A 57,671-nucleotide genomic window follows, 5' to 3' on the forward strand; every position below is an offset into this window, starting at 1 on the left:
AGGATCAAACAAGTGCAGACCGTATCCCGCTTTGACCTGACCGCGAAGCAGATCGACAATGCGCTTGCGCGTCATTTTCGGGTTAGCGTGTGGGACGGAAATCGCATCCTGAGCCGTGTCACGATAGCCCAACCCAGTACGTCCACCCACTTCAATAAAGGAAGCGAAGCGTGACCAGACAACGCAGGTCTCGGCTTGGTACAGCGTCCAAGTGTTGATCATGGTATCCAGCCCTTCGTTCGGCGAGCGGACTTGGAACTTGTTGCAGCGCTCGTCCCAGTGCGCTTTGATGCCGGCAAAGGCGCGATCGATCTCACTCACATCTTGGTATTTGGCGCGCAAACGCTCGCCATTGCCTTTTCCGATACCCAGCAAGTAGGCGAAACGCACTTCTTCACCCGGTGCAAGCGTGAACTGCTTGTGCAGTGAGCCACAGTGGTTGTAACAGGTTTGCGCACTATTCGAGCAGCGTCCTTGCTCGACGGCAATCGGATTGGCTTCGTCACGATAGAGACCAAGGAAACGATCGCGTTGACCATCATACGAGTCTGGTTCGAAAGTGGAGGCGAGGTAATAAAAGCCTTCAAAATCGTTGGTGTTGTAGTAGAGATCATACTCAATCACGCCGTCACGGTATTCGGTGCCCGCAGAGTAAAGTGACATCTGGTGGTTTTGATTGTCCGATTGAATATGGCTAAATGAGAATTCGACGAACGAAAATGCGCTGATCGTGCGTGACGTATCTGAGGTGTTTTTGATCACCACATCCCAAATTTCAACGTCTTCGCCTTTCGGTACAAATAAGGTTTTGGTCGCGGTAATGCCACTGTACTCACATTTGAATTTGGAGTAAGAGAGGCCGTGGCGTACTTCATAGGTCGCTTCGTCTAAACTCTTCGCAACCGGCTGCCACGAGATAGACCAGTAATCACCGCTGACATCATCGCGCAGATAGACGTAATGCCCAGGGCGATCAAAGCTGGCATTGGGGCGGAATTTGGTGACGCGATTGTACTCAGGTGAGTTGTAGAAAGAGTAGCCGCCCGCGTTGTGCGAAATGACGGTACAGAACTTTTCTGTGCCTAAGTAGTTAGTCCATGGTGCAGGGACGTCTGGTCGAGTGATGACGTATTCACGATGTTCGTTATCGAAATAGCCGTATTTCATGTGTCTTTCCTTTTTACAAGTTACCAATCAGTAACCAAATCTAAGCTAGTGAAAACTGTAAGTAGTGATTCAATGGGTTAAGTTCATCGTCAGGATTTCGGGTCTCTCACCAGCGCTATCCGACGCTCATTTTTTTGTCTCGTCACCTCGTTGTTTGGGGGCTTGAGGTTTTGGCGAGAGAGGTTTGGCGCCAGTGCTTGCAGCTGTTCGCCAAGGCGCTCTATAGGCCACCCCTTGTTTGTCGAGCAGCGGTAAGTGGGCGTTGAGTCGCGCAAGGTAGTCCAACCAATCGCGCTGGTGTTTTTCACTCCAGCCCGCTTCAGCAAGCGCGGTTAGGCGCGGGAAAATCATGTAGTCCATGCGTACAGGCTCGGTGACAATTTCGCTCCACAGCGCACATTGAATACCTAAAATTCGACGTCGAATTGGGTCGTTGTCGGCGATATCAGCCAGTGGCTCGTAGCGATACGCCTTTTCAAGCGGGATCACGCTGGCCCAATCGACCCCCGGCTCTTCAGGGGCGTAATCTTGGCTCATGTCGAGATAGGTGCTTTGACCAGGCTGTAAGATGACGTCAAAGCCTTGTTTGGCGCAGTGCAATGCAGCGTCCTCACTGAGCCAGGAGTAGATCACAGTATCTTTGCTCACTTTGTCACCGTGTTGCGCTTCTTCCCAGCCGACCATTCGTTTACCTAAGCTGCGTAACTTGCGCTCGGCGTAACGCAGCAGATGACCTTGTAGCTCTTTGCTGCTTTGGTAGCCGTGCTCTTCCATTAGCGCGATGCACGCTGGACTCTCTAGCCACACTCCTTGTGGCACTTCGTCGGCGCCGATATGCACCCAAGGAGACGGGAAAAGCGCCGCCACTTCCTCAAGTACCGCGTCGAGAAACGCATAGGTACCTGGCAGAGCGGGGGACAACACGTTGTCGCTGTAATGCTGGATACTGCGGTAGTTTGAGCGATCGCTGGCGTCATACAGCCACTCCGGTAGCGATTGGATCGCCGCTCGGCAGTGGCCTGGAATATCAATTTCAGGGATCACTGTGATGCCGCGTTCTGCGGCATAGTCGATCACGGCGGCGATCTCTTCTTGGCGGTAGTATCCACCGTAGCGCTGCCCTAGATGACTAAATTGTGCTTGCAACGCCAAATCTGGACCGCGAAACGCCCCAATTTCAGTTAATTGAGGCAAGGATTTGATTTCAATGCGCCACCCTTCGTCATCGGTAAGGTGCCAATGGAAGGTGTTGAATTTGTAGTGCGCCAGTTGGTTGATGAGGCGTTTGATTTGCGCCACCGAGTAAAAATGGCGCGCGCAATCTAGCATCATGCCGCGATAGCCAAAACGGGGTTTATCGCTGATGGTGACCAGCGGCACGGCGAGCCCATTGCCTTGTTTCGCGGGTCTGATGAGTTGCAGCAAGGTGGCGCTGGCATGAATAAAACCGACGTCCGACCCTGATTCAAGCTGCACACCATGATGAGTCACGGTTAAGTGGTATTCCCCCTCATCAAGTGTTGGGTTCAAGCGAAAGAGGATGTCACTTTGCCCAATCGTGTGCACCTCAAAATCATGCAGTGTGGCTAGCTCTTGTTGCAGCCAAGTAGCGCCGCGTTCTGCTAATGCGGTTTGCAAGGTGATTTGGCTGTGCTCAGAGAGACGATATTCTCCCTTTTTGAGTGCTAGAGCATTGGGCTTTGGGATCAGCGCCAATGGTGCTGACGGCAGCTCTGAGCGGGCTGGGATCTCGGCCCGCTCTCGGTAGGGGGAGGCGAGAGCAATCGGCGAGACATGCACCGCGTGTGTTTGGCGTTGCTCAAGGTCGATCAGCAGCGCATCTTTTAGTCCATCAGTATAAAAACGTAGTGGCGCGGTTTTGATGCTAAATTCGCAATAAAAGTGTTGGTTGGCGGTTAACGTGTCGACATCTGGCGTTAAAGTGCAAAAACTCCCAGTCTGCACAATCTGCCCGTGGCTGACACTGCTTGGCTGAATGTAGCGATCAAGAATGAACTGTAACTGCCAGGTGGGCAGGTCTTGATCGGTTAAGTTGTGCAAGGTGAGGCCAAATCGGCAACCTTCTTTGCTCTCATTGAGCACCGCAAAATCCACTCGATAACTCATTGTGCACCTTCGTGTTGAATGTCGCTTAGTCTATAAAGGTTGTGCTCAGGTTTACCTGCAAACATCAGTGCCCCTTCGATGGCGTCGAACTTAGCAGGCACAATCAGACTTCTCATCGGTGGCGATAGCCACGCTTGCATGCGCTCCGCGACACCGCCCATCAAACAGATGCGCGTCGCGCCTCGGCGGCGTAACGCTTGCAGCCACATTTCGATATCGTCACGGGTTTGTTGTAAGAGTGCTTGTGCCAACGGGCATCCTTCATCGGCGAATTGAAATATCTGAGGAGAAAACTGACCATAGTCACGAGGCAGCGCTTGTTTTGACCAGGCAACAATCGCATCGACGTCATGGTGAAAGTGTGTCATCACGTAATGGTAGAGCGGTGTTTTGGGCTCAATGTCATCGTAGGCGAGCAGCACTTTTTGGATCAGCCTTAGCCCCATCATCGCGCCACTGCCTTGATCGGAGATGGGAAACTCACGGCCACCGACCACTTGCTGCTCACCACCGTTGATCAATAGACCGCACGAACCTGTACCAGCAATCAGAATGGCACCATCTTGGCCGTCATGCGCGCCAAGACAAGCGCCATAGGCATCCGTATTGAGGACTATGGAGGTGAATGGGTGAGGCTGCTCCATCATCGCAAACCATGCAGACTTTTGCTCCGCGCCCGCGAGGGCAAGGCCAAGGTGCATGCGTGTGAAGTCAGTGCTCGTCAACTCGGCCTGAGTAGCTGCTGTCGTGACGGCATCGACAATGGATGTCAGGGCAGATTCGATGCCGAGTAAAATGTTAGCGCTACCGCTTTTTCCCTCGCCAAGTAAGCGCCCCTGCGCATCTCGGATTCGCGCTCGGCACGAGGTGCCGCCGCCATCAATGCCGACATATAAATAGGTCATTGCGCTTGCTCCTTTGAGAACGGGTGAGTTTGAGAGAAGCGACGCGCCTGATGACAAATGGCGAGCAGATACCACGCCGCATGAGGAATCCACTGTTCGCCCCAACGCCAGTTTTGCAGCATGTCATCACATTGAGGGGACGGATTGAAGGCGATGTCTCGTTCATCATCAAACCCGCTGGTAATGCCGTTACAAATCCCCCCTTTGGCGTTAAAAAAGCCCAGCTCAGGCAGGTAGTCTGGGTTGTTGTGACCTGCGCCATCAAGCATGCAGAGATCAAATGGGTTCAAGCCCAAAATCCAGCTCAAACAGTCTTCAGCAAACCCATCCAATTGCTGACACAGTGACGGGTTATCAAGGTGGGGCTGAGCGATATGGGCCATGCTCGCTAGAGAGCCGAGCCGTGCGTTTTCGCCTTGCCACCAGTAGCCAGTTTCATTGTCATGGGGAACAAAAAAGCGCGCGCTTTTCTCCTCTGACAGAGGCTTAGTGTATTGGCGAGGGTAACCAAAGGGATTGTGCACCGCTTGTGTGATGGAGAGTTCAAATCGGACTGCTTGTTCAATCACACGCTGGACGCTGTCTCGCTGCGCTGCATCGGTTTCAATATCCAGATAGCGACACAAGCTGATCACTGGTAATCCTGCGTCACTGGCGTGAAAGTAGGGGCGTGAGCCATCGTGATTCGCGGACCAGAAATGGCGCTGATCGTCATCGCTGTATTGACGTGCCATCAGTTTGTTGGCCCACTCTTGGCTTTGTTGCAAATAGCGTGTCTGTTTTGTGGCGCGATAGAGCTCGCAACAGGCCAGTAATGCACAGTACTCATCGATGATGTTTTCAACGCCATCGTCTAAGTACTCGCGGTTGTGTGAGATAAGGTGCCAATAGCCTTTTTCCGCTGCCGCCAAGTAGTCGTTGGGTCGATATTCTCCGCCTTGCTCGCGCTGCGCCGCGGCAGCGAGCGCAGCAATCGCGATGCCGCCACCTTGACGAAATCCAGCTTGAAAGTCCGAGGACTTATGGCCCAATTGTGTCGCATAGGCGCAAATATGGCGTTTGCTGGTCTCTTTTGACCACTGGTCAAACACCGTCATGTAAAAGTAGCCATCAGGATGTTGCATTCGCACTAAAAAATCGGCGCCGTGCGATGCTTCTTCTGCCATTCTCAGGCGAGTAAACGCAGGGACGGAATCGAGCGTTTGCAGCTGCTCTAAGCCATTGAATAGGTTCCACACGACCATGGGGATCTGCTGTGGATTGAAGTAATTGGCGTAAGAGAGGTGGCTGAGGTATTTGCTGACATCGCCGGAGGCATCATACCAGCCGCCGTGGACATCCGCGAACGCATCATGGCCGTATAGGGGCACGTGGCGATCTTGCTGATCAAACATGCCCGTACAACGCTGAGACTTAAAGTAGTGCAGCGCATCGGACAGCGTGGCGCTGAGCAAGTGTTGATGGCGAATCTCGAAAGTGTGGGAGCGGACGGCGTCGTCTGCGCTCAACTCGTTATCTCTCGAGGTATCTTTTTTTAACGTATCTTCGTTAAACCTATCAATGGCCAAGTAGAACTGGCCAATTTGATCAAAATTGGAAAACGGAATGCGAAAAAAATGCCCTTGGTGCCAATGGTCAACGGTGCCACCGGGCTCGGTTTGATAGGTGGCGAGCGTTTGATGACTCTTCGCGCACACAAGACGAGCAGTGGGGAGCGTCTCTAGTGCGTGGTTTGTCATCAGTACCGCCTGTTTTGGACCAAGGGCTTCATAACCAAGATGGTTAGTCAGTAGCAGCATTCTGTTCTCCGAACGTGGTATGTCTTATGCCGCGCAAGCGCGGGTATTCAAAGTGTTCATCACAGCCAAGGAGCGCCCTTGGCTGCGTTTTTGGTGCGATGGCTGTTTAAGCGCGATTAGTGCTCAAACAGATAGCAACGTACAAAGTGGTTTTCAGACAGTTGAGTGACCTCAGGTAATTGCTCACGGCAGCGCTCAGTAGCGTGCTCACAGCGCCCTGCAAATGGACAGCCGGTTGAGACGGGCGTCCAAAGCGGAATCTCCCCTTTATTGCCTTTGAGCTTCTCGTGAATCGATTTACTCGGATCGGGCACCGCAGAAACCAGCAGCTGCGTGTAGGGGTGTTGAGGTTTATGGATGATCTCTTCGGTATCGCCCCACTCGACCATGTGACCCACGTACATGACCGCCAGATCTTCGGCGATGTAGCGAGCTGTGGCGATGTCGTGCGTGATGTAGAGCAGTGACATCTGTTTGTCGAACTTCATCTCTTCCATCAGGTTCAATACCCCGGCACGAATCGACACATCGAGCATCGAGGTCGGTTCATCGGCAAGTACAACCTCAGCGCCAACGGCAATATTACGCGCCAAGTTGACCCGTTGGCGCTGACCACCGGAGAGTTGATGCGGGTATTTTTCTGCGGTCTCTTTCGGCGGAATAAGGCCCACTTGTTCCAGCAGATCGTACACTCGCTCTTGCAGCTCTTTTTTGTTGCCCGGCGTGACTTTTTTATGGATCAGCAAGGGACGGGCAATGTGGTGGAAAATATTGTGTGTTGGGTTGAGCGAGCCAAATGGGTCTTGCCAGACCATTTGTACCCCTTCGCGATAACTCATTAAGTCCGATTTTGACTTGATGGTTTGAATGTCGCGGCCTTTGTAAATGATGTCGCCGGAGGTTGGCGCATACATCTTGGCGATCATTTTCGCGGTCGTGGATTTACCCGAGCCGGATTCGCCCACCACCGACAAACCGCGGCTTTTGTACATTTTGAATGACACGTCGTTGATCGCGCGCATCATAGGTTGTTGCAGTGCATTGCTGTTGATCGGGAAATCTTTGACTAGATTTTTTCCCTCAATCAACAAGTCGCCATATTCTGTGCTCATAATGGTCTCCAATGAAATTCTTCAGTTTCTCAATTCGTTACAACTTTGCTTGCGCAATGGGCTCACCGTATAGGTGGCAGTTTGAGAAACGACTTGGCTCGATTTCTCGCAGTGAGGTCGCCTTGCGGGTGCAGGTGTCATGGACACGATCACAGCGCGCTTGGAAGCGACAACCTTGCGGTATCTCCAGCAAGTTGAGTGGGTTACCAGGAATGCCCGTCAATTTGGTTTTCGGCCCGGTTAATGGAGGGAAAGAGCTACCCAACCCCTTGGTGTAAGGGTGGTATGGACTTTCAAGAATTTGTTTTGAAGGTGCGACTTCAATCAGTTCACCGGAATACATGATGCCGATACGGTCAGAGAACTCGACCATCAGGGACAAATCATGAGTAATGAACAAAATAGAGAAACCGAACTCCTCTTTCAGCGCGTAGATCTTTTGCAAGATTTCGCGTTGCACCACCACATCAAGCGCGGTGGTAGGCTCATCCATGATGATCATTTTCGGATTCAACGCGAGAGCGATGGCAATAACCAGACGCTGACGCATGCCACCAGAGAACTGGTGAGGGTAGTCGGTCAGGCGACTTGGGTGAATATCGACGATCTCCAACAAGCCTTCGGCGCGGCGTCTGGCTTGTTCATGCGTCATATTGGTGTGGCGCATGATCACATCGCAAAACTGCTCTTCCATGGTCAACACGGGGTTGAGTGCGTTCATGGCGCTTTGGAAGACCATCGACATCTCGCTCCAGCGGAACGACTGCATTCTGTCATCGCTGTATTTGAGGATGTTTTCACCGTTGAAGATCACCTCGCCACCGGTAATAAACGCGGGCGGCTTGTGCAGACGCATGAGCGAGAAAGCGACAGTGGATTTACCACAGCCCGATTCGCCGGCGAGACCGAAGACCTCGCCCGGAGCAATATCGAAGCTGACATCATTACAGGCGCGCACGTCACCGGCGGCTGTGATGTAATCAACGCATAAGTTGCGGATAGAAATGAGAGGTGCTGTCATGATTATTTGTCTCCGCTCCAGATTGCAGGTTGAGGTTCGAGCTCAGGTTTACGCTCTTTCTTGTCTTGCTCGGCTAGTTTCTTCCAGCGCTTCATACCTTTGTGGGAACGAAGTTGCGGGTTAGCAATTTCATCAACAGCAAAGTTAAGCAGGGCAAGGCCAGTCACAAGCAGTACAAGCGCCGCACACGGAGCCAGCAGTTCCCACCAAGCGCCAATCAGCATCGAGGAGGAAGTCTGGACGTTGTAGAGCATGATGCCCCAGCTGACCGTGTTCGGGTCACCAAGACCTAGGAAGGAGATGGTCGCTTCCATCATGATGGCGTACATCACTGAGCCAATGAAGCTGGCGCCAACAATGGGGATAAGGTTTGGCAAAATCTCGACGAAAATGATGCGCCAAGAGGACTCACCCAACACTTCCGCTGCTTTGACGAACTCTTTCTCACGCAATGCTAAGGTTTGCGAGCGTATCACCCTCGCGCCCCACGCCCAGGCGGTAAAGCCGATAATGAGCGCAATCGTTAGCGGGCCTGCTTCACCGATGAAGGCGGCAAGAACAAACAGCAATGGGTATTGTGGGATAACCAGCATGATGTTCATTGCGGCAGTGAGGAAGTCATCAATGCGCCCACCAAAGTAGCCTGCAGAGATACCGATGATGGTGGCAAGAAAGCAGACGGTGATCCCTGCGCCAAAGCCAACCGCCAGTGAAACGCGAGCGCCGTGGACAAACTGAGACCAAACATCGCGGCCCATACGTGTGGTGCCCATGACATGATCCGCCTTTTTCGACATGATCAGCGTGCGGCGATCCGTGGCGAGGTTTTCAGCCACCCAACCTTCAGGGTTGCTCTGCGCAGCTTTAACCACAAAAGAGGGGTACTCATGCGGGTTGCCCGAACGTTTGTCTGGCGCATGCTTGGTCAGCATGGGCGCGGCGAGGGCGATAAATAGGAACAGGCTCAAAATAATGCAGCCAACGAGCGCAATCGGGTTGCCAACGATCAGTTTAAAGAAACCTTTCATGATTATTTCCCTCCCTTACGTAGGCGAGGATCGAGCACGACATACAGCATGTCGGCAAGAAGGTTAAAGAACAGCATAAACAACGTCATGATCAGGAGTTGACCTTGCAGCACTTGGTAGTCACGCGCTTTGATGGCGTTAAATAGCACAGAGCCAAGACCGGGGTAGTTGAAGATGATTTCGATGATCAACTGACCACCGATAGCCATACCCAATGCCATCGAAAGTGCGGTAACACTTGGCAAGAGCGCATTACGTGCCGCGTAGTTGAAGACCACTCGGTTCTCGCTCAGCCCTTTTCCTTTCGCCATGGTGATGTAATCTTCGGCGAGTAGGTTGATCATGTTGTTACGCATGTTGACCAAGAAGCCACCGATCTGAACGATAGAGGCACAAAATAGGGGCAGAACCGCGTGATAGGCGACATCTTTAATAAAGGCCCAACTGGTCCAGTCGGGAATGGTGCCTGCGGTATAGGCATAGCTTGTCGGGAACCATTTCAAGCCGATGGCGAAGACAAACATGGCGATCATGGCGATAACCACTTGAGGCACCGCTTGGATGATCAGCATGCCTGGCGTGACAAACGCATCGTATTTACTGCCTCGTTTCCAGGCGGCGAAAATGCCCAAGATAGAACCGAGTGAGAACGAAATCACCACCGCGGTACCCGCGAGAAACAGTGACCAACCAAAGGCACTGCCCAACAGCTTGTTCACCGATAGTGGGTAGAACTGAATCGAAGTACCGAGCTCCCAGCTCAGAATGTTTTTCATGTACGCGTAGTACTGAGCGAGATAGCCGCCTTCGACAAAGCCGAGTAGCTCTTTCATAGCAGCGATACGCTCAGGCGTCACTTGAACCGATGCATTGGCAAACATCATGGTGACGGGGTCGCCTGGCATGGCGCGCGGAATAATAAAGTTTAACGTCGCAGCAACGAGCAAAGCGACAAAATAAAAGGACAAACGTCTTAAAAAGTAACCCATAACTCACACCTTACTTATCCAGATTTTTCCTGTTTCTGGTTTCAGGTCGCTCAAGCAAACCGTAAAATTTTGAGCGAAAAATCCCCTGACGACGGGCGCCATAGCTTTAACAACTTAAAGTTTTGGGGATTAAGCGGCGTACGGATGCACGCCGCAAAGACAAAGCAAACTCACTTATTTCACTGGTTTTAGGTCCAGCACGTGAAGTAGACGCTCTGGGATACCAGCCCAAATGTTTGGACGGCCTTTTGGATTCTCTTCGTTCCACCAGCCAGTGAAGCGAGTGGTGTTGTATTGGTACATGTAAGCACCAGACATCACAGGAATCGTCACTTGGTCAGCGGCAATGATTTGCTGGATACCGTGAGCGATCTCTAGCTGCTCATTTTTGTCCGCTGTTTTGTAGAAGCTATTGAGTAGTCCATCTAGCTTGTCGTTTTTGTAGAAGTGCATCGCGAAGCGCGGCATACCTTCACCCGATTGCAGTGCTGAGTTGTACGCACTGTTCCAGTAAGTGTATGGGTCTGCACCGTGGAAGTAGTTGGTGTACGCCACATCGTATGTCCCTTCAAGCATGGCTTGGTTGTAGACAGAGAAGTCTGGAGTACGTGCACGGGCTTTGATGCCCACTTCTGCGAGTTGTTCAACCGCAAGCTGTACTGTGTTGTTAAAGTCGGTCCAGCCGTTTGGTGATTGAATCAATAGCTCAAACGATTTGCCTGATGGCGTGTCGACAAAGCCATCTTTGTTGACGTCTTTAAAGCCCGCTTTCTTCAGAAGTTCTTTCGCACCTTCCACATTGTACGTGTTGTAGCCTTTGTACTTGTTGTGAGTGCTCTCATCAGACCAAGCTTCAAACGCGTAACCCAGACCAGAGGCAAAGTCATTCACTGTACCGCCGCCGTAGAACGCGATGTCGATGATGGTTTGACGATCCAGTGCCATTGAGAACGCACGACGGAAATCAACATTCGTCAACGCTTCGTTTTTGGCAGGATCTGGGTTTTTGTAGTTGACGACAAACGCTTGTGTGCCCGCTGGCGGGTACCAGTATTGGTGATTCGGACTTGCTGCTGCGTACGTGCGATCGATGTCTGGAATGAAGGATGATGTCCAGTCCATCTCACCGTTCACGACTTTACCTAGGAATTGGTCGTTATTCGCGATTTGTGGAACGCGTAGACAGTCAACCTCTAAGTTGTCGGCATCCCAGTAGTTAGGGTTTGCACACTGAATGTAGAGCTGAGCGGTGAAGGTGTCGATTTCAGTAAATGGACCTGAACCTACAGGGTTTTCGTTAGTAAATGTCGCAGGGTCTTTGACGTCTTTCCACACGTGCTCAGGGACGACAGGCACTTTTGCAATTTCGTAAGGAACGTTTGAGTTCGCTTCCGTTAGGCGGAATTTCACTTGGTAGTCGTTGATTTTCTCAACGCCAGTAACCCAAGAGTTGATACCGCTTTGGTCCAGTTCAGGTTTGTTTTTCACTAGGTTGAAAGAGAACACGACGTCGTTCGCGTCAAATGTTTCGCCATCAGACCATTTCACGCCTTTACGAATGTCAAAAGTGACGCTCATTAGGTCGTCTGACATCTTGTACGCTTCTGCCAAACGGAACACAGGTGTGTTGCCGTGCATCTCATTGAAGACAACGAGTGGCTCATACATGAAGTCTGTTGTGGTGTGAAGGTTGGTCGCACCTAGGTACGGGTTGAAGTTACGAACAAAGGTCGTGAACTCTTTAGGGTGGACGGTTAGCTCACTGCGCTCTGCCGCTGTTGCTACTGATGCAAAACCTGTAGTTGCAGTTGCGATAATCGCGGTTGCTAGTGCTGTTTTCTTAATGTTGGCAAGCATAGCTGTTCCTTACTATTTGCTTTCATTTCACAATGGTTGGAATGTCATCAATTGATAAACACTCACTAAGGCCTACCTCAGATTGGTGCTGACTAAGACGGAGGACCTAGTCAGCCAGAGTGGCCTGTAGGCCTTAGGCACAGTAAGAAAACACCGGAAGCGGAAAACGTGCAATCCTCTTTCCCGTTAAAAACGTTAAAACCAATCAATGACTCGTTAAAACCGTTAAAAAACACAGTAATTGTTTTAAATTTAATCAATTTTTTGCTTTGAAGTCTATCGCAGAAAAGCGCCATGCTTGGTGTGTTTGTAAGTGCATACTATCGCGTAGGATTTTTTAATAAGGTCTTGTTGACGGGGCTTGCTTTGATTGAGATCTTGGTCACGTGCCCAGATTTAGGTTAATTTACCCCGTTAATTATAATCTGCCGTTCTGTTGTGATTGGCTTCGCAAACTGCCGTAATAATTCCTTCTTGCCGGTATTTGAATGTGTTAATCGTCGATATTTTGCCGCATCACACGAGAGAAATAACCTGGCTATCATGGTTTTTTTACGCCGTGTAGTAACTGTTTGAGGCGTGAGGAAGGGTGTTTTTCAGGGCAGAAAAAAGCCCGCTAGGCAGCGGGCTCAATCAGCTTAGTTGGTCAATAAGTGATGCAATTTATCGCGCAATTCTTCGATATGTTCGCGCTGTGGACTGCGTTCCTGGCAGTGCTCCAAGATGTAATCGAGCGAGCTTAATACCGTGCGCCAGCGTGGCGTTTTAGGCAGTGTTTCAACTCGTAGGTATTTGTCTAATGTACGAGTTTGCAGTGTGCTGCGGTCTAAATAGACGCGCCACAACCCACTTTGTTCAGCGAAGGCGAATTTCGTCTGACCGGTCACGCTCTCCCAATAGTCTAACGCTTGAGTCATGGCATCGACCAAGACTTCGCGCATCAGATCTTGCTTGGATTTATTGTCACCGCTGACGCGCTCGGCTAAACGAGTAAATTCGCCACCGAGCTCTTTGAGTTCTTGCAGTTTGGCCTTGTCGCCTTCAAAGGCAAAGGTAGAGAGTGCCTCAATGGCCGTCTCTAGGTTGTGGATACGAGTGGCATTGACACTGCCACCCACATTGAAGATGTACATGGCGCGCAGGTCGGAGCCCTCAGGCATACGCAGGATGTCGGCGGAGATATGCTGACGAACATCTTCTACATAGACATCGATAGTACCGCAGTAGTGATCTTGTTTGACACTGAGGTATTTTGGCGCAATAAGCTCGTCTGCGTTTGAGCGTTTGAGCTGCTCCGCAGAGCGGCGGAAGAGGCGTGAAGCCGCTTCATTGGCAAAGCGCACTTTGCCATCTTCACGCACACAAATGATGGCTTCAGGGGCCGATTCAAGTTGCTCGAGCAGTCGTCCTTGCGTTTCCAGTAAGCTGGCTTCGACCGCTGCCCGTCGTTTTAACTCGATTTGCAGCTGCTGGTTCTCTTGTCGACGCAGCTCCGCTTTACTGGCGGTCAAGTGGGCTTGAATGCGCGCCGCCAACTCTTGCTTGTTGAAAGGTTTGGATAGGTAGTCATTCGCGCCCGCATTGAAGCCTTTGACGCGATCGTCGCTTTGGTTAAGCGCCGTCAACATGATCACCGGCAGCGCTGCGTGGTCGTATTGTTGACGCACTTTTTCACACACCTGATAGCCGTTCATTCCGGGCATCATGATGTCGAGCAGTAACAGTTGTGGTGGCTCTGCATCCAAGGCTTCCAACGCTTCTTGGCCATCTTTCGCGCAGCGTACACGATAGCCTTCAAGGCGCAGGAAGCTATCAAGCACCCGCAAATTGACCGGTTCATCGTCGACCACCAGTAGCAACTGACCGTCTGGATTTTCTGGCAAACTCGATATTTCAGGCAGCTCGATCTCAGTATTATCAGGCGCTTTAAAGTGAGGCAGTACGGTCTGATTGGCTTGGGCAATTTGTTCGTCGCTTGCCACCGGGAGTGTAAAGCTGAAGGTCGTCCCCACCATGGGCTGGCTGCTGACGTACAGATTGCCGTGCATTAAATCGATCAATTGACGACTGATCGACAGACCAAGCCCCGCCCCTTGGCGGTATCGATGGGCGTCACTGCCTGCTTGAATGAGTGGCTCAAAAATGTGTTCCAGTTGATCGGCGGGAATACCTTGACCGGTATCTACCACTTGCACGCGTATTTGATCATCCACCACGCTGGCTGAGATAACGATCTTCCCTTCGCTGGTGTATTTGATGGCATTGCCAATTAGGTTATAGAGCACCTGTTCGAGGCGTTGCGGATCGGCACTGACCCAAACCGGCTCAACAGGGACCTGATTGATGATTCGAATCGGTTTGTTGCCCAGTAGGTGCGATGAGAGCTCAAGCACTAAGCGAGTGGCAGAAGAGAGATCCACTGCGCTGGTTTCAATATCGAGATTGCCATAGCGCATCTTGTGGTAATCGAGCAGATCGTCGACCAAGGTAGCGAGACGCTGGCCGCTGCTGATAATGATCTCTAGCTGGTATTTATGATCTGAGGTGATCGGGCCATTGGCGCCCGAGATCAGCGCTTCGGCGATGCCAACCATGCCATGCAGCGGCGTTCTGAGTTCATGAGAGGTGGTGGCTAAAAACTCATCTTTGAGTTTATTGGCGAGCTGTAACTCTTCATTTTGCTTTTTGATCAGCTTTAGATGGCTTTCGAGCTCTTCATTTTGCTCTTTAATTAACTGAATTTTCTCTCGAATGGAGCGCTGCATGCGCTCGAAACTGACCGCAAGTCGGCCAATCTCATCTTTACGGTTAGTGTTGTTAATGTCCGCTTCTAAGTCGCCCGCCGAGACTTTTTCCGCCGACCAGGTCAGTTGCAGCAGCGGCGAAGTGATGAAGTTGGACAGGTAATGCGAGGCGACAACGACTAAGACGATGGCACCTAACATGGCGAGAATAAACAGGGTTTCTAACTGATTGACGCGAGCAAAGGCGACCTTCATCGGCACTTCAACCACCATAGCCCAATGAATGCCGTTGACTTCAATCGGTGTGTACGCGGCAAACATCGACTCGTTATTGGCATTGGTGTAGGTGCCAACGGCACTTTCCCCGCTTAGGGCCAAATTGACCACCTCAAGGCTTTTTTCGACCTCGCTCTCATCGTAAGAGAGGGTGCGCGAGCGGTGATCTTGGCCGACCAATAAGGTTTTGATTGCCACCTGATTGCTTTTGTCCGCGATGAGTTTGGTGATGCCATTATTGGGGAGGCGAAACATCGCATAGCTGTGTAGGTAGCCTTGTTGAACAATGGGTGCACCAAACCACGCCACCATGCGACCTTGCTCGAGCGAAAAGTCAGAGATAATCACCGGGGTGTAATCTTCGTTGGTTTTGCGTCGTTCGGTCACTTGCTTGCGCAGGGCTTGAAAGGTTTTACCGAGATTTTGATCTTTGTAGCGGCCGCTCAGCAGGTTAGTGCCATAGTTATCGTACTTGTAAATGGAGTAGGTGACATTACCTTCGCGGTCAACCAGCAGAATATCGTCAAAGTCGGAGCGTTTGAGCAGCTCTAGGTACGCCCAATGGTAGCGTTTGTGTAGCAGGCGATAGCGCTCTGTGCCGGTGTAGACACTCGATTGAGGCAAAATAGAGGTTTTGATTTGATCACCAGAGCCAGGAATATAGCGTTTTTGTGCGTACTCGCGTGCTTGTTCAATATCCAAGCCCAAGCTTTGAAAGGCGTTGACTAAGCCGTAAAAGCGACCACCACTGGCGTAGGCCAGTTCTGAGCGAACAAAGCCCATGACTTCCGACTCTTTGGCGTAGAGGTAATCCTCAACCTGCTGCTGTTTGGTATCGCGCACTGAGGTGAGGTGGTAGGTGCTTTGCTCTTGCAGATCTTTGGTATGAGATTGGAGAAAAAAGATGGCCATTAAAGTCAACGGCGTGATGCTCAGTACCAAAAACGCCAACATTAACGTGTTTTGAAGACGCTTAAATCTTTGCTTTTTATACAACTTAAACATGTCGTGGGGGCTTATGGCTAAAAACGTTAATTTCTTAAACTGACAAATTTAACGAGTTTTTTTACTTTGACAAGTAAGTTGCCCGCAAAGCGTGGTTAGCGGCGCATTTTTAACGAAAAGAGGACAAAATAGCCCAACTTCTGAGCGAGGTTGGGCGAGATAGGCTAGCGTTTGGCGTGATAAATAGCGAACTTGTTGGTCTTATTTAGCGTCTCGCATTTACCGAAAGCGGCGTCGATAATCGGCGGGTACTTGAGAAAGCTATTGGCAACAATAAACAGCGCTCCTTGGCGATTAAGGTGAGTGGGCGCTTGCTCTAGTAAGGTCTCGGTTGCGCTGTAACTGGTATCAAGGCCTGAGTGGAACGGTGGGTTGCTGATGATAAATTGATAGTCATCATCGGTATCAGAGTAGATATCGGACGCAAACACACGCCCGGTTAAACCATTGGCGGCTAAGGTCGCTTGGCTTGATGCCACGGCCAGGGCGCTGATGTCACACATCTCTAGCTCTATACCAGGGTTGAGTGCAGCCATCACGCTGCCAATCACGCCCGCGCCACAACCAAAGTCGAGTACTTTTCCGCTGAGTGGCGGCAGGGTATCAAGCAGCAGTTGGCTGCCAATATCAAACTCACCGTGACTGAATACCCCAGGCAAACTGTGGATCGTCAGGCGCGTCTCTTGGTAGCTCACTTCATAGCGCTTAAACCAAGCGTCCAATTGAAACGCTGGGGGAGTTTGTGTGCATTGACCCCAATAGAAGGAGCAGCGGCGTGCTGAGTCATATTTGCGGATTGTGCCGTAGGGCTTGAACATCTTTTCGATGCTTTTAATGCCTGAGCGATTTTCCCCAACAACGACGATTTCGCACCCTTCGCCCAATTGGGCCATCAACATTGCCAGTAGGTATTCTGCTTCCGCTTTGGCTTTTGGCCAGTACAGCAGCACTAAATCCGCTGGCGCTTTATTCTCGTCTTTGGGTTCGTATTGCACGCCAAACTGACAATCTATGGTGGTATGCGCACTCAACTGGCGATAGTAGCCATAGTGGGTGGTGAATACGGTGACCGATTGGCAGTGGTTGGCCAATTCAATGGGAAAGAGATCTTCGGATTCTCCTGCCACTAAGACGTGTTTACCTTCAAAGTAAGCGAGTTGACGTTGGGCAATATGGCTAGGCGCGATGTAAGCAGACATAATGAGCTCTGACGGAAAAAGACGGGGGATTTTCGCACAATCCCCCGATGATACCAAGCGCCCAGTCATACTAAGCATTAGACGTGAGGTCAGTTTTGATCTTGGCGGTCGAGAAAGTCTTGAAACTCTTCCTCATAGATGTTGAACAACACCATGGTCACGGCAAAGATCAGCGGACCGTAGATTAAGCCAATCAAACCAAATAGATGGATGCCGCCAAGCAGGGAGAAAAAGATCATGAGCGTGTTCATCCCCGCGCTGCCTTGCATCAGCAAAGGTCTGAGTAAGTTATCGATGGAGCCCACCACCGCAACGCTCCACACCGTGAGGAAAATCGCCCAAGTGGTATCGCCACTTAAAAATAGGTAGCTCACGGCAGGAATCCAAATCAGAGCAGTACCGACGACGGGGATAAACGATGCAAACCCCATCATGGTGCCCCAGAACAAACCCGGGAATCCCGCCAACCACATGCCGATGCCGCCTGCTACCCCTTGCGCAATAGCGGTTAAAAACGATCCCATCACCGCCGATTTGGATACCTGTTCTATCTCATCAAGCAATTTGTCTTCTTGGCTGCGTGAAAGCGGCAGGATATGACGAATGGCGCCAATGATCTTCTCGCGATCGCGCAACAAGAAAAACAGTACAAACAGCATGAGGAAGAAATCCATCAAGAAGGTTGTGGCATCACCTAAAATTTTCGCGCTGATGCCGACCAAGTTGGAGCCAAAACGGGTGGCAAACTGGCCCACTTTTTGGGCGATTTGCGAGGGCTCAATCGCATCAAAGGGGAGGTAGTTGTTGACGATAGATAAGCCTTTGACAACCCAAGGATGCTCAAACAGCGCTTGAATCCCACCTTGCGTGACCCATTGATAGACGTTTTGTGAAAAGGCCGAGCCTTGCTGCACAATCGCAGCAAACACAAACAGCAGAGGGACGACGATAATGAAGGTCAAAATCACGCAGGAGAGCAGGGCGACGACATTGTTGTGCTTGGGCATTTTACGCTCAAGAGCCTGATGAATCGGCAACATGAGGATGGAGATGATAAACGCCATGACGATGGAGTTGACGTAGGGTTCGACTAACAGATAGCACGCAAATCCGGCCGCTAACAAGGCGAGGATCAATACCCAATGACTCGAAGTGATGGTAACTTTGTTTGACACGATGACGTCCATTTATGCAACAAGGTAGTCGTATAATGGCGTTAAACCCTTCAAGCTTCAATCACTAACGTGCACAGCGCCGGTTAAGGCTGCGATGTAAGGAGAAAAATGATGGGCTGTTGTAATAATGAGAACGGTGATTGCCCTACGCGCGCAAAGCGTCGTGGACTCTCTTGGTTTGGTCTGTTGATACTCGCGCTGGTGGTCACCGTGCTCTTCTTTTGGCGATGATTCTACGGGCATAAAAAAGGCTGCGCGATGCAGCCTTTCTCTTTGCCTTTCATTAGGGGCGCAATGCCGCCTAGATGCGATTAGGCTTCTTGCGCAAGCTGAGCGAAACAGCGATCCGCCGCTTCAAGCGTTGCTTCGATCTCTTTGCTGCCGTGAGCGAGGGAGGTGAAGCTCGCTTCGAACGCCGATGGGGCAAGGTAGACGCCGTGTTCTAACATCAAGTGGAAGAAGCGCTTAAATCGCTCGATGTCACAGCGTGTCACATCTTCGTAGCAGGTGATGCGTTCTTGATCGGTAAAGAAGAAACCGAACATGCCGCCGACTTGATTGACCAGCAGCGGAATGCCGTGCTCGGCAGCCAACGCTTTAAAGCCGTCAGCCAGTTGCTTGGTTTTTGCCGCTAGGCGTTTTTCATTGCCCTCTTCACGCAGAACCGACAAACAGGCGTAACCCGCTGCCATCGCGACTGGGTTGCCGGAGAGTGTGCCCGCTTGGTAAACCGGCCCTGTTGGCGCAATGTATTGCATGACGTCTTTGCGGCCGCCAAAGGCGCCCACAGGCATACCGCCACCGATCACTTTACCCAATGTGGTGAGGTCTGGTTTGATGTTGTAGTGGCCTTGTGCGCCGCCAAGGGCAACGCGGAAACCTGTCATGACCTCATCAAAAATCAGCAAGGCGCCTTCTTGGTCACAAATCTCACGCAGCCCTTCATGGAAGCCATCAACAGGTGGAATACAGTTCATGTTGCCTGCCACAGGTTCAACGATAATACAGGCGATCTCACCTGGATTGGCAGCAAACAGCTCGCGCACAGAATCAAGGTCGTTAAACGTTGCTGTTAGGGTGTGCTTGGCAAAATCGGCCGGAACGCCAGGCGAGCTTGGTTGACCGAGTGTCAGCGCACCAGAGCCGGCTTTGACCAGCAAGCTGTCGGCATGACCGTGGTAGCAACCTTCAAACTTGATGATTTTGTCTCGGCCAGTGAAGCCACGTGCAAGACGAATCGCACTCATGGTAGCTTCAGTACCAGAGCTGACCATGCGCATTTGCTCCATTGATGGCACCAACTCGCTGACCAATTCCGCCATGGTGATTTCCATTTCCGTCGGCGCGCCAAAGCTGAGTCCGCGCTGCGCTGCGGTGATCACGGCATCACGAATCGCCACATGGTTGTGACCAAGAATCATTGGACCCCAAGAGCCAACGTAGTCGATGTACGCTTTGCCATCCGCATCAAAAATCAAAGGGCCATCGGCTCGCTCGATAAAAATCGGTGCTCCGCCCACGCCATTAAACGCACGAACGGGAGAGTTCACGCCGCCTGGGATTGTTTGCTGTGCCTTTTGATACAGTTCGGCTGATTTGGTCATTGGGATATCCTCTTCTGATTGCTCGGACCAATTTGCCTCGCATTGTACCTGCCCCACTGATGCGATTAAAACGCTTTCCACCACAGAACGGGGAGTTTTTCATCACGAAGCGGCGAAATTGTTAAAAATACTCGGGCAAAGATGGTGAATACTTGAACGCTTCACTCAGGTATTAGATAATCGTGGCTATTATATAAAGATGAACCATCCAGCGCGAAAGCTGTTGGGTTGACACGAGTGAGAGAGGTCATCGTGAGCGAAGTAAATATCCCACTAACATTTTCTGATGCCGCAGCGAAGCGAGTTGGTGCTCTGATTGCAGAAGAAGAAAACCCAAACCTAAAACTGCGCGTCTACATCACCGGGGGCGGCTGTAGCGGCTTCCAATACGGTTTCACTTTTGATGAGAGTGTTAACGAAGGCGACACCACCATTGTGAATAGCGGCGTGACCTTAGTGGTGGATCCGATGAGTTTGCAATACTTGGTCGGTGGTCAAGTTGACTATACAGAAGGGTTGGAAGGCTCGCGCTTTTTCGTTAATAACCCGAATGCGACCACTACCTGCGGTTGTGGTGCGTCCTTTAGCGTGTAACCCCATACTCCTTTTCCTACCGACAAAGGCTGCCGATTGAGCAGCCTTTGTTTTTTTAGCATGGTTTTATGAGAATCCTTTTGCCTGTTTGATTTTATCGCTGACAATCCCGTACAACGGGGCGTTTTCCTGAAACTGAGATCTCAGCTAAATATCCTTGTCACACTGTTTTCTTTTTATGTGGTTAATTTATATCCTAAATTAACACGACAAAATAAAACTCAAAGGACTGTCATGGCTAGATTCTCTCTGTTGCGGTTTTTCGCGGTCAGACCCTACTTGGTGTCACTGATGATTGTGATCGGATTATCGGTGTGGCTAGGCATGGGGGCGACCAATGCGGACGAAGCCGAAACAGCCAGCGCGGCGCCGCCCATTCCTCTTGCTAAGGTCTCTTATCAGACATTCGAGGCGCAAAATACCCACAAAACCATTGAATTGTATGGACGCACTGCACCGAACAAGCAAGCACGTTTAGGGGCAGAGATTGCCGGTAAAATCGTCTCACTTCAGGTTGAGAAAGGTCAGTCAGTCACCCAAGGTCAGGTGATTGCTCTGATTGATAAGGCCGATCTCGGTATTCAACTCGAACGAGCGCAAGCAATGCTGCAAGTGCGAGAAAAAGAGTACAAAGCTGCACAATCGCTCAAAGACAGAGGGCTGCAAGGGGAAGTGGCGTTTACTACGGCTCAAGCGGCGCTGGTGGAAGCCAAGGCAATGGTCAGCAATGTCAAAACCTCATTGGCGAACACATCCGTGCGCGCGCCGTTCAATGGCATTGTGGATCACCTCTTTATTGAACAGGGGGATTTTGTCGGTATCGGCGACCCCGTGGCGACCTTGATTGATCTTGAGCGATTGGTCATTGAAGCGGATGTGAGCGAGCGACATATTCGCGATTTGTCTCTTGATCAAGAAGCGCAAGTGAGCTTAATTCATGGCGACCAGTTGGTTGGCAAGATCCGCTATATCTCCCGTGTCTCTTCCGCCTCTACCAATACGTTTCCAATTGAAATAGAGCTAGAGAATCCCAAGCAAGCGATCCCTGCAGGGGTGAGCGCAGAAGTGACCTTGAATCTTACAGAGCAGTTGGCCGTCAAAGTGACGCCGGCCATGTTGGCACTCGACGAAGCCGGCAATTTGGGCGTGAAGACCTTGCAGGGTAAGCGGGTGAAGTTTGTCCCGATTCAACTGGTTAAGGCAGAGCAAGATGGCGTATGGCTCACGGGCCTAGGTGAGCGGGTTGACATCATTACTGTAGGGCAAGGGTTTGTGCGTGACGGTGATGAAGTGAATGCGGTGGCGCGATCGTCCTCTTCAGACTCTTCCACCTTGCAGCAATAGGGGCGCACTATGTTATCCATGATTGATGCGGCGCTGTCGCGTACGCGTACCATGTTGGTGTTATTGCTGTTTATTTTGGTCGCTGGTGTGATGACGTATGTCACCATCCCTAAAGAGTCGAGCCCTGACATCACCATTCCTATTATCTATGTGTCCGTCGGCCACCAAGGCATTTCGCCCACCGATGCGGAGCGCTTATTAGTGCGCCCAATAGAGCAAGAGCTGCGCGCCATTGAAGGGGTCAAAGAGATGACCTCAACCGCATCAGAAGGGCATGCGTCAGTGATGCTGGAATTCAGTGTCGGCGTGGATTTAAACAAAGCAATGGCGGACGTACGTGAAGCGGTGGATTTAGCCAAGCCTAAATTGCCCGCAGACAGTGATGAGCCTACGGTCAACGAAGTGACATTGGCCTCTGAAGAGCCCGCGTTGACCGTGGTGCTGTATGGCACCGTACCTGAGCGAACCATTGTTCAAATCGCCCGTCAGCTACGAGATAAGCTAGAGAGCTATCGACAGATTCTGGAAGTCGACATTGCCGGGGATCGCGAAGACATCGTCGAGATCATTGTCGATCCCTTATTGATGGAAAGCTACGGGCTAGATCAAGCGGATATTTATAACCTGATAGCGCTGAATAACCGCGTGGTCGCCGCCGGTTTCGTTGATACCGGCCATGGCCGCTTTTCGGTCAAGGTGCCGTCGGTGTTCGACTCATTAAAGGATGTGCTGGAGCTGCCGGTCAAAGTCGATGGCAAGCAGGTGATTACCTTTGGCGATGTGGCAACGGTGCGCCGCGCATTTCGTGACCCAGAGAGTTACGCGCGGTTAGATGGCAAATCGGCCATTGTGTTGGATGTGAAAAAGCGCGCTGGGGAAAACATCATCGATACCGTGGCACTGGTCAAAGCCGTGATGAGTGAAGCGCAGCAACGCGATGAGTGGCCAAGCAATCTGCTGGTCAAATACACCTACGACCAGTCTGATGATGTCAAAATGATGCTCAATGATCTGCAAAACAACATCATGTCGGCGATCATTTTGGTGGTGATAGTGATCATCGCCATTCTTGGTGTGCGAACTGCCTTGCTGGTGGGGGTGTCGATACCGGGCTCGTTTCTAACCGGTTTGTTGGTGCTATCAGTGTTTGGCCTCACGGTTAACATTGTGGTGCTGTTTTCACTGATTATGGCAGTCGGTATGTTGGTCGACGGGGCCATTGTGGTCACCGAGTTCGCTGACAGACGGATGCAAGAAGGGACGCCAAGGCGCGATGCATATCGTGATGCGGCCAAACGTATGGCGTGGCCTATCACAGCGTCGACGGCGACCACCTTAGCGGCGTTTGCACCGCTGCTGTTTTGGCCAGACATTACCGGCGAGTTTATGAAGTATCTGCCTTTGACCTTGATCGCTACCTTAGCGGCCTCTTTGGCAATGGCACTGCTGTTTGTCCCTGTGCTCGGCAGTTTGATTGGACGTCCACAAAATGTGACGAAAGCGCAGCGAGAGAAGATGGTTGCGCTGCACGAGGGTGATTTTAGCCAAGCGACCGGTATTACTAAGCTTTACTATCACACGCTGGATATTGCTCTAAAACATCCGTTGAAAATTCTGCTCAGCGCCATTTTGCTCTCGGTGGGGGTGGGCTTTGCGTACTCAAAAGCAGGCTTAGGGGCGGAGTTCTTCCCTGAGGTTGATCCGCCATTTTTCACGGTGAAAGTACGTTCGTATGGTGATCTCTCATTGGATGAGAAAGACGTCATCATGCGCGATATCGAAGCGGTGATGCTGGGTCATGATGAGTTTGAAAGCGTCTATACCAAAACCGGTGGCGATGATGAAATTGGCCAGATCCAAATTACACCAGTGGATTGGCAATACCGTCGTAAAGTCAAAACCATTATTGAAGAGTTGAAAGCGCAAACCGATCACTACGCCGGCGTTGAGATTGAGTACAAATTTCCCGATGCGGGCCCGCCAGTTGAGCACGATTTGGTGATCGAAATGTCCGCGCGAATCCCGACCGAACTCGACTCAGCGGCCAAAGTGGTCCGTCACTGGGCCGATGGCTATGAGGCTTTTACTAACGTCAGTGATACCTCCAGTAAAGAGGGGATTGATTGGCAAATTGATATCCGCCGTGATGATGCGTCACGTTTTCTTGCGGACGCTACGCTGGTGGGCAATACGGTTCAGTTTGTTACCAATGGTCTCAAATTGGGTGATTACTTGCCCGATGATGCGAACGAAGAGGTCGATATCTTAGTGCGCTACCCAGCGGAGAAGCGCGATATTGGCCGCTTTGACCAATTGAAAGTCAAAACCGCGGCAGGCATGGTGCCGATCACTAACTTTGCCAGCATTATCCCGAATCACAAGCAAGATACGATTCGCCGTATTGATGGCCACCGAGTAATCAACATCTTTGCCGATATCCGTGAAGGCTACAACTTGGCGCTGGAATTGCCTAAAGTGAATCAAGCGTTAGCCAGTTTGGATTTACCTTCCGGTGTTGAGTTTAAAATTCGCGGGCAGAACGAAGAGCAAGAAAACTCATCGGCCTTCCTTCAGCAAGCCTTTATGGTGGCGCTGGTGGTGATGGCGCTGATTTTGATCACCCAGTTCAATAGCTTCTACCAAGCGTTTTTGATCCTCAGTGCGGTTCTTTTCTCCACGGTAGGCGTGTTTGCTGGGTTGATCGTGTTCCAAAAACCGTTTGGCGTCATTATGTCGGGCATTGGTGTGATAGCGTTGGCGGGTATAGTGGTGAACAACAACATTGTTTTGATTGATACCTTCAATCAGCTGCGCAAACGCGGTTTGGAAAAACGCGAAGCGATCTTGCGCACCGGCGTACAAAGGCTGCGTCCAGTAATGTTGACCACTGTCACGACCATTCTTGGTTTGCTGCCGATGGTGCTGGAAATGAACATTGATCTGCTCAATCAGAAGATCGAGTTTGGCGCGCCGAGTACGCAGTGGTGGTCACAACTTGCGACGGCGGTAGCCGGAGGTCTGGCCTTCGCAACGGTATTAACCTTAGTGCTGACGCCGTGTTTGTTGATGCTCGGCCGCGAGCACAAAATCGAAGAGTAACGCCATACAAGCGTAACCATACGTTGCCGATGTGAGTAGTGATAACAAAAACGGGCTGCATCGCTTTCGGATTTTCCCAAAGCGATGCAGCCCGTTTTTCTTGTTCACTTAACGAGTGGCTAACAGCTCACCATAGCGTTCGAGTTTATCTAAGCGAATCTTGGCGTTGGCAATAAAGGTGGTTTTCTCTTTACCCGTTAACGACTTTGATTGCGGCAGTTTGACTGTTCTTGGGTTTTTGTGAACGCCATTGACCAAAAACTCATAATGCAAGTGCGGTCCAGTCACACGGCCAGTACCACCGAGCGTACCCACGGTTTGCCCCTGTTTTACGCGCTGCCCGGTTTTGACTTTGCGTTTTTGCAGGTGCAGGTACTTAGTGATGTAGGTGTTGCTGTGCTTGATAAAGACGTAGTTGCCATTGAACTGGTTATAGCTGGATTTAATCACTACACCATCACCAGCGGCCCATATCGGCGTACCGACAGGCGCGGCGTAATCGGTTCCGCGGTGAGCACGTACCTGTCCGGTAACCGGATGGCGACGCGTTGGGTTAAAGTTAGAAGAGACGCGGCGAAAATCGAGCGGTGAGCGCAAAAAGGCTTTTTTCATCGCCCGGCCATTTTCATCGTAATAGTTGCCCGTGTGGTCATCTAAAATCGCCGTGAAGTTATCACCTTGGTTGGTAAATAGCGCAGCGATGATTTTACCTCGTCCGACAATTTCCCCTTCGACCACTTTCTCTTGGTAAAGAATCTTAAAGCCGTCGCCTTGGCGGATATCGAGGGCAAAGTCGATGTCCCAACCAAAAATCCCAGCCAGCTCCATGATTTGGTTGGCGGTTAAACCGGCGCTGACCCCTGCATTCCAAAAGTTAGAGGTAATGGTCGCTTCGGCGTAGTTGTATTGATAAAAGACTTCTTTGACATCAAGACTTGAACGAAAGCCGTCTTCAGAGCGGGTGATCAGAAATGATTCGTACGGGCTCAGCTCGCGTTTGATTTGCACCAGTTGGTTGTTTTCATCAAAGCCAAATAGAAACGCATCGCCGGGGCGTACTCTTGTCAGTTGTTGCTCTATCTCTTTATTGGTGGAGGTGAGTTCATACAGCAATCGAGAAGAGAGGCCAGCACGCTGAAAGAGCAGTGCCATGCTGTCGCCAGAGCCAATGGTGTGTTTGTCCCAACGAAGAATCGATGGCGGACCGATCACAGTGTCGATCTCTAACGCGGTGGCATCAATCGCGATAGGGTAAGGCGTACCTATTTGGTAGCGCTTGTCATCCTGACGCAAATCCTGAGGTGTGGGAAGAAACAAGGCAACCACAATTAGCGCGCTAAACAAAGCGATAAAAGCTCGGTGAAACCAAGGAAGTCGAGCGAAAAGAGACAACATCGTTTGTCCGTTCTAAAAAATTCGAGAAAAAGCCTAGCTGTTTAGTCTAACTGGTTTCAAAAAGCATCGCTATTCAAGTAAGATGGGAAATTATCAAATTTTTGCCAAATCTGTGGGAGTGAACAAGAATGGCGAGCATTGAAGCTGCACTAGCGGAGATTAAGCGCGGTGTTGAAGAGCTAATTCCAGAAGAAGAACTGATTGCTAAGTTAAAAGAAGGGCGTCCACTACGCATTAAGTTGGGCGCTGATCCCACGGCTCCCGACATTCACTTAGGCCATACGGTTATCCTAAACAAGCTGCGTGCGTTCCAAGAGCTAGGCCATGATGTGACCTTTTTGATTGGTGATTTTACCGGCATGGTGGGTGACCCAACCGGGAAGAACACCACACGTCCACCACTGACTCGTGAAGACGTGCTGCGCAATGCAGAGACCTACAAAGAGCAAGTATTCAAGATCCTCGATCCTGCCAAGACCAAGATTCAGTTCAACTCTGAGTGGTTATCTGAGCTGGGCGCTGAAGGTATGATCCGTCTTGCCGCGCAGCAAACTGTGGCGCGTATGCTTGAGCGTGATGATTTTAAAAAGCGCTACACAGGCGGTCAGCCAATCGCGATTCACGAGTTCATGTACCCACTACTGCAAGGTTACGACTCGGTGGCGATGGAGACCGATGTTGAGCTAGGTGGTACGGACCAAAAGTTTAACCTGCTGATGGGACGTGAGCTGCAAAAAGCGCACGGACAAAAACCGCAAGTTGTGCTGACCATGCCACTGCTGGTGGGCTTAGATGGTGAGAAGAAGATGTCTAAGTCGGCGCACAACTATATTGGTGTCAGCGAAGCGCCAAGTGAGATGTTTGGTAAGATCATGTCTATCTCTGATGATCTGATGTGGAGCTACTACGAGTTGTTGTCGTTCCGTCCTCTTGAGGAGATCGCGCAATTTAAAGCCGACATTGCTGCGGGCAAAAACCCACGTGATGTCAAAGTCTTGTTGGCGAAAGAGATCATCGCCCGCTTCCATAGTGAAGCCGATGCAGATGCCGCTGAGCAAGAGTTTGTTAACCGATTTGCTAAAAATCAGATCCCAGATGAGATGCCAGAGTTTACCTTTGACGCTGGTACGCCTGTTGCCAACCTGCTTAAAGACGCCGGTTTGTGCGCTTCTACTTCAGACGCGATGCGCATGGTGAAACAGGGTGCGGCGAAAATAGAGGGTGAGAAGGTCGCGGACGCGAAATTCGTACCTGAAGCGGGCACTTACGTATTCCAAGTGGGTAAGCGTAAGTTCGCACGTATCACGATTGAGTGATGGGTTTTGGTTCCTAGTTCCTAGTTCCTAGTTCCTAGCGACTAGTGACAGAGGGTAAAACGAGTGGAAAAAGCGTCGATATTCGGCGCTTTTTTATTGCCTGTAATGATGGGTTGGCGCCAGGTATAGGGCAAATCTATCGGGCTTTTTAACACGATTTTGACTGATTTTTTCTGCCTGTTTTGCTACACTCTCGCCGCTGCCAATTTGGTGGTTTTTTTGGAGATTTTTATGAACACTACCGACCATCCCCCTAGTATCAAAGGGGAAAAATAATCCGCTGTCGGTATGGCCTCCATTTGCTCTACCTCGGTGGTAGAGTCCTGTTTCCTTTCTCGCGTTTTTCTCCTCACAGCATTTTCGCTTATTCATACTAGTTACGCATTTCTCATGCGTGATGGTCGTTACCTTTTTGCCAATCGGGAGATTCGCCATGACGGTAATGAGCAAACCTTTTGTAGACACACAATCACACTTTTCTCGTGAAGAGATTGGTGCCGCTCGCAGCGCGTTTTTGCAATACGAGCAAAGTCATCAGCTTCATCTGTTGACGGTAATGCCGATTGAAGAGGCGGTGGCCATTTTACACCACTGCACCATCGGTTACGTTCAGACCTTGATTTCAAAACTCGAGCTTCAAGGGCATGACAAACTGGCGCGTCACTATGCGCACCAACTGGGTCTTATCCACTCGGAAGTAGAAACCGGGGATAGCTATCTGAGTACGTCGGTGCTGGAGCACGTGAAGCAACGAATCGGTTGGATCATCGCGTTGGCCCTACTCGGGATCGTCTCTGGGTTGATCATCGCCCAATATGAAGACACTTTAAGCCAACTGGTGCTATTGGCGGTGTATATGCCTGTCATCGCGGCAGCAGGGGGCAATACCGGCACCCAAGCGGCGACCTTGGTGATTCGAGCGTTAGCGACGGGAGAGTTACGTAAGCGGCAATGGCTGTTAGTGCTTTGGAAAGAGAGCCGCGTGGCACTGTGCCTCGCGTTGGCGATTGCTCTGGTGATGATAGGCCGCATCTTGTTGTTTAGCGACAGCGCCTCAGCAGGCGGGTTTGACATTGACCTAATTGCGCTCGCCATTGCGGTGGCTTTGTTTATCCAAGTCACCCTATCAACGACGTTAGGCGGTGTACTGCCGATTGTCGCTCGGGCTTTCAAGTTGGATCCGGCGGTACTTGTCAGCCCGGTGTTGGCGTCCATTGTTGATATTTCGGGGATGTGGATCTATTTCACTGTGGTTAACGCGTTCTTAGGGATTGCCTGACTGAAATTGACCACGTCTTGATAAAACAACCTTTCAAACTGGGTAATAGCCGCGGTGCCTCTTGGGGCGTCGCGGCTCTCCTCTCCCGGGTGGTAATCGGCCACAAACTGAATAAATAGTGTGGTCGGTGTACCATGTTCATCAAGCCCAAAGCCAGCCATATTCATGCTGCCGTAAATCGAGCCACTTTTCGCCACCAATGCGCCCTTGATGGGCGATTGACGCATACTGCGTCGATATTGCAGCGTGCCATTTTCACCTGATTTTGGCATGGCAGCGATCAGATTTAAGTCTTCATCGTGTTGCCAGATGTAGCGAAGCACCTTCGCCATCATGGCTGTCGTGATGCGATTGTTGCGTGACAATCCTGAGCCATCGGTCATGGGGACATCGGTTAAATCAATGCCGGTATGGGCGAAGATAATCTGCTTAATCGCCTTGGTACCATTACTGAAACTGCCCGGTTGAATATAGAACTTCGCGCCCAAGGTTTTGGTCAGGTTATCTGCAATCAAGTTGTCGGATTTGGTCAACATGGTGGTAATCAAATCGGATAGCGGCGCAGAGCGGTGAGTGGCGATACGCTGAGTGTCTGCCGCTGGCGGTTGGCCAATACGAACCTGTCCTTTCAGCGTAATGCCGAGTGCGCGCAGTTGCTGGCTTACCATACGTTGAGTGTAAAGCTCTGGGTCTTGAACCGCGAATTTGAGCGGCAGCGGCTTTTCACGCTGGGTTAAGCATCCTTGAAGCTGGTAGTGGTTGTCGGGGGAAGAGAGTAGCTCCAAATCACACTGTGTGGCTTGTTGCTCGGTTTGACTGACCGACTTAGCGCTTGATGTGACGTAAATGGGGTACTGCTCAGGCACATAGACACGTGTTTTGCCATCGTCTTGGGTATAAATCGACGCGTACACACAGTTTTCATCCAGTGAAATGGCACTGGCAGGCGCGCTGTAGCACACACCTAAGCTATCCCAGGGCCAGCCAACAGCGCGGTCATAGCCGGTAAACGCTCGGTTATCGAGCCAAAGATCCCCTTTAATCTCAGCACGACCATCGCGTTTGGCGAGAGCGAGCAGATTGTTGAGATCTTGGCTCATTAGAGTCGGGTCACCACTAAACTGAATCACCCAATCTTGACCGGCCGTCGCAAGATGAGTCTCAAAGCGGAAGTTGTCGTCAAGCTCTAGCTTGGCCGCGAGCGCCGTGAGCAGTTTCAGTGTACTGGCTGGTGGAAAATATTGGTCTTGGTTGTCGGTGGCGAGCGCGGTGTCTCTCTCCACTAAGCTTTCAATTCTTAACGCACTACGACTACCAACGGGCAGATGAGAGAGTGGGGGATAAGGCTGCGCAGTAGGCGCTGAACTCGGGGTAATGTTGGCATGCGCGCTAGGGGCCACGAATAGGCACAGCGACAGAGAAACAAGGGAGCGAAGAAGAGAAGTCATACCAAAGCACCGATTAAGAAACGAGTGTCAGTATAACGAGAAAAAAAACGCCTGCTAGCAAGCAGGCGTCTTAGATTGTTGACAAAGGGTCAGCAAATTAGAAGTCGTAACGTAGACCTAGCGCTAGCTCGTCTTCAGCATCCATCTTGCTCACATCACCGTTGTTGTCGCCTGCTGACAATAGGTTGAAGTTGTAAGAGATGTAAGTACGGAAGTTTGGTTTGAAGTAGTAAGTTGCATCAATAGCTAGGTTGTCTGCTTCGTCAGCTTTAACACCACCTTCTTTTGACTCTAGGTAGTTGTACGTTAGAGTGAACGCAGTTTTGTTCATCTTGTACGCTGCCGCAAGCTCGTAACCAGTTAGGTCAGTTTTTGTTTTCGCAACAGTGTTCGCTTTTTCTTCGCCGTCAACAAACGTACCCGCGAAGTAGAAGTCATTGATTGCGTAAGAAGCCGCTAGCATGTACTGGCTTTCTGAACCGTAGTTACCCACGTTCGCATCTGCGTAACCAGCACCTAGGTTAACGCCAGTGTCGCCGATCGCGTAGATAGCAGACAGTGAGTAACCATCAGTTTTGTTGTCTTCGTACTTGTCCGCGCCTTCAACGCGGTCAGCAAAACGGTAGCTTGCTTTTACTGCTAGGTCGTCAAATTGACCTTTGTAAGACATCATGTTGTCAGTGCGGTCTGCAACAGCAATTTTGTATGCTGCAGAGTTACCGTGGTAAGACATGATATCTGTGAAGTCTGTGATTACGCCAAGTGCACCGTCGTTTTTACCGTAAGTGATTTCGCCGAACTCACCGCCGATACCCGCGTAAGTGTAACGGTGATCGATATCGTTTTGATCGCTAGTGCTGTTATCGTTTGCGTTGTACTCTGCTTCGTAGAAACCTACACCGTAAAGACCGTCAGCGATTTCAGTTTTGCCTAGGAAGTTTAGACGTACGCGAGTTTTGTCGTCAGCTTTGCCGTCTTTTAGAGATAGGCGAGCTTCAGCACGGCCACCGATTTCTAGTGAGTTACCGTTTGAGCTGTATACAGAAGTACCTTCGATACCACCAGCTTGGATGCCGTCTGCTGCGGTTGCGCCAGTTGCCACTGCTGCTGCAGATACTGCTAGAGCGATTAGAGTCTTGTTCATCTTATTTAGTCCTAATTTACTGTCCATAAATTTTATATGCGAGTGATGTCACTTGCGTGTTTATCCTCGTACGCATTCCCTGAAGACTCAATGTTCATACTTAAGAAAAGGCGGATAAATATGAAATACTGATTTGAGTCGCCAGAGCAATTCGTGCTCATGTTGTACCGTCAAAGTTCCCCTGAGCGGTAGTAAAACGATATAAAAACCGTTTTTGAACACTGTTTTATTGAGGGTAAAAAAATATCAAGTTATTGATTTGTTGTGATTTTTACCTTTTTGTTTGGGTGTCGAAAAAAACGAAAAATTTATCATTTTTTATCTTGATTGTCGGATTTTTGACCGCTGCAAAAATCTGGTTCTGGTGTTGGTTTGGTTGCATATGTGTGCATTAAGAGTGTGATCTCTCATGTACGATGAATTAAGATGATTTCGTTGCCAAGTTTGTTTACACTAGAACAAACCGATTGATTGAATCCCTACCTAGTCCTCGTGATTAGGTAGTTTTGTTTTGTCCAAAGAATGCTTTGGAATGAGGTAATAATGGAAAAAGTCCCAATGACACTGCGTGGCGAAAAGCAGCTACGTGAAGAACTCGACCGACTCTTGAAACTTCGCCCACAAATTTCTGAAGCGATTGCTGAAGCTCGTGAGCTTGGCGACCTGAAAGAAAACGCTGAGTACCACGCGGCTCGCGAAGAGCAAGGTATTTGTGAAGCGCAGATCCGTGATATCGAATACAAGCTGTCGATCGCTCAAGTGATCGATGTCACTAAGATGGAAAACACAGGCAAAGTGATTTTCGGCTCAACGGTCACACTGATCGATTGCGACACTGAAGAAGAAAAAACCTACCAAATCGTCGGTGACGATGAGGCTGATATCAAAGCGGGTCGCATTTCTGTCAGCTCTCCGATTGCTCGTGGCTTGATTGGTAAGATGGAAGGCGATGAAGTCGTGATTGCAACCCCAGGTGGTGAGCGTGATTTCGAAATTGATCGTGTTGAGTACCTTTAGTTGAGAGTATCTAAGTTAGTTGAGAGAATATAAGTCAGCAGGATGCTCGCTGAGCAACGACTTGAGCCAACCGCTCATCGGTGTGTTCAGAAAAGGTTTCAAGCAACAAAAAAGGTCGCAGCGCGACCTTTTTTGTTGGATTCAATACTCTACATTGCAATGAGTACAGCGGGTGTACCTAAACAGTGTGCCTACTTAAGTGCGTCTACCTAAGTTTTATCTACCTAAGCTTTATCTATATAAGTAAGAGGGAGCGTGAATCTTGGTGTGGCAAGTGACTTGTCCGCCGTGATGGAGTACCCATCGGCTCGGACGAGATTACTTGCGTGGAAGTTCGATTTTACGATCTTCAGATTGACGGAACAGAACAAGCGTTTTGCCAATCACTTGGACTTTCTCTGCTTCTGTTTCACGCACGATAGCGTCGACAATCAGGTTTTTGGTGTCACGATCTTCAGAGGCGATTTTCACCTTGATCAGTTCGTGGTAGTTGAGAGCAATGTCGATTTCCGCTAGAACAGCTTCCGTGAGTCCGTTCGCGCCGAGGAGCACAACTGGTTTTAAGCTGTGTGCTAGGCCCTTAAGATGCTGCTTTTGTTTGGTGCTTAGGTTCATTACGCGGCCAATTTTCTTTAATATTAGGGTTGAAAAGCCCTATTTTAACGCCATCTATGGTGGAAGACTATCATTTATTGAGCGATGGTTAATTATCAAGCGGGCGGGATGTTCGAAAGATGGCTTCCTTGCTCCAGAGTGAGCCGCAATAGGGCTTCCCTATTACAGCAATAGCTCCTATTTACGTCTTATTAGGATTAGAATGAGTAAACAAAAGCATTCGGCCAGTTCTGGTCGTTGGTTGAAAGAACACTTCGACGACAAATATGCCAACGAAGCGAGAAAAAAAGGCTATCGCTCTCGCGCTTATTTTAAGATGGAAGAGATCCAAAGCAAAGATAAGTTACTAAAACCAGGCATGACTGTGGTGGATTTGGGCGCTGCGCCCGGTGGTTGGTCTCAATATGCTGCTAAAATAGTGGGGGACAGCGGGCAAGTCATCGCGTGTGATTTGTTGCCGATGGATCCGATCGCTGGGGTGAGCTTTCTGCAAGGGGATTTTAGAGACGATGCCGTGCTCGAAGCCCTGCTAGAGCGAATCCAACCGTCTATGGTCGATGTGGTGATGTCCGATATGGCGCCGAACATCGCTGGTAATAACTCAGTGGACCAGCCAAGAGCGATGTACTTGGTTGAGCTCGCGTTAGATATGTGTCGACAAGTTCTAGCACCCAATGGTAGCTTTGTCGTCAAGGTTTTTCAGGGCGAAGGCTTCGATCAATACGTGAAAGAAGTCCGAGATTTGTTTAAAACCGTAAAAGTAAGAAAACCAGACTCATCGCGAGCACGCTCACGTGAAGTCTTCATCGTGGCTACTGGCTACAAAGGCTAATCAAGCTGGCCGCTAGTTACAAAGGTTAACTATTTGCTCTTTTTCGCAGCGGTTAACACTGTAGCTACAGTTTTCAAACTGTAGTACCCTACCTTTAATTACAATTAGTTATCGAGAGGCTGACACCTTGAGTGACATGGCAAAAAATTTAATTCTGTGGCTAGTGATCGCCGTAGTCTTGATGTCGGTATTCCAAAGCTTTGGGCCGGGAGAGAGCAACGGACGAGCAGTAGATTACACCACGTTCGTACAGGAAGTTGGCCAAGGCCAGATTCAGGAAGCAACATTTAAAGACGGCGAAATTACCTTCGTTCGTCGTGGCGGTGGCTCTCGTTATGTGACTTACATGCCCGTCTACGATCAAAAACTCCTCGATGACTTGATCAATCAAAACGTGAAGGTGCAAGGTACGCCGCCGGAAGAGCAAAGTTTGCTCGGCACTATCTTCATCTCATGGTTCCCAATGATCTTACTGATTGGTGTGTGGATTTTCTTCATGCGTCAAATGCAGGGCGGTGGCGGTAAAGGCGCGATGTCCTTCGGTAAGAGCAAAGCTCGTATGATGAGCGAAGAGCAAATTAAAACCACCTTTGGCGATGTGGCAGGCTGTGATGAAGCCAAAGAAGACGTCAAAGAGCTGGTGGATTACCTGCGTGACCCGAGCCGCTTCCAAAAGCTGGGCGGTAAGATCCCAACGGGTGTGTTGATGGTCGGTCCTCCGGGTACGGGTAAAACCTTGCTGGCGAAAGCGATTGCCGGTGAAGCCAAAGTACCGTTCTTTACCATTTCTGGTTCTGACTTTGTCGAAATGTTCGTCGGTGTCGGTGCCTCGCGTGTTCGTGACATGTTCGAGCAAGCGAAGAAAGCAGCTCCTTGTATCATCTTTATCGATGAGATTGATGCGGTAGGTCGTCAACGTGGCGCAGGTGTGGGCGGTGGTCACGATGAACGTGAGCAAACCCTGAACCAAATGCTGGTTGAAATGGACGGTTTTGAAGGCAATGAAGGCATTATTGTTATCGCTGCGACAAACCGACCAGATGTACTGGACCCAGCCTTGTTACGACCAGGTCGTTTTGACCGTCAAGTTGTCGTGGGCTTGCCAGATGTACGTGGCCGTGAGCAAATTTTGAAAGTTCACATGCGTAAAGTACCGTTGGCGGGTGATGTAGAACCTTCATTGATTGCGCGTGGTACACCGGGCTTCTCGGGTGCTGATCTTGCTAACCTCGTCAACGAAGCAGCATTATTTGCGGCGCGCGGTAACAAGCGCAATGTCTCTATGGTGGAGTTCGAGCTGGCAAAAGACAAAATCATGATGGGGGCGGAACGCCGCTCTATGGTGATGTCTGAAGAGACCAAAGCGTCTACCGCTTATCACGAGGCAGGTCACGCCATCGTTGGCCGTCTTGTCCCTGAGCATGATCCAGTATACAAAGTGTCGATCATTCCACGTGGACGTGCGCTTGGTGTGACCATGTATCTGCCAGAGCAAGACCGAGTCAGTATGTCTCGTCAGCACCTTGAGTCGATGATTTCGAGCTTGTATGGCGGCCGATTGGCGGAAGAGCTGATTTATGGCCCTGATAAAGTCTCGACAGGCGCATCGAATGACATTGAACGTGCGACTGACATTGCGCGCAAGATGGTGACGCAATGGGGCTTCTCGGAGAAGCTAGGGCCATTGTTGTACGCTGAAGATGAAGGTGAAGTGTTCCTAGGACGCAGCGTAACGCAAACCAAGCATGTGTCTGATGATACCGCCAAGCTGATTGATGATGAAGTGCGCAAGATTATCGACCGCAACTATGACCGTGCGAAGAAAATCTTGGAAGACAACATGGACATCATGCATGCGATGAAAGATGCGCTGATGAAATACGAAACCATCGACGCGGGTCAAATTGATGACCTGATGGAGCGTAAAAGCGACATTCGTGAGCCTGCAGGATGGGGAGATAACGCCTCAAACAAGAGTGCAGCCGAGCCTGTCCAAGCCGATGAAACGGTGGAAAACAGTAGCAGCGAATCAGCTGAAAAAGCGCAACCTGCTGAAGAAGGCACTGAGAAAAAAGACTCAGAATAATTTCTGTTAATGACCAAACCCCGAGGCAACTCGGGGTTTTTCTGTTTATGATGATTCTAAAAGCAAACAATAAAATCCTCGATCTCTCCACACCTCAGGTGATGGGGATCCTTAATGTTACGCCCGATTCGTTTTCTGATGGCGGCCAGTTTAACTCCTTAGAGCGCGCTCTAGAGCAAGCGCAGCGTATGATAGACGCCGGTGTGACCATCATCGATATCGGTGGTGAATCGACGCGTCCCGGGGCTCCGGACGTGAGTTTGGACGAAGAACTTGCGCGCGTGGTGCCTATCATCCAAGCGATTCGCGCTCGCTCTGATGTGTGGATCTCTATTGACACCAGCAAAGCGCAAGTCATGGCGCAAGCGATAGCGGCGGGAGCGGATATCATCAATGATGTCCGAGCGCTGCAAGAGCCAGGGGCGCTAGAGGTGGCGGCTCAATCTGGGCTTCCGATTTGTTTGATGCACATGAAAGGCCAGCCGCGCACCATGCAAGCAAACCCAAGCTATGATGATCTCTTAGTGGAGGTGGGCGAGTTTTTGCAAGAGCGCATGCAAGCTTGTCAGGCGGCAGGGATTGATAAAGCGCAGTTGATCCTCGATCCTGGATTTGGCTTTGGCAAAACCCTTGAACACAACTATCATATGCTCGCGCATCTTGAGCAGTTCCACCGTTTTGGTTTGCCTCTCTTGGCGGGCATGTCACGTAAATCGATGTTATTTAAACTGCTCGACAAAGCGCCAGCCGAATGCATGGCGGCGAGTGTCAGCTGCGCGACAATCGCAGCGATGAAAGGGGCGCAAATTATTCGTGTGCACGATTACGAACAAACGCTTGATGCCATGAAGGTGGTTGAGATGGTCAAAGCGAACCATTCACCTTCTGCGGCGATAAAATAAAAAGATAAGGACTCACCATGTCTGATAAAAGACGTTATTTTGGAACCGATGGGGTGCGCGGAAAAGTTGGCCAATACCCCATCACCCCTGATTTTGTGTTGAAACTCGGTTGGGCGGCTGGTCAAGTACTGGCAAAGCAAGGCACGAAAAAAGTCATCATTGGCAAAGACACGCGTATTTCTGGTTACATGCTAGAGTCAGCGCTTGAAGCTGGCCTTGCTGCCGCAGGTTTGAAAGCGACCTTTACCGGCCCAATGCCTACGCCAGCGGTGGCTTATCTGACACAAACTTTCCGTGCTGAGGCAGGCATTGTTATCTCTGCATCGCACAACCCATATTACGACAACGGGATTAAATTTTTCTCATCAGAAGGCACCAAGCTGCCCGATGAGGTGGAGCTCGCAATTGAAGCGGAGCTCGATAAAGAGATTGAGTGCGTAGAATCGGCCATGCTGGGTAAAGCGAGCCGCCTGAACGACGCAGCAGGGCGCTACATTGAGTTTTGTAAAAGTACCTTCCCGTCGTCATTGAGCTTAGCCGGGCTAAAAATTGTCGTCGATTGTGCTAACGGCGCGACTTACCATATTGCGCCAGCAGTCTTTAGTGAACTCGGTGCTGAAGTGATCGCGATGGGTGTGGAGCCGAATGGCACCAACATCAACCATGAAGTCGGTGCGACCGATGTGCGTGCGCTGCAAAAACGTGTTGTCGAAGAGCAAGCGGCGCTGGGTCTCGCCTTTGATGGTGATGGCGATCGCATCATCATGGTGGATCATTTGGGCAACAAAATTGATGGCGACCAAATTGCCTACATCATTGCGCGAGATGCGTTGCGTCGTGGTGAGTTAAAAGGCGGCGTGGTTGGCACTTTGATGACCAACTTAGGGATGGAAAATGGCCTCAAGGCGTTGGGGATTCCTTTCGTTCGTGCGGCTGTCGGTGACCGCTACGTGATGGAGCAGTTGATCGAAAAAGGCTGGCGTATTGGTGCGGAAAACTCAGGCCACGTTATCTTGCTTGATAAGGTGACCACTGGTGATGCGATTGTCGCAGCGCTGCAAGTTTTGGCATCTGTGGTGGGCAGTAAACTCACTTTGCACGAGTTGTCGCAAGGTATGACACTGTACCCGCAAGTGTTGGAAAACGTGCGTTTCTCGGGCGACTCTAACCCGCTAGAAGCGAAAGCCGTACAAGAGAGTGTGGCACAAGTTGAAGCCGAACTGGGTGATAAAGGCCGCGTGCTACTGCGTAAGTCGGGCACTGAACCTTTGATTCGCGTTATGGTAGAAGGCGAAGATGCTGAGCTGGTTCAAGCGAGCGCCCTCAAAATTGCCGATGCGGTGAAAGCGAGCTTTTAATCGCTCTCGCGTGTGAGAATTTTCCCGACCAAGTGGCTAGCTTCACTTGGTCGGGAAGCCCAAATGATGCCTTTCTGCGCATTAGTCCGTTTTGATTAACCGATTCTCATCAACCCCGTTTACTCATGAATCCGTTTGTCATTAATAAAGGATTACGAACCGATATGTCTTTGTTAAACACTGGCTATCTCCATGAGATGGGCATTGATACCTACCAACTTGAGCATCCCTCCCGTCTTCATGGCGTAGAGCTTAGCCCTATTACACTGGATGATGACTGCTGTTTGTTGTTGGTATCACCTGTACTGCCTCAAGGCAGCGACGCCCTGTTTTTGCAAAAGGTGTTGCAAGCGATGTCATTGACCCTTGAGAATGTGCGCCACGTTTATCCTCATCAGGTGATGGCCGTTAATAGAAAAGCGTTGACATGGGTTTGGTATGCCGGTTGTGATGCTCACCAATTTGAGGGCGTGAAAACCTTGGTGTCGCCAGAGTTAGCTGCGATTGATGGTAATCAAGTGGAGCGCCGCGCTTTGTGGCAGCAAATCCAAACGGCTCTCAAAGGAGAATAACATGGCACTGGTTCCATTAGCGCCAACGCACCTTGATGAGGTGTATCGCATTGAGTGTGCCGCGCATTCACATCCTTGGTCTGCCAACTTGATTAACGCCATTGAGAGCCGCGGTGCGTGCCATCATGTGCTTGAGGTGAGTGGCGAGGTTGTGGGCTATTTTTACGCGCAGAATATTGTGGGTGAGGTGACGTTACTCAACATTGCCGTCGATCCCGCCAAGCAAGGACAGGGCTTTGGCCGAGTGCTTATTGAAGGCTTCTTGTCGATGTGTGAGGGCGCGGGCGCTGATAGCGCTTGGCTTGAAGTACGAGAAAGTAACCAGGTGGCGTTAGCTCTCTACCAAGAAGTTGGCTTTAATGAGATTGACCGTCGCGTCAACTATTACCCAACGAGCAAGGGTAAAGAAGACGCGATCATCATGAGTTATCTGTTTTTCTAAGCTTTTTTGCTTCAGCTGATGACTTTATTAACGCTGAGCGAACTTCGCGTCTTCCGGTAGTTCTAGCGGGTAGTAGTTGGCCTCGAAGCGGCTTTTCAGCTCACTCGCCGGCAGAGGCTTATCAAAAATGTAACCTTGGAACTGTTCGCAACCCAGCTTTTTCAGCGTCTCCAACTCGTACACATCTTCCACCCCTTCTGCGATGACTTCCAAGTTCAAACGCTGCGCCGTCATGATGATGGTATCGACAATCGCTTGGTCACTTTCGTCTAAATGCAGTTGGGTGACAAATGAACGGTCAATTTTAAGTACGTCTACCGATAAATGCTTTAAGTAGCGCAGTGATGAGTAGCCGGTGCCAAAGTCATCAATCGAGGTTTTGAGATTAAACTCTTTGAGTTTAACCATCTTTTGAATCGCGCCTTCCACATTCTCGAGCAGCAAGTTTTCAGTGATTTCCAGTTCGATGCACTCTCCACTGATCCCTGCTTGCGCTAAGGCTTCATTGATGTGATCAACGAAGGACTCTTGCGCGAACTGAAGCGGACTGATATTGATCGCCAAGCGGCGGAAAGTGTCTGGCAAGATGCCCTGTTTCTTCCATTTGGCATACTGGTAGCACGCTTCCTCAATAATCCAATTACCGATTTGAAGGATCTGGCCGGTCTCTTCCGCGACCGGCATAAACACGCCCGGAGGCAATAGCCCTTTTTCGGGGTGGTTCCAGCGAATTAAGGCTTCAACTCCGATAATTTGATGTTTATCACTGACCTGAGGCTGATAATAGAGTTCAAGCTGTCCTTTATTGATTGCCTCATGCAACCCCTTTTCAATCTCTAGGAAGGATTCGACTTGCGCCTGCATTTCAGGCTCGTAGAAGGTGTACTTGTTCTTACCTGCCACCTTGGCGCGGTACAAGGCGGTATCCGCTTGGCGCAGCACGTCAATGTTGGTACAGGCGACCGAAGGAAAGGTCGCGATACCCACACTGACGGTACAGTAGAGTTGGTGATCATCAATCGAATAGGGGTTTGAGATCAGTGCAAGCAGCTGCTGAGCTAAACTTTTGGTTTGCTCTGGGCCCACGTTGGGCAGCAAGATCGCAAACTCATCGCCGCCGATCCTCGCCGCGGTGTAGCCTTTTTGCTGCCACGAGACAATACGCTTGGCGATCGCTTTGAGCAGCTGATCCCCTATGGTGTGACCGAGCGAGTCATTGATGGTTTTAAAACGGTCTAAATCCAGGTAAAACAGCGCGCCGGTTTGATTGTTGTGTACCGCTTGGTCAATAGACTTTCCTAGGGTTTGCATCAATAAGCTGCGATTGGCCAACCCAGTGAGCGAGTCGTAGTACGCGAGCTGATTGAGCTTCGCTTGCGCGACTTCACGGTCTTGCCATAGGGAATGGAAGGTCTTGGCAAGGTGACCGAGCTCATCGTTACCTTGAAGCGGAGGAGGCGTGGTCGCACTGTGCTGGTCATTGAGTGAGCGTACCCAATTAAGCAGAGTAATCAGTGGTTTAGACAGTTTTTTGTAGAAAAAGATCAGCAAAATAGTGGTCAGCAAAATATTGCGCAGCAAATCAAACAGTAAGATTTTGCTGGTTTTGGTGATAAACTCGCGCGCAATGCTGATGCCGTTCACGGAGAAGCTGAGTGAGCCTACCACAACATGAGAGTTTGGCTGATGGAGATCGGTCTGATAGACCGGCGATGTCGGCGTGAGATAAGTCGCCACCAGTTCAGCAAAATCCCCTTGGCGTGTCACGCTGCGCTCATTACGGGTCAGGGTATCGCCAAAGTCATCGATGATTTCCACACGGTAGATGGCGTTATCCATCATCAGCGTTGAGGCCACTTGCTCGGCCAACAACTGGTTAAGATGATAGGCCGCTTGACTCGCATTAGAGTAATTTTGCAGCAACTTGAACTGATAGTGATCTTCGATACGTTGCTGCTCTTTCGATACATCAACAAAAATCTGATACAAGCTGAAGCAGACGCCCAGCAGGACAGATACCAAAAACACCGTTTTTGCTTGGCGGATGGCTAACGAATTGATCTTTATAGTCTCGGACATAGCTTCTACTTGTGAGATGTACTTCTTAAGTTATAGCTCATATTTATTGATAATCTAATCTATCGACGAAAAGCGTGACTTTTCAATTCATCTTTTTGTATGAAGTTGCTGATTGCATCAATATAAGCGAGAATACCGCGCAAAATAGAATCGAACCCAGAGTGGTTTAGGCTCGGTATGACCGAGAAAAACGGCTTACAGATAGTTAAGAAGACCTGTTCATGTCAAATACCCCATTTCTAAGCGAAGTGTCTAAACGTAGAACATTCGCGATCATCTCGCACCCCGATGCGGGTAAAACCACCATTACTGAAAAGGTGTTGTTGTTCGGACGCGCCATTCAGACCGCCGGTACGGTGAAAGGACGCGGCTCCGCTCAGCATGCCAAATCAGACTGGATGGAGATGGAAAAAGAGCGTGGCATCTCCGTGACCACCTCTGTGATGCAGTTCCCGTACAACGAATGTTTGGTCAACCTTCTCGATACCCCAGGGCACGAAGATTTCTCGGAAGATACCTACCGTACGCTGACCGCTGTTGACTCATGTCTGATGGTGATTGATGCCGCGAAAGGTGTCGAGGATCGTACCCGCAAGCTGATGGAAGTGACGCGTTTACGTGATACCCCAATCGTGACCTTCATGAACAAGCTTGACCGTGATATTCGTGATCCTATGGAGTTGCTGGATGAGGTCGAAAGCGAACTGAATATGGCGTGCGCACCAATCTCATGGCCGATTGGCTGCGGTAAAGAGTTTAAGGGTGTTTACCATATTCACCGTGACGAAACGATTCTTTACGCAACAGGCCAAGGCCACACGATTCAAGAGCAGCGCATCATCAAAGGGCTAGATAACCCAGAGCTAGACGCAGCTGTCGGCAGCGAATTGGCGGAGCAACTGCGTGAAGAGCTCGAATTGGTCATTGGCGCTTGTCCTGAGTTTGATCAAGAGCTGTTCCTTGCCGGTGAATTAACGCCTGTGTACTTCGGTACCGCGTTAGGTAACTTCGGCGTTGATCATATGCTTGATGGTCTGACTGAGTGGGCTCCGGCACCGATGCCGCGTGAAGCCAATGAGCGTAAAGTTGAGGCTTCAGAAGAGAACTTCAGTGGATTTGTGTTTAAAATCCAAGCCAATATGGACCCGAAACACCGTGACCGCATCGCCTTTATGCGTATCGTGTCGGGGACATACAAGCAAGGCATGAAGATGAACCACGTTCGTCTTGGTAAGCAAGTGAACATCTCGGATGCGGTGACGTTCATGGCGGGCGATCGTTCTCGCGCTGAAAACGCCTACGCAGGTGACATCATCGGTCTCCATAACCACGGCACCATCCAAATTGGTGACACCTTTACTCAAGGTGAAGCACTGAAGTTCTCGGGTATTCCAAACTTCGCTCCTGAGCTGTTCCGTCGTATTCGCTTGAAAGATCCTCTTAAGCAAAAGCAGTTGCTCAAAGGCTTAGTGCAGCTTTCAGAAGAAGGGGCCGTGCAGGTATTCAGACCTTTGCAGAACAACGACTTGATTGTAGGCGCCGTCGGTGTCCTTCAGTTTGATGTGGTGGTTGCGCGCTTGAAAGCGGAATACAACGTGGAAGCGATTTACGAAGGGGTTAACGTGGCGACTGCACGTTGGGTTGAGTGTGAGGATGGTAAGAAGCTCGACGAGTTCCAGCGCAAGAACCAAGTCAACTTAGCCCTCGATGGCGGTGACAACTTAACTTACATCGCACCAACTATGGTTAATCTGAACCTGGCCAAAGAGCGCTTCCCGGATGTGGAGTTCCGTGCCACTCGTGAGCACTAATACCACGCTTTGAGACTGGCAAAAGTTGCTGAGGTAATCAGCGGCTTTCATTACGCAGAGCCGTGAAGGCCGACGATAAAAAAGGGTTGATGCCTATGCATCAACCCTTTTTCCGTATATCTAAGCGATAGCCTTACTTTTTCTTGCTGGTGCTCTTTTTCTTCGTTTTAGTGACGCTTTTCTTCTTGTCGTCTTTTTTCTTGTTCTTTTTCTTAAACACGGGTTTTTTGTGTTTTGGACGTAACTCTTTAATAAAGCGCTCTTTGATCTCTTCTTTCACGTAGCGAGCGACGCGATCCATCATGGGTTGATCGTGCGCTTCCACCAGTGAGACTGCGTTGCCTTTTTTGCCTGCGCGTGCGGTACGGCCAATGCGGTGCAGGTAAACATCTGCGCTGCGTGGCAAGTCAAAGTTGATCACATGGCTGACATCCGGCAGATCAATACCACGCGCGGCAACGTCGGTGGCGAGCAGTACGTTGACCGTGCCATCGCGGAATCGCGCAATGGCGTTGTTGCGGCGATCTTGTGGCATTTCGCCTTGGATCCACGCACAAGGGATCTGCGCTTTTTCCAGTTCGCCACGTAAGTCCGCCAAACGTTCGCGGGTTTTTAAGAAGATGATGCTACGCTGAGCTTGCTCGGTGAGAATGGTTTTGAGTAGCGCCAGTTTGTGCTCCATATCATCCGCACGGTGATACCATTGAGCGATTTTCTTACGTTCGCGGCGTGATGGCTCGGCATCAATTTCTGCTGGGTTCGTCAATAGATCAGCAGTGAAGCCTTCCACACCTCTGCCTTCGAGCGTGGCAGAAAAGAGCAGAGTTTGTTTACGCCAACGACATTCATTTGAAAGGCGGTCAACCGTTGGACCAAAGCCCATGTCGAGCATTCGGTCCGCTTCATCGAGGATTAACCATTCAATTGCTCGACAATCGAATCGCTCCGCATTGATGTATTCCATTAAGCGGCCCGGGGTTGCAACAACGATATCTTGGGTCTTTTTCAAAATGTCGGCGTGCTCTTCATATTGAACGCCACCAGTAATGGTGAAGATGTTGAGATTGGTGTTTTTTGCTAAAGCGCGCGCTTGATTTGCCACTTGCATTGCCAGTTCACGTGTCGGCGTTAAGATCAGCACGCGTGCAGGCCCAGGTTTACGGCGTGGGAAATCTTGCAAATATTGCAGAGCGGGTAGCACGAACGCCGCTGTTTTGCCTGTTCCTGTGGGCGCAGACGCGAGAATATCTCGACCATCAAGGGCGTGTGGAATTGCTTCCGCCTGAATCTGGGTTGGGCGGCTGTAACCCATCTCTTCGATGGCTTCGAGTAGATTGTTGTCTAGCTCAAGTTCGGCAAAATTTTTGATCACTCTGGTCTCTCCACAAGCGCACGAAATGGTTTTTATCCCTTTATTTTGACCTCAGGGATAACAAAGGTCGCATAGTATAGTGTCTTTGGTGATAAGGATCACACCTTAATTACGGCATCTTTAAATAAAACGCTTTCGTCAGGGTGACAAAATCTTCGCTGTACTCAGCTCCGTCATGGATCTGCAGTGATTGATATTGGCACTCACCTGCGGTGTGTTGCAGTTCAAACATCAAGCGACTGACGGGTTTGGTGGCTGTGGTGCGCACTTCGCAGTGCCTTCTTAACGACCACCCCATATTCTGCGCTAACTCGATAAACGCTTCCCCTTCCACTTGAGGCAAGATGAAACTGGCGGTGCCAAGAGGCGCGAGCAGTTGCTGACATCGTCGCAATAAAGGTTCGTGTGCCAATGTATCCGCATGTCTTGCGATGGCGCGAGCGGGGGCTTTTGCAGACTCGCCATTAGTAAAATAGGGAGGATTACAAATAATCGCGTCAAAGGAGAGTGGGAGTTCGGCGCTGAGGATATCACCTTGAAGAAGAAGTAACCTGCTGTTCCACGGACTGGCGCTGAAATTACTTTGCGCGGCGCAAATGGCGTGATGGTTAATATCTATCGCGCATATCTGTGCATCTGGGTTGCGCTGGGCGCACATTAAGGCCAGTAGCCCCGTTCCAGTGCCGATGTCGAGTATTTGACGTGCGCTCTCTATCTGCGCCCACGCGCCGAGCATGACACCATCGGTACTGACGGGCATCCCAGATTGTCCAGACTGAATAGAAAACTGTTTAAATGAAAACGCTTTAGTGGCTTTGATGGTCATTGGAATCTTATGTTGTCATTGGATGTTATGGTGGTGACTTCAGTGGTTGTTAATGATGTGTATGGTTTTTTGTTCTTATTGTTGTGGTGCTGTTGGTGATTTCGAACGGTATTAAAGTCCAATTTTCCCTCTCCAACTAGTGATTACTGCTGTATATCTGAGTGTACTCTAAATTTATATGGTGTTTTTCGCCATTCGGTTGCGAAAGCGACACGGTTTGTTCATCATGCGCGCCTTATTTTAAAGATTGAGTGGGTCAATGACATCACTCTCCATTCACAACATCGATATCTCCCATCAGGTTATGGGGTAGTCGAGTTTACTCGATACTGCCGTCATAGTCGCATTGGGAACAGAAGTATAAGAAGGTTCTCTCGTGAATCAGAGTTTAAAAATCACAGATATTCTTGCGCTCGGCTTCATGCTGTTCGCGTTTTTTTTAGGTGCGGGTAACATCATCTTTCCACCGATTGCCGGTCAGTTTGCAGGCGACAATGTGTTCCCTGCAATGATGGGTTTTCTCGCGACGGCTGTCGGTTTGCCACTGGCAACGATCATTGCGATCGCCGTAGCCGGTGGTTCATGGGATCATCTGACAGAGCATTTGCCAAAGCGCGCTGCTGTGGTGATGGCGGTACTGATTTTCGTCATTATCGGCCCAGCGTTCGCGGCTCCTCGTACTGGTTTGGTTGCCTACGAGATGGCGATCAAACCCTTCTTGGCTGACGCCGCGCAAATGCAGTTGACCATGTTCTCCATTCTCTTTTTTGCGGTTGCGGTGTTCTTTGCTTGGTCTCAAGGCAAACTGATTGATGTGATTGGTAAAGTGCTGACGCCGGCGCTGTTTATTGGCCTGATTGTCTTGGCCGGTGCGGTCTTTATTGCTCCTCAAGGCGAGATTTTAGCGGCGCAAGGTGAGTATTTAACTCACCCATTGCAAAAAGGATTTCTGGAAGGCTATAACACCATGGATACCTTTGGCGCCTTGATGTTTGGGGTGTTGATTGTTGATGCGCTGCGCCAAAAAGGCATCACTTCACAAAAAGCGACCTCAAAATACCTGATCAGTGCAGCCTGCATTGCCGCTGTGGGACTTGCGTTTGTGTACATCTCACTCTTCTACCTCGGCGCGACCAGTTCTGCAGTTGCAGCAGGAGCGGACAATGGTGGTGTAGTGTTAAGCTTGTATGTTCAAGCGCTGTTTGGTCCGTACGGTCAAGTGGTTCTCTCTGTCATCGTGTTGCTGGCGTGTTTGACGACGGCGATCGGCCTTATCTCTGCGTGTTCTGACTATTTCAGCTCGCTCACTCCGCTCTCTTATAAGCAGTGGGTGATCATTAATGGTGTGGCGTGTGCTGTGGTGGCGAACGTCGGCCTGGCTCAACTGATTGCCCTTTCAGTACCTGTGCTGTTTGCGCTATACCCGGTTGCTATTGCTCTGATTGCGTTGACCTTTATGCGTAGCAAGCTCGCGAATCCAGCTATGGCATATCGTGTGGTGATTCTTGTTGCTTTGCTGTTTGCGCTTATTGATGCCGCTAAGGTGGCAGGGTTGGATATGTCAGCACTGAGCATGTTGCCGCTTTTTGATGTCGGCATGGGCTGGTTGCTGCCAACGGCGGCGACGATGGTGTGCATGATGTTCATCGGCCAATCTGAGCAAACGTCACTGGCACAAGACAACGCCTAACCGCTCGTATTTCTTTGCGCTGAATCCCTTGTCATACCCTGTGTGACAAGGGATTGTTGTTTATGGCGCACTGCCAGTCCTGTTCAAAAAATTCCTGTATCTTCGTCACACTTTTCAGTACAATTCTTCGGTTAAATTCTACTCATCAATGTTGAGCAAACATGTTTGAAATCAATCCAATTAAAAACCGCTTACAGGACGTGTCTCAGCGCACTTTAGTCCTGAGGGGGTATCTTTGACTATGACGCCAAAAAAGAGCGTCTAGAAGAAGTCAACGCAGAACTGGAACAACCAGATGTCTGGAACGAACCTGAGCGCGCACAAGCGTTAGGTAAAGAGCGTGCGGCGTTAGAAGCTGTCGTGGAAACCATTGATCAGCTCGACCAAGGGGTTGAAGACGTTGATGGTTTACTTGAGCTTGCGGTCGAAGAAGACGATCAAGAAACCTTCGATGAAATCGAACCCGAGCTTGCGGAACTAGAAGCGAAGCTTGAGCAGCTTGAATTCCGTCGTATGTTCTCTGGCGATCACGATGCGTCTGATTGCTATATCGACCTGCAATCTGGTTCAGGCGGTACTGAAGCGCAAGACTGGACGTCGATGATGCTGCGTATGTACTTGCGCTGGGCAGAAGCCAAAGGCTTCAAAACCGAAGTGATCGAAGTGTCAGAGGGTGAAGTGGCGGGCTTGAAAGGCGCGACGGTGAAAATCTCTGGCGAGTATGCTTATGGTTGGCTTCGTACTGAAACCGGCGTGCATCGTCTAGTCCGTAAATCGCCGTTTGACTCTAGCGGCCGCCGCCATACTTCGTTTGCTTCTGCGTTTATCTACCCAGAGATTGATGACAATATCGATATCGACATTAACCCTGCGGATTTGCGCATTGACGTGTACCGTGCGTCCGGTGCGGGTGGTCAGCACGTTAACACCACCGAATCGGCGGTACGTATTACTCACGTACCTACCAACACGGTCGTGCAATGTCAGAACGATCGCTCTCAGCACAAGAACAAAGATCAGGCGATGAAGCAGCTGCGCGCTAAGCTCTTTGAACTTGAGATTCAAAAGCAGAATGCAGAGAAGCAGGCCAACGAAGACGCGAAGTCTGACATTGGTTGGGGCAGCCAGATTCGTTCTTACGTCCTAGATGACTCGCGCATTAAAGATCTGCGTACCGGGGTAGAAAACCGCAATACACAAGCGGTACTGGATGGCGATCTAGACAAATTTATTGAAGCTAGCCTGAAATCAGGCCTGTAAGCTTTTCACCGACACTCAGAAACGAAACAGGATACATCGAAAATGACTGATGCTGTTCAAAACGAAAATCAACAAGACGTCCTTTCACCTGAAGAAAACAAGCTAATTGCTGAGCGCCGCGCGAAGCTGGACGCTATCCGCAAGAGCTGCAAGGCAAATGGCCATCCTAATGACTTCCGTCGTGATGCACTAGCGGGCGATCTACAAAAAGAGTTCGGTGAGAAGAGCAAGGAAGAGCTAGAAGCGCTCAACCACGTGGTGGCGATTGCTGGCCGTATTATGGCTAAGCGTGGTCCGTTCCTTGTGATTCAAGAGACATCTGGCCGTATTCAAGCGTATGCGGCAAAAGACGTACAAAAGCACCTTAAAGAGCAATACCAAGGTTTGGATATTGGTGACATCATCGGTGTTAAAGGCGCGCTGCATAAATCCGGTAAAGGCGATCTTTACGTGAATATGGAAGAATACGAATTGCTGACCAAGGCGCTTCGTCCACTGCCAGAGAAATTCCACGGCCTGACTGACCAAGAGATGCGTTACCGCCAGCGTTACGTTGACCTGATTGTCAATGAAGATTCACGCCAAGCGTTTATCATTCGCTCTAAACTTGTTTCTGCGATCCGGAACTTCATGAGCTCAAAAGGCTACCTTGAAGTGGAAACGCCAATGATGCACGTCATCCCTGGTGGTGCGACCGCTCGTCCATTCGTGACGCACCACAATGCGTTGGATATCGACATGTACCTACGTGTGGCGCCAGAGCTGTACTTGAAGCGTCTCGTTGTGGGCGGTTTTGATCGCGTATTTGAGATCAACCGTAACTTCCGTAACGAAGGTCTCTCGCCACGTCACAACCCAGAATTCACCATGATGGAATTCTACCAAGCGTACTCTGACTATAAAGATCTGATGGATCTCACTGAAGAGATGCTCAGTACAGTGGCAATGGATGTTCTTGGTTCTACTTCAATGCCTTACGGTGATGAGACGGTAGAGTTTGGTGGTACGTACGCTCGCATGAGTATGTTTGAAGCTATCAAGCACTACAACCCAGATCACGCTGAGATCCAAGCACTAACAGAAGCGGATCTGCAAGATCGCGAGAAAATGGTCGCGATTGCTAAATCTGTTCACGTTGATGTTGAACCGTTCTGGACGTGTGGTCAGCTACTTGAAGAGATCTTTGGTGAAACGGCTGAACCTCAACTGATTCAGCCAACCTTTATTACCGGTTACCCGGCGGATATTTCGCCTCTGGCTCGCCGTAGCGATGACAATCCGTTCTTTACTGATCGTTTCGAGTTCTTTATTGGCGGCCGTGAAGTGGCGAACGGTTTCTCTGAGCTTAACGATGCAGAAGACCAAGACGCACGCTTTAAAGCGCAAGTGGATGCGAAAGATGCTGGTGACGATGAAGCCATGTATTACGATGCAGACTACATCACGGCACTTGAGCACGGCTTGCCACCCACAGCGGGCCAAGGGATTGGTATTGATCGCCTAGCGATGCTCTTTACCAACACGCACACGATTCGTGACGTGATTCTGTTCCCAGCCATGCGTCCGCAAGCGCAATCTTAATCGGATACGCGATTGACGGTAAAAACCACCTTCGGGTGGTTTTTTTATGTCTGGCTAAGGTGAAAAGAGAAAGAGTAATAAATTATGTGAATGTTTTTTAGATCTGTATCTCAAGCTCATATGTAAGATGTGGCATTATCTGAATAGTCTTAACATTAAGACAGACACTCTGCGAGAGTCTCTATAATGTAACTAACCAGTGTCGCATTTTCGATGAGTGGGTGTTATTTGAATGGTCTTAAGGGGCGAGATTGTTCCTCTTATATATTTGCCATCCAGCCTTACTCACCGCTGGCGAAACCGCCGATAGCAGTGGCACAGTAGTAGAATAATAGTGATAAGGAATAGCGTCATGGGAAATCAATTCCGCATGGATTCCGTTCCGGGATCGTTAGTGGTCGTAGGAGGAACGTATGAGCCCTGGTTGTCAGTGCTGGAACAAGTTGGCTGGCGGTGTACCCAAGTCGCGGATTTAAGAAAAGCCGATAGCTTATTTAACGAAACCGGACCTTGTATCGGTATTGTCGATTTAAGTCATGATGAGTTTAGTCTCAATGGTATTGCGAATTTGGTGAGCAATCATAAGCAGGTGCGTTGGCTCGCCTTTATTCGTGAGTCACAGTTGAGCTCCGACACCATCTGTCAGTTTATCGTCAACTTCTGTATTGATTTTTTCACCGCTCCGATCCCTGATGCGCAACTGCTCAGCACCATAGGTCACCAATTAGGGATGCTCAAGCTTGAGCAAAAGGTGTGGCCTTACTACGGCAACAATAGTGATATGGGGCTGATTGGTGACTCTATTCCAGTCAAACGCCTACGCGATCAGATTAAACGCATCGGGCCTACCGATGTCAGCATTCTGATTTACGGTGAAAATGGCACGGGCAAAGAAACGGTGGCCAGAGCGGTACACAAGACCTCCTCAAGAGCCAACAAAGAGTTTGTTTCCGTCAATTGTCGAGCCATGTCTGAAAGTCGAATTGAAAGTGATCTGTTTGGTCTTCAACGTCATGACAGTGATGAACCTTGTTTGCTGGAAAAAGCCCATGGTGGAACCGTGTTATTGAACGACATTCTCACTTTGCCCAAATCTCAGCAAGTGAACTTACTGAGATTCTTGCAAGAGGGGACGATAGAAACCAAAGAGGGCCCAAAAGAAGTCGATGTGAGGATCCTTGCGGCGAACTCAGCGGATATCGAGAAAGCTTTGATTGATGGAGACTTCAATGAGGAGCTTTATCATTACATCAATGTGCTGCGCATCAACGTTCCGAGTTTAAAAGAGCGTGCCGGAGACATTGCGATTTTGGCGCGTCATTTCTTGCAGGAGTACTCTAAGGAATACAACGCCCAAGCGCGCAGTTTTACTGAAGAGGCGTTGCGAGAGCTCACTCGTTACCATTGGCCTGGTAACGTGCGGGAGCTGATGAACCAGATTAAGCGCGTGGTGCTGATGTCCGACAGTGTGATGCTAGACGATCAGCAATTGGATCTCCCTAAACGCACCGACGGTAAACGAAGTTTGAAAAGTATCCGTGAGCGAAGTGAGCGCGATGCGCTGTTGTTGGTGCTTGAATCCCATTCGGGACAAGTGTCGATGGCGGCCAAAGAATTGGGTGTATCGCGTGCCACTATGTATCGTTTGTTAAACAAACATAATTTGATCAGTGACGCGACTGTTTAATTGATTGTTTTGTAAATAAAAAGCCATGCTTCGATTGCATGGCTTTTTGCTATTGGCTCAACAGGATCTGCCATCTATAAGATATTCACAGTTTGAATATCTTATATTCAGGGAGAATAAAAACATGATTCAGTTGAAAAACGTGTTTTTAACTTTCCATTAATAAATCGGTTGATTAATCATCCTTGGTGGTTAGAATTTAACCATGAGCTCAACGCTCTACACACCCAACGGATTCTTTATTTTTGCTAGGAGGCGCACAATGACACATTTCATCATGACACCTGTGTTTACCCTTTGTGCCTCTGACGCCGTTAGCACCGCGATGATCATGACAGATTGGTCTCACACCCTATCTATGTCTGATATCGCCCGAAAACCGGCCCGCACACAATAACGTATCCGTATCCTTTTTCTTTTAATTGGCTGCGGAAATGCAGCGAATTAAAAGTGATGGATCACACGACTCTTTCCTCATTTTTGCTTCCATGTGTTTCCCCAGCAACGTATAGACTGGAGATTTCTCATGAGTCATTCTGTATATCTAAAACTTGCTACCCTACTTGTTAAAGCGGACTTGAGCCGTGAAGAGCGAGCTTGGAAACGAAAAATCAGACGCAGTGCGCACCACATCCCATGGGAGAACGCGCACCTGCTAAGAGATATTGGTTTGGAAAGCGATGGTCGTCCGATTGGCCTCAGTGAACCTGCCCACGTCAAAGCCGAGCGCCGTATTCGTCATCTTCGTCGTGTGCTGAGTGCGCGAATACCGACGTAACCTTAGGGGCTGGCGGTGATGACCGTCAGCCCCTGTAATCGAGCAAAAAACCGACCGTGAAGGTCGGTTTTTACGTTTGTACGCCAGTGTGGTGAATACGCCCTTATGGGCAAGGGTTGGAATATTGAATACCAATCGCTTGCAAGCCATCAAGCAGTTCAGGGCTTAAAGTGATATCGAGACTGTCAATATTGGATTTCAACTGTGTCAGGCTGGTGGCACCGATAATATTGGAGGCGACAAACGGCCTTTGATTAACGAAAGCCAATGCCATCTGCGCGGGATCCAGCCCGTGTTCACGTGCCAACGAGACGTATGCCTGTGTGGCGGCGATCCCTTGTGGCGTAAAGTAGCGCACAAAGCGTTCGTACAAGCTGCAACGGGCGCCTGTAGGTTTGGCACCATCAAGGTATTTACCACTCAAACAGCCAAAGGCGAGCGGGGAATAGGCCAGAAGTTGCACGCCTTCGAAATAGCTGATTTCAGAAAGACCGACTTCAAAGCTGCGATTAAGTAAATTGTAGGGGTTTTGAATCGAAACTATCCGTGGCAACTCATGCTTCTCTGCGAGTTTGAGCAGCGACATCACTCCCCAAGGTGTTTCGTTAGAGACGCCGATATAGCGTACTTTTCCTGCCCGGACCAATTCCGCCAAGGCTTCTAGGGTTTCGATCAGGGTGACTTCCTGCTGCTGATCCGGATAAGGATAATTGAGCTGACCGAAACAGTTTGTCTGACGCTGAGGCCAGTGGATTTGATACAGGTCGACATAGTCGGTTTGCAAACGCTGCAAGCTATCATCAATGGCTTGGTGAATGTTACGCCAGTCGAGCCTCATGTTGTCACGGATATAAGGCACGCTACGTGGACCGGCGACTTTGGTCGCTAAAATGACTTTCTCACGCTTACCTGATTTTTTGAGCCAGTTGCCAATATAGGTTTCGGTTAACCCCTGGCTTTGCGCTTTGGGCGGTACCGGGTACATTTCGGCGGTATCAATAAAGTTGACGCCACGCTCTAAGGCATAATCTAGCTGACTGAATGCGTCTTGCTCTGTGTTCTGTTCACCAAAGGTCATGGTTCCAAGAGCAATCTGACTGACTTCGAGAGATGAGTACGGTAACTTGTTGTATTGCATGAACCTTCCTAGTTTCCAGTGGAGATAACTCCAATATAGGGCAAGGTGTGGCTGGTGGATATAGGGTTTATTAACAATTTCGCAAAATTCTGCGTCTTGACTATCTTTAAGAGATCCAGGTCTTTAAGGGATGAAGGTGCGCGATGCAAAAAGTTCAGTTAGATAAATGGATCCACGGCGATCACAAAGAGAGTTATCAGCCGCCCAAGGTGTTCGTTATCGGATGTTCCGATGTATCGCAATACTTGTTAGCGGTGGAATACAAGCATAAGCTCGAACCCATCAGAGAAGGAGAAGACCCCCTTCATTTTGATTCGATAGAGCAGGTGAGAGAGGCGCTGTTGAAACTCGGTGTTGAGCGCGCCTACTTAAGATTGCACAACACCTATGATGAGTGTGGCTCGGGCAGTGGACCTCGTTTTCACGATGTGGCGTTGTCGCTCACGACGCATTGAGCTGGCGCTAAATAAAATGACGAGCGAGTATGTTGGCGGTAAATTGCGTACGCAAGTAAAAGCCGCGAGGTAGCGTCTTGATGCGTTTTCCTGTTGCGCCGTAGGCGTCGGTTGAGACTCGACTGTTGGCGGCTTTCGGTCTGATTTGCAGGACTTCACCGTGCTTAGCGGTAATGTGGCTGACTTGGCCAAGTACGATCATCTCCATCAGCTCTTCCCAGTCCGCTTGCAGTTGACGTTCTTCTTCGACACTTGGCGACCACAAAAGCGGGGAGCCAACACGCCGCTCTGCCAGTGGAATTTCTCGTTCCCCCTCAACCGGCACCCACAGTACCCGTGATAACTTGTTTCTTACGTGGCTGTTTTCCCATGTTAAACCATGCACTCCCGTTAAAGGGGCGACACAAACAAAGGTGGTTTCCAGTGGCTTACCGCTATAACTGATGGGAATGGTCTTAAGTTCAATCCCGAGATGCTCAAAGTCTTGCTGTGGTTTGCTGCCTGCGGTAGCGCCTAAATGCCATTCCAGTAATTGACCGACCCAGCCTTTATCACGCTGTAGATTTTCCGGCACCGTCATCTGGGCTTCCTGGGCGAGTTCTGCAACAGTGAGTCCTGCGATTTCACTGGCTCGTTCAAACAGTTCTTGCTCGGAGTGTGGGGCTGGTTTCATCAATACGATTCCTTAAGGTTGGTGAGACATTGTATCGAATCCATTCGAGCGATGAAATCTTGCTTGGGATCCCAAGTGGTGAAAGATCCTACTAAATAGACTTATCCACAGAATTTCATCGCCACTAAGCAATATTTTTAATATCTGGATCAATTAACAGGGGTTTGAGGGCTATTTTAGGCTTGATTTCTGCGGTTGTTGTTATTTTACACCTTGCTTGTGTGGATAAAGTGTCCTGTGGTGGATCTTTAACCGATCTGTGTTGTGCGTGAAATATGTCAGATAAAAAGGGATTGGTAATAACTTTCTTTCTTCTATTGCATTGTTTTTAAATGATTTTGTGGCGTAGCGTTCTTTCTGTTTTATTTTGCTAGGTGAGACTTGGCGGGAAAATGATCAGTTGAACCGAGATTCTTCACATAGTTATACACAGAAAAGGTGAATAAATGTGGGCCATGTCTCACAACTGTGTGAATAACTGTAGGGTTGACCGAAAAATATGCAGAGTAGGTGCGTGACGCCATAAATTGAGTGTGAGTCACAATAGGAAGTTTGCTCCGATTGGGGATATGTGGAAAAATCACTGTAATAAAAGATTTTACTAGAGGGTGGCCAGTGATAGATGGCGATGGTTACCGCTTAAATGTGGGAATTGTAATCTGTAACAACCATGGTCAGGTATTCTGGGCTAAACGATACGGACAACATTCTTGGCAGTTTCCTCAAGGGGGAATTGACGACGGTGAGACTCCCGAGCAAGCAATGTATCGGGAACTGTATGAAGAAGTGGGTTTAACAAAGAGTGATGTCACCATAGTGGCAACGAGTCGTCATTGGTTAAGGTATAAATTACCCAAACGGCTGGTTCGATGGGACTCAAAACCTGTTTGTATCGGGCAAAAACAGAAATGGTTCCTCCTGCGGCTAGATTGTGATGAAGCAAAGATCAATATGCAGCACGGGAGTTCCCCTGAATTTGATGGTTGGCGTTGGGTAAGTTATTGGTATCCGGTGCGACAAGTGGTTTCTTTCAAGCGTGATGTGTATCGCCGCGCAATGAAAGAGTTCGCCTCGATGGCAATGCCGTTCAAAGAACGCAGGACGAAAGGCAAACGTAAATACAAAAGAGGATAGACATGCTGTCTCAACTAAGGGAAATAGTTGAACAAGTTTCTAAGGTCGATGATGTGCATCAGGCCTTAGATGTATTGGTTAAGCAAACGTGCAACGCGATGAGTACGGAGTGTTGTACTGTCTATCTTGCAAATGAAGAAATGCAGCGCCTTGAGCTGATGGCGACTCAAGGTCTGCGCTTTAAAGGGGATAAAATCCATATCCGCTTTGAAGAGGGCTTGGTAGGTTTGGTCAAGCGCAGTGCTGAGCCGCTCAACCTCGCTGAAGCCTCCAAACATCCGGATTTCAAATACTTCTCCGAGCTGGGTGAAGAGATTTATCACAGCTTTCTTGGCACACCGATTATCCACCGTAAGCAAGTGTTGGGTGTTTTGGTGGTGCAGCAAAAGACGCCGCGTCAGTTTGACGAAATGGAGGAGTCCTTCCTTGTTACCCTAGCGGCGCAGCTTGCGGTGATTATTGCCCATGCTCAAACCCAAGGTCATTGGCGATTAGAGAAAAAGCAGCAAGCGATTCGAGGGCTGCCTGCCTCAAGTGGTGTGGCCATTGGTGAGTTCTGGTGGGACGATACTCAGCCAGAGTTATCTGAGGTGTATCCAGCTTCTACACTGGATATCGAACGAGAGCAAGAGTGGCTCTTACTGGCGATTGAAGAAGCGCTCGGCGATTTTCGTCGTATGCGTAAAAAGCTCGATAGTGAAATCAACAAAGACGCTTTAGCCATTTTTGACCTCTTTACCCACTTGCTTAACGACCCCATGTTGCGCAAAGATCTCAAGTCGCAAATCCAAAAAGGCGATAGAGCTGACTGGGCGTTGAGACAAGTGGTCGAATCCTACTCGAACCGTTTTGCCCGCATGTCGGATCTCTATCTACGAGAAAGGGCGCAAGACATTCGCGAGCTGGGTCAACGTTTACTGTTTTTCTTGCACAATACCGACAAAGAGCAGCAATTGATTGAGCGCCCAATCATCCTCGTGGTGCGTGAACTGACCGCTTCTTTGCTCGCCTCTATCCCTAAAGACAAGTTACTGGCGGTGATTGCCTTAGAGGGCGCGGCGAACTCGCACGCTGCGATTTTGTCGCGTGCGCTCGGTATTCCGGCCGTGATGGGCGTAAACCTCAATCTCAAAGCGATCAATGGTAAGCAGGGGATTGTCGACGGTTACAGCGGTAAGATTCTGATTTCACCGAGTAAACAGTTACTGAGAGAGTATCGCGCGCTGGTCAACGAAGAGGCGGAGCTGTCTAACTTGGTCAATCAGACCATTCAAGCTCCGGCTTGCACTCAGGATGGTGAACGAGTGGAAGTGATGCTCAATGCTGGTCTGAGCGCAGACACCAACATTGCCATCAATCAGGGCGTTGATGGGGTTGGCCTCTATCGAACCGAAATTTCTTTTTTGCTTCAGCACCGGTTTCCCTCGGAAGAAGAGCAAACCCAGCAGTATCAAGCGGTACTCAATAGTTATCCAGATAAACGAGTGGTGATGCGCACGCTTGATATCGGCGGGGATAAAGCCTTACCCTATCTGCCGATTGAAGAGGACAATCCATTTCTTGGTTGGCGCGGCATCCGTTTTACCTTAGATCATCCCGATATTTTCTTGATGCAGATACGCGCGATGCTACGCGCGAGCACGACGCATCATAACTTAAGTATTTTGCTGCCAATGGTATCAGGGGCGCAGGAGTTGGATGATGCCATCACGCTGATTGAGCGGGCTTATCAAGAA

The 57,671-nt window shown here is 49.8% G+C and carries 44 protein-coding genes and 1 pseudogene (2 of these 45 cut by a window edge); 22 read left to right on the forward strand and 23 right to left on the reverse strand.

Going from position 1 to position 57,671, the window contains the following annotated elements; all coding sequences use genetic code 11:
• From AC6R03_RS15165 to hemL, 13 genes and pseudogenes are all read right to left on the reverse strand, one after another.
• Positions 1 to 1,167, reverse strand: the beginning of a protein-coding gene (locus AC6R03_RS15165) for a glycoside hydrolase family 94 protein (protein WP_500630122.1). The gene continues 1,239 nt to the left of window position 1, outside the view; 1,167 of the gene's 2,406 nt are visible here — the first part of the coding sequence; its start codon is at positions 1,165 to 1,167; its stop codon lies off the left edge, out of view.
• Positions 1,168 to 1,374: 207 nt separating this feature from the next.
• A pseudogene (locus AC6R03_RS15170) lies at positions 1,375 to 3,294 on the reverse strand (beta-N-acetylhexosaminidase); the annotation flags it as partial.
• A complete protein-coding gene (locus AC6R03_RS15175; RefSeq protein WP_500630121.1) occupies positions 3,291 to 4,199 on the reverse strand; it encodes a glucosamine kinase nucleotide-binding domain-containing protein in 909 nt (302 codons plus the stop codon). The pseudogene AC6R03_RS15170 and the gene AC6R03_RS15175, both read right to left, overlap by 4 nt.
• Entirely contained in the window at positions 4,196 to 5,998 is a 1,803-nt protein-coding gene (locus AC6R03_RS15180) for a glycoside hydrolase family 9 protein (protein WP_500630120.1), read from the reverse strand. Before AC6R03_RS15180 ends, AC6R03_RS15175 begins: the two co-directional genes overlap by 4 nt.
• A gap of 116 nt (positions 5,999 to 6,114) precedes the next feature.
• Positions 6,115 to 7,110: an ABC transporter ATP-binding protein gene (locus AC6R03_RS15185; RefSeq protein WP_334553970.1), complete on the reverse strand. Its 996-nt coding sequence runs from the start codon at positions 7,108 to 7,110 to the stop codon at positions 6,115 to 6,117.
• Positions 7,111 to 7,147: 37 nt separating this feature from the next.
• Positions 7,148 to 8,131, reverse strand: a complete 984-nt coding sequence (locus AC6R03_RS15190; protein WP_500630119.1) for an ABC transporter ATP-binding protein — start codon at positions 8,129 to 8,131, stop codon at positions 7,148 to 7,150.
• A 2-nt stretch (positions 8,132 to 8,133) separates the two neighbouring features.
• Positions 8,134 to 9,159: an ABC transporter permease gene (locus AC6R03_RS15195; RefSeq protein WP_334568393.1), complete on the reverse strand. Its 1,026-nt coding sequence runs from the start codon at positions 9,157 to 9,159 to the stop codon at positions 8,134 to 8,136.
• 2 nt (positions 9,160 to 9,161) lie between these two features.
• The gene (locus tag AC6R03_RS15200; RefSeq protein ID WP_334553976.1) at positions 9,162 to 10,148 is read right to left on the reverse strand and encodes an ABC transporter permease; all 987 of its coding nucleotides are present in this window, start codon (positions 10,146 to 10,148) and stop codon (positions 9,162 to 9,164) included.
• 174 nt (positions 10,149 to 10,322) lie between these two features.
• The gene (locus tag AC6R03_RS15205) at positions 10,323 to 12,005 is read right to left on the reverse strand and encodes an ABC transporter substrate-binding protein (protein WP_334568394.1); all 1,683 of its coding nucleotides are present in this window, start codon (positions 12,003 to 12,005) and stop codon (positions 10,323 to 10,325) included.
• A gap of 638 nt (positions 12,006 to 12,643) precedes the next feature.
• A complete protein-coding gene (locus AC6R03_RS15210; RefSeq protein WP_500630118.1) occupies positions 12,644 to 16,030 on the reverse strand; it encodes a response regulator in 3,387 nt (1,128 codons plus the stop codon).
• 164 nt (positions 16,031 to 16,194) lie between these two features.
• Entirely contained in the window at positions 16,195 to 17,229 is a 1,035-nt protein-coding gene (gene rsmC, locus AC6R03_RS15215; RefSeq protein WP_500628014.1) for a 16S rRNA (guanine(1207)-N(2))-methyltransferase RsmC, read from the reverse strand.
• An 89-nt stretch (positions 17,230 to 17,318) separates the two neighbouring features.
• Positions 17,319 to 18,404: an AI-2E family transporter gene (locus AC6R03_RS15220; protein ID WP_334553983.1), complete on the reverse strand. Its 1,086-nt coding sequence runs from the start codon at positions 18,402 to 18,404 to the stop codon at positions 17,319 to 17,321.
• A gap of 311 nt (positions 18,405 to 18,715) precedes the next feature.
• Positions 18,716 to 20,008: a glutamate-1-semialdehyde 2,1-aminomutase gene (gene hemL / locus AC6R03_RS15225; RefSeq protein WP_500628013.1), complete on the reverse strand. Its 1,293-nt coding sequence runs from the start codon at positions 20,006 to 20,008 to the stop codon at positions 18,716 to 18,718.
• A gap of 252 nt (positions 20,009 to 20,260) precedes the next feature.
• On the opposite strand from hemL, the gene erpA reads away from it, so the two are divergent.
• The 3 genes from erpA (at position 20,261) to AC6R03_RS15240 (ending at position 25,045) form a co-directional block, all read left to right on the forward strand.
• The gene (gene erpA / locus AC6R03_RS15230) at positions 20,261 to 20,602 is read left to right on the forward strand and encodes an iron-sulfur cluster insertion protein ErpA (protein ID WP_038137912.1); all 342 of its coding nucleotides are present in this window, start codon (positions 20,261 to 20,263) and stop codon (positions 20,600 to 20,602) included.
• Between the two features lie 234 nt (positions 20,603 to 20,836).
• Complete coding sequence (locus AC6R03_RS15235; RefSeq protein WP_500628012.1) at positions 20,837 to 21,946, forward strand: efflux RND transporter periplasmic adaptor subunit; 1,110 nt, start codon at positions 20,837 to 20,839, stop codon at positions 21,944 to 21,946.
• Positions 21,947 to 21,955: 9 nt separating this feature from the next.
• Entirely contained in the window at positions 21,956 to 25,045 is a 3,090-nt protein-coding gene (locus AC6R03_RS15240) for an efflux RND transporter permease subunit (RefSeq protein ID WP_500628011.1), read from the forward strand.
• Between the two features lie 108 nt (positions 25,046 to 25,153).
• Here the strand turns inward: AC6R03_RS15240 and shyC are convergent, their stop codons facing one another.
• Positions 25,154 to 26,440, reverse strand: a complete 1,287-nt coding sequence (gene shyC / locus AC6R03_RS15245; RefSeq protein WP_487901830.1) for a peptidoglycan DD-endopeptidase ShyC — start codon at positions 26,438 to 26,440, stop codon at positions 25,154 to 25,156.
• A 128-nt stretch (positions 26,441 to 26,568) separates the two neighbouring features.
• On the opposite strand from shyC, the gene tyrS reads away from it, so the two are divergent.
• The gene (gene tyrS / locus AC6R03_RS15250; RefSeq protein ID WP_487901831.1) at positions 26,569 to 27,756 is read left to right on the forward strand and encodes a tyrosine--tRNA ligase; all 1,188 of its coding nucleotides are present in this window, start codon (positions 26,569 to 26,571) and stop codon (positions 27,754 to 27,756) included.
• A 93-nt stretch (positions 27,757 to 27,849) separates the two neighbouring features.
• Here the strand turns inward: tyrS and AC6R03_RS15255 are convergent, their stop codons facing one another.
• Complete coding sequence (locus AC6R03_RS15255; protein ID WP_500653673.1) at positions 27,850 to 28,221, reverse strand: hypothetical protein; 372 nt, start codon at positions 28,219 to 28,221, stop codon at positions 27,850 to 27,852.
• Between AC6R03_RS15255 and AC6R03_RS15260 the strand changes: the two genes are divergently transcribed.
• Positions 28,190 to 29,035, forward strand: a complete 846-nt coding sequence (locus AC6R03_RS15260; protein WP_500630116.1) for a magnesium transporter — start codon at positions 28,190 to 28,192, stop codon at positions 29,033 to 29,035. The genes AC6R03_RS15255 and AC6R03_RS15260 overlap by 32 nt on opposite strands.
• Here the strand turns inward: AC6R03_RS15260 and dacB are convergent.
• Positions 28,996 to 30,483 (reverse strand): serine-type D-Ala-D-Ala carboxypeptidase, encoded by a 1,488-nt coding sequence (dacB, locus tag AC6R03_RS15265; protein WP_500630115.1) that lies wholly within the window; start codon positions 30,481 to 30,483, stop codon positions 28,996 to 28,998. The genes AC6R03_RS15260 and dacB overlap by 40 nt on opposite strands.
• Positions 30,484 to 30,580: 97 nt before the next feature.
• Positions 30,581 to 31,627: a porin gene (locus tag AC6R03_RS15270; RefSeq protein WP_500630114.1), complete on the reverse strand. Its 1,047-nt coding sequence runs from the start codon at positions 31,625 to 31,627 to the stop codon at positions 30,581 to 30,583.
• A gap of 543 nt (positions 31,628 to 32,170) precedes the next feature.
• On the opposite strand from AC6R03_RS15270, the gene greA reads away from it, so the two are divergent.
• A complete protein-coding gene (greA, locus tag AC6R03_RS15275; RefSeq protein ID WP_500626631.1) occupies positions 32,171 to 32,644 on the forward strand; it encodes a transcription elongation factor GreA in 474 nt (157 codons plus the stop codon).
• Positions 32,645 to 32,962: 318 nt separating this feature from the next.
• On the opposite strand, the gene yhbY is transcribed toward greA, so the two are convergent.
• On the reverse strand, positions 32,963 to 33,259 hold the full coding sequence (gene yhbY, locus AC6R03_RS15280; RefSeq protein WP_334554002.1) for a ribosome assembly RNA-binding protein YhbY: 297 nt from the start codon (positions 33,257 to 33,259) through the stop codon (positions 32,963 to 32,965).
• Between the two features lie 202 nt (positions 33,260 to 33,461).
• On the opposite strand from yhbY, the gene rlmE reads away from it, so the two are divergent.
• The 6 genes from rlmE to rimI all read left to right on the forward strand — a co-directional run bounded on the left by rlmE (position 33,462) and on the right by rimI (position 39,451).
• A complete protein-coding gene (gene rlmE, locus AC6R03_RS15285; RefSeq protein ID WP_500630113.1) occupies positions 33,462 to 34,091 on the forward strand; it encodes a 23S rRNA (uridine(2552)-2'-O)-methyltransferase RlmE in 630 nt (209 codons plus the stop codon).
• A 136-nt stretch (positions 34,092 to 34,227) separates the two neighbouring features.
• Positions 34,228 to 36,177 (forward strand): ATP-dependent zinc metalloprotease FtsH, encoded by a 1,950-nt coding sequence (gene ftsH, locus AC6R03_RS15290; protein ID WP_500630112.1) that lies wholly within the window; start codon positions 34,228 to 34,230, stop codon positions 36,175 to 36,177.
• A 50-nt stretch (positions 36,178 to 36,227) separates the two neighbouring features.
• The gene (gene folP / locus AC6R03_RS15295) at positions 36,228 to 37,079 is read left to right on the forward strand and encodes a dihydropteroate synthase (RefSeq protein ID WP_500630140.1); all 852 of its coding nucleotides are present in this window, start codon (positions 36,228 to 36,230) and stop codon (positions 37,077 to 37,079) included.
• A 17-nt stretch (positions 37,080 to 37,096) separates the two neighbouring features.
• Entirely contained in the window at positions 37,097 to 38,437 is a 1,341-nt protein-coding gene (glmM, locus tag AC6R03_RS15300) for a phosphoglucosamine mutase (RefSeq protein ID WP_500630111.1), read from the forward strand.
• A gap of 164 nt (positions 38,438 to 38,601) precedes the next feature.
• Complete coding sequence (locus AC6R03_RS15305) at positions 38,602 to 39,009, forward strand: DNA polymerase III subunit psi (protein WP_500630110.1); 408 nt, start codon at positions 38,602 to 38,604, stop codon at positions 39,007 to 39,009.
• 1 nt (position 39,010) lies between these two features.
• Positions 39,011 to 39,451, forward strand: coding sequence for a ribosomal protein S18-alanine N-acetyltransferase (gene rimI / locus AC6R03_RS15310; RefSeq protein ID WP_500630109.1), 441 nt, complete (start codon positions 39,011 to 39,013; stop codon positions 39,449 to 39,451).
• 27 nt (positions 39,452 to 39,478) lie between these two features.
• Here rimI and AC6R03_RS15315 read toward each other — a convergent pair whose 3' ends face one another.
• The gene (locus AC6R03_RS15315; RefSeq protein ID WP_500630108.1) at positions 39,479 to 41,530 is read right to left on the reverse strand and encodes a putative bifunctional diguanylate cyclase/phosphodiesterase; all 2,052 of its coding nucleotides are present in this window, start codon (positions 41,528 to 41,530) and stop codon (positions 39,479 to 39,481) included.
• Positions 41,531 to 41,751: 221 nt separating this feature from the next.
• Here AC6R03_RS15315 and prfC point away from each other — a divergent pair, with 221 nt between their 5' ends.
• Entirely contained in the window at positions 41,752 to 43,341 is a 1,590-nt protein-coding gene (gene prfC / locus AC6R03_RS15320; protein ID WP_500626627.1) for a peptide chain release factor 3, read from the forward strand.
• A 133-nt stretch (positions 43,342 to 43,474) separates the two neighbouring features.
• On the opposite strand, the gene srmB is transcribed toward prfC, so the two are convergent.
• Entirely contained in the window at positions 43,475 to 44,713 is a 1,239-nt protein-coding gene (gene srmB, locus AC6R03_RS15325; RefSeq protein WP_500628003.1) for an ATP-dependent RNA helicase SrmB, read from the reverse strand.
• A 109-nt stretch (positions 44,714 to 44,822) separates the two neighbouring features.
• Positions 44,823 to 45,539, reverse strand: coding sequence for a tRNA1(Val) (adenine(37)-N6)-methyltransferase (locus tag AC6R03_RS15330; protein ID WP_500630107.1), 717 nt, complete (start codon positions 45,537 to 45,539; stop codon positions 44,823 to 44,825).
• 376 nt (positions 45,540 to 45,915) lie between these two features.
• On the opposite strand from AC6R03_RS15330, the gene brnQ reads away from it, so the two are divergent.
• The 6 genes from brnQ (at position 45,916) to AC6R03_RS15360 (ending at position 52,535) form a co-directional block, all read left to right on the forward strand.
• Complete coding sequence (gene brnQ / locus AC6R03_RS15335; RefSeq protein ID WP_500630106.1) at positions 45,916 to 47,229, forward strand: branched-chain amino acid transport system II carrier protein; 1,314 nt, start codon at positions 45,916 to 45,918, stop codon at positions 47,227 to 47,229.
• Between the two features lie 161 nt (positions 47,230 to 47,390).
• Positions 47,391 to 48,489, forward strand: a protein-coding gene (gene prfB, locus AC6R03_RS15340) for a peptide chain release factor 2 (RefSeq protein ID WP_334554024.1) whose coding sequence is annotated in 2 segments (ribosomal slippage) — positions 47,391 to 47,465 and positions 47,467 to 48,489 — 1,098 coding nt in all. Because the reading frame shifts where the segments join, the coding sequence is not laid out codon by codon here.
• 42 nt (positions 48,490 to 48,531) lie between these two features.
• A complete protein-coding gene (gene lysS / locus AC6R03_RS15345) occupies positions 48,532 to 50,070 on the forward strand; it encodes a lysine--tRNA ligase (protein ID WP_334554026.1) in 1,539 nt (512 codons plus the stop codon).
• A 352-nt stretch (positions 50,071 to 50,422) separates the two neighbouring features.
• On the forward strand, positions 50,423 to 51,757 hold the full coding sequence (gene vpsR / locus AC6R03_RS15350; RefSeq protein WP_334568414.1) for a cyclic-di-GMP-binding transcriptional regulator VpsR: 1,335 nt from the start codon (positions 50,423 to 50,425) through the stop codon (positions 51,755 to 51,757).
• Between the two features lie 262 nt (positions 51,758 to 52,019).
• Positions 52,020 to 52,154, forward strand: coding sequence for a hypothetical protein (locus AC6R03_RS15355; protein WP_500630105.1), 135 nt, complete (start codon positions 52,020 to 52,022; stop codon positions 52,152 to 52,154).
• A 129-nt stretch (positions 52,155 to 52,283) separates the two neighbouring features.
• Positions 52,284 to 52,535 (forward strand): DUF1127 domain-containing protein, encoded by a 252-nt coding sequence (locus AC6R03_RS15360; protein ID WP_487901849.1) that lies wholly within the window; start codon positions 52,284 to 52,286, stop codon positions 52,533 to 52,535.
• Between the two features lie 103 nt (positions 52,536 to 52,638).
• Here the strand turns inward: AC6R03_RS15360 and AC6R03_RS15365 are convergent, their stop codons facing one another.
• Positions 52,639 to 53,673 carry an NADP(H)-dependent aldo-keto reductase gene (locus AC6R03_RS15365; protein WP_500630104.1) on the reverse strand — a complete coding sequence of 345 codons (1,035 nt, stop codon included), beginning with the start codon at positions 53,671 to 53,673 and terminating at the stop codon, positions 52,639 to 52,641.
• A gap of 143 nt (positions 53,674 to 53,816) precedes the next feature.
• Here AC6R03_RS15365 and AC6R03_RS15370 point away from each other — a divergent pair, with 143 nt between their 5' ends.
• Entirely contained in the window at positions 53,817 to 54,128 is a 312-nt protein-coding gene (locus AC6R03_RS15370; protein ID WP_500627997.1) for a DUF6482 family protein, read from the forward strand.
• Positions 54,129 to 54,135: 7 nt separating this feature from the next.
• On the opposite strand, the gene mutH is transcribed toward AC6R03_RS15370, so the two are convergent.
• A complete protein-coding gene (mutH, locus tag AC6R03_RS15375; RefSeq protein WP_500630103.1) occupies positions 54,136 to 54,801 on the reverse strand; it encodes a DNA mismatch repair endonuclease MutH in 666 nt (221 codons plus the stop codon).
• 615 nt (positions 54,802 to 55,416) lie between these two features.
• Between mutH and rppH the strand changes: the two genes are divergently transcribed.
• Complete coding sequence (gene rppH, locus AC6R03_RS15380; RefSeq protein WP_500630102.1) at positions 55,417 to 55,935, forward strand: RNA pyrophosphohydrolase; 519 nt, start codon at positions 55,417 to 55,419, stop codon at positions 55,933 to 55,935.
• A 2-nt stretch (positions 55,936 to 55,937) separates the two neighbouring features.
• Positions 55,938 to 57,671, forward strand: partial view of a phosphoenolpyruvate--protein phosphotransferase gene (gene ptsP / locus AC6R03_RS15385; protein WP_500630101.1) — the 5' portion only. 513 nt of this gene lie beyond the right edge of the window; only the first 1,734 of its 2,247 coding nucleotides appear in the window; its start codon is at positions 55,938 to 55,940; the stop codon falls past the right edge of the window.

This window comes from Vibrio sp. R10-SG-ISO4, from assembly GCF_059834135.1.

Excerpts from the sequence above, each read along its gene's own strand:
- AC6R03_RS15175 (WP_500630121.1), bottom strand. The coding sequence starts at position 4,199 with ATGACCTATTTATATGTCGGCATTGATGGCGGCGGCACCTCGTGCCGA.
- AC6R03_RS15180 (WP_500630120.1), bottom strand. The coding sequence starts at position 5,998 with ATGCTGCTACTGACTAACCATCTTGGTTATGAAGCCCTTGGTCCAAAA.
- AC6R03_RS15185 (WP_334553970.1), bottom strand. The coding sequence starts at position 7,110 with ATGAGCACAGAATATGGCGACTTGTTGATTGAGGGAAAAAATCTAGTC.
- AC6R03_RS15190 (WP_500630119.1), bottom strand. The coding sequence starts at position 8,131 with ATGACAGCACCTCTCATTTCTATCCGCAACTTATGCGTTGATTACATC.
- AC6R03_RS15195 (WP_334568393.1), bottom strand. The coding sequence starts at position 9,159 with ATGAAAGGTTTCTTTAAACTGATCGTTGGCAACCCGATTGCGCTCGTT.
- AC6R03_RS15200 (WP_334553976.1), bottom strand. The coding sequence starts at position 10,148 with ATGGGTTACTTTTTAAGACGTTTGTCCTTTTATTTTGTCGCTTTGCTC.
- AC6R03_RS15205 (WP_334568394.1), bottom strand. The coding sequence starts at position 12,005 with ATGCTTGCCAACATTAAGAAAACAGCACTAGCAACCGCGATTATCGCA.
- AC6R03_RS15210 (WP_500630118.1), bottom strand. The coding sequence starts at position 16,030 with ATGTTTAAGTTGTATAAAAAGCAAAGATTTAAGCGTCTTCAAAACACG.
- rsmC (WP_500628014.1), bottom strand. The coding sequence starts at position 17,229 with ATGTCTGCTTACATCGCGCCTAGCCATATTGCCCAACGTCAACTCGCT.
- hemL (WP_500628013.1), bottom strand. The coding sequence starts at position 20,008 with ATGACCAAATCAGCCGAACTGTATCAAAAGGCACAGCAAACAATCCCA.
- AC6R03_RS15235 (WP_500628012.1), top strand. The coding sequence starts at position 20,837 with ATGGCTAGATTCTCTCTGTTGCGGTTTTTCGCGGTCAGACCCTACTTG.
- AC6R03_RS15240 (WP_500628011.1), top strand. The coding sequence starts at position 21,956 with ATGTTATCCATGATTGATGCGGCGCTGTCGCGTACGCGTACCATGTTG.
- shyC (WP_487901830.1), bottom strand. The coding sequence starts at position 26,440 with ATGTTGTCTCTTTTCGCTCGACTTCCTTGGTTTCACCGAGCTTTTATC.
- tyrS (WP_487901831.1), top strand. The coding sequence starts at position 26,569 with ATGGCGAGCATTGAAGCTGCACTAGCGGAGATTAAGCGCGGTGTTGAA.
- AC6R03_RS15260 (WP_500630116.1), top strand. The coding sequence starts at position 28,190 with ATGACGGTAATGAGCAAACCTTTTGTAGACACACAATCACACTTTTCT.
- dacB (WP_500630115.1), bottom strand. The coding sequence starts at position 30,483 with ATGACTTCTCTTCTTCGCTCCCTTGTTTCTCTGTCGCTGTGCCTATTC.
- AC6R03_RS15270 (WP_500630114.1), bottom strand. The coding sequence starts at position 31,627 with ATGAACAAGACTCTAATCGCTCTAGCAGTATCTGCAGCAGCAGTGGCA.
- greA (WP_500626631.1), top strand. The coding sequence starts at position 32,171 with ATGGAAAAAGTCCCAATGACACTGCGTGGCGAAAAGCAGCTACGTGAA.
- yhbY (WP_334554002.1), bottom strand. The coding sequence starts at position 33,259 with ATGAACCTAAGCACCAAACAAAAGCAGCATCTTAAGGGCCTAGCACAC.
- rlmE (WP_500630113.1), top strand. The coding sequence starts at position 33,462 with ATGAGTAAACAAAAGCATTCGGCCAGTTCTGGTCGTTGGTTGAAAGAA.
- ftsH (WP_500630112.1), top strand. The coding sequence starts at position 34,228 with ATGGCAAAAAATTTAATTCTGTGGCTAGTGATCGCCGTAGTCTTGATG.
- folP (WP_500630140.1), top strand. The coding sequence starts at position 36,228 with ATGATTCTAAAAGCAAACAATAAAATCCTCGATCTCTCCACACCTCAG.
- glmM (WP_500630111.1), top strand. The coding sequence starts at position 37,097 with ATGTCTGATAAAAGACGTTATTTTGGAACCGATGGGGTGCGCGGAAAA.
- AC6R03_RS15305 (WP_500630110.1), top strand. The coding sequence starts at position 38,602 with ATGTCTTTGTTAAACACTGGCTATCTCCATGAGATGGGCATTGATACC.
- rimI (WP_500630109.1), top strand. The coding sequence starts at position 39,011 with ATGGCACTGGTTCCATTAGCGCCAACGCACCTTGATGAGGTGTATCGC.
- AC6R03_RS15315 (WP_500630108.1), bottom strand. The coding sequence starts at position 41,530 with ATGTCCGAGACTATAAAGATCAATTCGTTAGCCATCCGCCAAGCAAAA.
- prfC (WP_500626627.1), top strand. The coding sequence starts at position 41,752 with ATGTCAAATACCCCATTTCTAAGCGAAGTGTCTAAACGTAGAACATTC.
- AC6R03_RS15330 (WP_500630107.1), bottom strand. The coding sequence starts at position 45,539 with ATGACCATCAAAGCCACTAAAGCGTTTTCATTTAAACAGTTTTCTATT.
- lysS (WP_334554026.1), top strand. The coding sequence starts at position 48,532 with ATGACTGATGCTGTTCAAAACGAAAATCAACAAGACGTCCTTTCACCT.
- vpsR (WP_334568414.1), top strand. The coding sequence starts at position 50,423 with ATGGGAAATCAATTCCGCATGGATTCCGTTCCGGGATCGTTAGTGGTC.
- AC6R03_RS15355 (WP_500630105.1), top strand. The coding sequence starts at position 52,020 with ATGACACATTTCATCATGACACCTGTGTTTACCCTTTGTGCCTCTGAC.
- AC6R03_RS15360 (WP_487901849.1), top strand. The coding sequence starts at position 52,284 with ATGAGTCATTCTGTATATCTAAAACTTGCTACCCTACTTGTTAAAGCG.
- AC6R03_RS15365 (WP_500630104.1), bottom strand. The coding sequence starts at position 53,673 with ATGCAATACAACAAGTTACCGTACTCATCTCTCGAAGTCAGTCAGATT.
- AC6R03_RS15370 (WP_500627997.1), top strand. The coding sequence starts at position 53,817 with ATGCAAAAAGTTCAGTTAGATAAATGGATCCACGGCGATCACAAAGAG.
- mutH (WP_500630103.1), bottom strand. The coding sequence starts at position 54,801 with ATGAAACCAGCCCCACACTCCGAGCAAGAACTGTTTGAACGAGCCAGT.